The organism is Paraburkholderia xenovorans (genome assembly GCF_046030735.1).
Classification (GTDB): Bacteria; Pseudomonadota; Gammaproteobacteria; order Burkholderiales; family Burkholderiaceae; genus Paraburkholderia; species Paraburkholderia xenovorans_A.
On record NZ_JAQQBV010000020.1, the window covers coordinates 1 to 57,318 of the forward strand.

Here is a 57,318-nt window from a genome sequence, read left to right on the forward strand (position 1 = left end):
CAACACGTTCAGATTCACTTCAACTCATTGAAAGCGAGGTTTGTATGGCAAATGATCCGCAGAAGAAACACACTCGAAGCTACGTCAAACGCGATGCGGCGCAAGCACGGGCCTACTCCCCCGCAGTCATCACGGAAGGTGGCAGGATCGTCTGGTTGGCAGGACAAACGGTGGTCGAGGACGAACACGGCAACTCCCTCGCCGGGAATTTCTCGGGACAGGCGCTGGAAATCTTTTCGCGCATTGCCAAAACGCTCGATCAGGCTGGCGGAACGCTCGCTGATATCGTCACGATGACGGTTTCGATCACCGATGCGCGCTTTGGCGACCAGTTCACCAAAATCCGTAAGGATATTTTCGGCGACAACTTCCCCGCGAGCGCGTTGATCACGGTGGCGGGTTTGGCAAAACCGGAAATGCTGATTGAAATACAAGCGATTGCCGTAGTGGACTAAAAGTCCTGAGCGGGCGGAGAACCCGCGGTGTCTCCGCCCGGCGCCTGCGCTTCGGCGCAGCGGGTCAACCTGCTAACGCGCCCAGCGAGTCGAACTCTGCGCCAGTTCGAGGTAGCGCAGATCCACGCAGTCCCGGCGCGACTCATACGTCGACACCGGTGCGTGCGCATCGCGAATGCGCGAAACCTGGTCGAGACCTGCATCCGGAATACTCATGTCATGGATGAGTCCGTCGTTCGGATCCATCAGATCGTCGAGTACGGCGCGTGCTTCGTCGTCCGTCAGCTCAGCGAACCCTGTTCTGAGTATTTCAACGGCGGCTTCGTGATTGCTCGCGTCGAAGATCCAGTTCAATGCTTCACGGTAGGCCAGAATGAAACCGATCAGTTGATCCTGATTCGTGGAGGCCCACGATTGCATGACCGCGCCGACTGTGCCCAGGTAATCCGGAAACAGCGCACTGCCGCGCACCAGCACGTTGAATCCATGACGCTCGGCGAGCCGCTCGAATGGCGCGCGCACCAGCGTACCGTCGTGCTTTCCCGCAACCAGCGCGCGATAGCGGTTACCCGTGCCTCCCGCCGCGTCAAACGTTACGTCGGTCAGCGCGACGTGGTTCGCCACGAGGATTTCACGCAACACGAAGGCAAAACCAGTGGTCAATGCATCGACCGACAGGCATTTGCCCCGCAACTGCGACACAGACGCGACTTCCGGCTTTGTCATCAACGACAGGAAGCCGTGATCGCCCCCCATGAACGCGACCAGATCAGGCGCGCTGCCGTCCGCGGTTTCCCCCTGCCCGGCGCGGTATGCGAGGACGTTGTCCACACTTGTCAAAGCCACCTGTGCCGAGCCGGACGTCATCCGGTTGATCATGTCGACGGAGCCTTTTACATACTCCAGGCCGACTTCGAGTCCGTACTTTTCGAAAAGGCGCTGCCGTTGACCCACCCATACCGGCAAGTTAAACGCGCCTTCGAAGCCGAGGACGGTAAGAGCGTTCAGATTGTCTTCCACGTGTCTTCCTGTTTTAATCTATGCAAACGATTGCATGCTACTGCTTCGCGCGTCTCGCCGTCAAGGCGACAAACGCGCAAGCGCCGACGCGCTCAGGATAGTTCAGCCCATCACAATCGGCACCTAACACCGCGTCGCACGCGCGTTCGAAACAGCACTCGAACGAGGCCATATTGCAACTTCGCTTTTCGCTCAGGTGCTCGCAGGTAAAATAACGTCTTTGCCTCGCTGGAGTGCGGCCCATCACGCCGCGTTATCGACTATATGCCGCAAAAAAAACGGACCACCCTCAGGGAATTGGCGGAATCCATTGGCGTTCATTCGTCCACGGTTTCCCGCGTGATGAACCCGGAGACTCGCCATCTGATCAGCCACGAGGTGGTCGAGCAGGTCCTCAAGGCCGCACGCCAACAGAATTTCTCTCCGAACCGGATTGCCGCCACGCTTCGCACGAAGCGCTCGCGGATCATTGGCGTGGTGCTGCCGGATATCGCCAACCCGGTCTTCCCCCCTATCCTGCGCGGCATTGAAGACGAGCTCGCCAAAAAAGGATTCATTCCGCTGATCGCCAACGCCGAAGGGGGCAAGGAACGGCAACGGTTCGTGATCGATCAGATGGCCGGGCGTCAGGTCGACGGCCTGATCCTGGCAACGGCCGGCAGGAAAGATCCGATCCTCGAGCATTGTCTCGAAGAGGGCTTGCCGGTGGTGATCGTCAATCGGAGCGAGGGCAGCGGTCGGGCTTCCTGCGTCGTCAGCGACAACCGCCTGGCGATGCTGCTCGCGGTCACGCATCTGGTCGAGCTTGGCCATACCAGCATCGCGCACGTGGCCGGCCCCAGCGACCTGTCGACGGGTTATGAGCGCCGGCTGGGCTTTCTCGATGCGATCAAGGCGCAAGGCCTGAAGAAAGCGCCGAGCCAGGTGGTCGAATCCAAAGCGTACTCCCGCGAGGAAGGCCGCGCCGCGTGCGATGCGCTGCTCGAGCGCCAATCCGGCATCACGGCCATCGTCGCGGCCAACGACCTGCTGGCGCTCGGCTGTTACGACGCCATTCGCGCACGCGGTCTGCGGTGTCCGGAAGACATCTCGGTGGTCGGCCACAACGACATGCCGCTGATGGATTCCGTCGCGCCGCCCATGACAACCGTGCATATCCCCCTTTACGAAATGGGAGTACGTGCGGCGACCTTGATGCTCGATAGTCTCGAAGACAGCACGGCATCGAAAATCAACATCGTGCTGAGGCCCGAACTCGTCGTCCGCGAATCCACGATCGCGCGATAACACCTGTGCGCGCGGCTTCCAGCCGCGCGCTTCCCCCGCCGCACCGCTAAGCCCGTACCTCAATGGAGTCATTCGAGTCAATTCGCAGTTTCCCTTGCAAACGATTGCCTGACGCGATTCGAACACGCTCTACCCAGCCCTTTTAGCTTCGTTAATCCCTCGTAAAAATCGCCTTTGACAACCAGAATGCGGGCCGCTATTCTATGCAAACGATTGCATAAGGAGTGTCAAATGTATGAATCTGAAAAGGCCGGCAGCATAGTGACCGATGCCGCGTCAGTCACCGACATCGTGCTGGCGGCTATGAGCAAGACTGAGAATCCCCGGCTGAAGGAGATCGTGGATGCGCTCGTCAAGCACAGCCACGCGTTCCTGAACGAGGTGAAGCTCAGCGACGAGGAGTTCGAACAGGGATTGGATTTCGTGAGGCAAGTAGGTCTCGCCTGCACGGACAGTCACAACGAAGTGGTGCTGCTGGCCGACGTGCTGGGCATCTCCACGCTGGTCAAGGCACTGAACAACTCGATTCACGACGAGCGCACCGGCGGCGCGCTGCTAGGGCCGTTCTTTCGCGGCGGATCGCCGCGCTATGAACTGGGCGCGTCGATCGTTCAGGACGATGCGCCGGGCGCGCCCGTTTTTGTCAGCGGACAGGTACTGAATACGCGCCAGGAGCCGATCCGCAACGCGAAGGTGGATGTGTGGCAGGCATCGCCGGTAGGGCTGTACGAGAACCAGGATCCGGAGCAACCGGACATGAATCTCAGAGGCCATTTCTTCACCGACGCGAATGGCAAATTCCATTTCCGCAGCGTGCGGCCGGCCGGTTATCCGGTGCCGACTCACGGGCCTGTGGGCGAGCTGCTGCGCGCGCAACATCGGCACCCGTTCCGCCCTGCTCACCTGCATTTCGTTATCTATGCAGAAGGCTATTCGACACTCATCTCGCAGATCTTCGCAGACGACGCCGAGTATCTCGAATCCGATGTTGTCTTCGGCGTCACTCGCGCATTGGTGGGCAAGTTCGAGCGGCATGAAGCGGGTACCACCCCTCAGCCCGAACAGAAAGTGCATTACTGCACGCTCGAATGCAAATTCGTGCTCGCGGAAGGCGTCGCGACCCACCCTATGCCGCCGATCAAATAAAAGGAGCTTCTCATGTCTCACACACTGGACCAGAAGGTCGCTGTCGTCATGGGCGGCACCGGCGGCATCGGCGCCGCCGCGGCGCACCGGCTTGCACTGGCGGGCGCTCACATCGTCGTGGTCGGCCGGGACAATCTCGACCATGCGCAAGCCACGGCCAACGCATTGCCGGGCGAAGGACATAGCGCCGCACTCGCATCGATCACCGAGAGCGCCACGCTCGACGAACTCGCTCGCACCGTGCGCGACCGCTATGGCCGCGCGGATATCCTCGTGAATTCAGCCGGCTTCACACAGCCGGTCAAACACAGCAATCTCGATGCGTTGACCGATGAACTGATCGACGACATTTTCAAGGTGAACTGGCGCGGCCAGTTTGCCGCGATCCGTTCGTTTCAAGCCCTGCTCGCCGAATCCGGCGACGGATTGATCGTCAACGTATCGTCGATCTCGGCCACCACCGGCATCGGCAGCAATATCGCTTATTGCGCGGCGAAAGCGGGACTCGACATCATGGCGGCGTCTCTCGGCCGCGCGCTGGCACCGCACGTCCGCGTCGTGAACGTGTCGCCCGGCGTGGTCGATACGGCATTCGTGCCGGGCCGCGGCGCGGATTTCAACGACAAGGTCGCGGCCACCACGCCGCTCGGTCGCATCGGAACCCCCGACGACATCGCTGCGGCGATCGAGGCGTGCGCCACTCATCTGAAATTCACAACCGGTACGACGCTCGTCATCGACGGCGGCCGCCGACTCGGCTAGTTCCAACCGGTTCCGGAGAAGCACATGCATGCACGCAAGACCATCCTCACCTGCGCGGTAACGGGGAATCTGACGAAACCCGAGCAACATCCCGGTTTGCCTATCACCCCCGAGCAGATTGCCAACGCATCGCTCGATGCGGCGCGCGCCGGCGCGGCAGTCGTCCATATCCACGTGCGCGAGCCCCATACCGGCCGGCCGTCGATGGACATCAAACTGTACCGCGAGGTCATTCAACGGATTCGCGCGGAAAATACCGACGTCATCATCAACCTGACGACGGGCCCCGGCGGCCGCTTCATTCCAGGCGAAGACGACCCCAAGGTCGCAGCACCCGGGACGACGCTGATGCGCCCCGAAGATCGTGTCGAACACATTCTTGCGCTGCGGCCCGACATCTGCAGCCTCGACCTGAACACGATGAACTCCGGCGGAGACGTCGTGATCAATACGCCGAAAAACGTCACGCGCATGGCGGCGGTCATCCGCGAAGCAGGCGTCAAACCTGAACTGGAAATTTTCGATTCGGGCGACATGCATCTCGCGCTGGACCTGATCAAATCGGGCGTGCTCGACGGCCCCGGTTTGTGGACGTTCGTGATGGGCGTGAAGTACGGATTCTCCGCTTCGCCCGAATCCCTGCTGTACGCGCGCAGCCTGTTGCCCGCGGGCGCACAGTGGGCGGCGTTCGGCATCGGCCGCTTCGAGTTTCCGATCGTTGCGCAGGCATGGCTGGCAGGCGGCCATGTTCGCGTGGGCCTCGAAGACAACATCTATATCTCCAAGGGTGTACTCGCGGAAAGCAATGCCGCGCTGGTCAAACGGGCCAGCGACATCGTGCAGTCGCTAGGCGGCGAATTGGCGACTGCGCAGGAAGCGCGCGAGCAGTTGGGGTTGTCACGGTGACCCAGGCGCAACCTCTTGTGCCGCTCGTCCCTTCAGTCGACCCCAGCGCTTTCGTCGCGCGAGGCACACAACTGATCGGCGACGTGACGATCGGCGAGCAGGCGTCCATCTGGTTCAACTGCGTGCTGCGCGGCGATGTCCAGCGGATTTCAATTGGACGCCGGACCAACATCCAGGACGGAACGATTATCCACGGCACGACGAATGGACTTCCGGCGATTATCGGCGACGACGTCACCGTCGGTCACGGCGCGATCCTTCACGCCTGCACGCTCGAAGACTGTTCATTCGTCGGATTCGGCGCTCGGGTGCTGGACGGCGCTGTCGTCCAGTCCGGCGGCATGCTTGCTGCGGGCGCCGTACTGTCGCCGCGTAAAACCGTCGGTACCGGCGAACTGTGGGCCGGCAATCCTGCGCGATTGCTGCGAACGCTCTCCGACGACGAGCGCGTCAATCTGAGTCAGGCCGCCTCACGCTATGTCGCGCTCATTGAGCTTTATAAATCCAATCAATTTGTTACTTTGTCTTTTTAGGAACCCAGAACAATGAAAGCAGTGCGTGTTACGGCGCCGAGCGCCAACGTAGACTCAATTGACCTGCAAATTGCGGCCCAGCTCGCCCCGACTGCCGGCGCACAGGAATGCCTGATTAAAGTGGTGAGTGCAGGCGTCAACCCGAGCGACGTGAAAGCCGTGCTTGGCGCAATGCCGCACGCCGTGTGGCCGCGCACGCCTGGCCGCGACTTTGCCGGCATCGTTCTCGAAGGCCCCGAAGAACTGGTCGGCCAGGAAGTCTGGGGCAGCGGCGGAGAACTCGGAATTCGTCGCAACGGCTCGCACGCGTCCTATCTGACCGTTCCGGCTTCCGGCGTGCGCAAGAAGCCCGCGAATCTGACGATGGAAGAAGCAGGCTCCATTGGCGTGCCGTTTATCACGGCATTCGAAGGACTGCGTCGCGCCGGTGGCGTAAAAGAAGGCGATGTCGTACTGGTGCTCGGTGCGAACGGCAAAGTCGGTCAGGCCACCGTGCAACTCGCGACCAACGCCGGCGCAAAAGTTTTCGGCGTCGAGCGGACTGCGCAAAACTATCTTGGGCATGCAAACAGTGAAGTGACGATGATCGATGCGTCGTCGCAAAACATTGCAGAGGTCGTGCGAGCAGCAACCCATGAGAACGGCGCCAATATTATTTACAACACAGTGGGCAGCCCGTATTTCGAACAGGCTAACGCAGCGTTGGCAAAGCGTGGCACGCAGATCTTCATTTCCACGCTCGATCGCGCCGTTCCGTTCGATATTTTCTCTTTCTACCGCGGGCAGCATACGTACGTCGGGATCGACACGCTTGCTCTGGACAGCGCCGACGGCGCCCAGATCCTGGATCAATTGCTGCCTCTTTTCTTGAGCGGCAAACTCAAACCGTTTCCGATCTACGGGGAAAGCGTGTTCTCGATCGACGACACCGTCCACGCCTATCAGGCAGTGTTGCGTGGCAGCACCCATCGCGTCCTGATCAATCCATGAACGTCACCCGCTTCGATTCGGCACCCGAGTACTTTCCGCAGAATCATTTTTCGATGCGCTGCGTGAGACTGCAAGGACATGAAGCTGGGGAGGCGGACACGCTTTGGCTGGGGGTGTCCATCATCCAGCCGGGCGGCTACACGACGCTGTCCGCATCCGATGTCGAGAAGCACTATGTGGTGTTGTCAGGCGAGTTGACCGTCGAAACCAACGACACTACCGTGGTATTGGGCGTCAACGATTCGTGTCGCCTTGCGCCGGGTGAAGCTCGCGCACTCCGGAATCTGACTTCGGCGCCTGTATCCGTTCTTCTCGCCATGCCGTTTCTGTAATCCCTCACCGGCCCGGTGGTCGACCGGGCGCAGGTGTGGCTGAAACCGGTTCGGCGGTGCGTGGTCATCACAGCGATGATTGCGCACCGCCGTGTGCCGTCAACCGTTGACGGCGATGCAATCAGAGCGGTTTCTATTGCTCGCCGGCAAGTGCAAACACCGCCACTGCTTTCTTCAAATCGACTGCCTGCTCCTCAAGCGATTGGGCTGCTGCTGCCGCCTGCTCCACCAGTGCCGCGTTCTGTTGCGTGACTTCGTCCATTTGCGTAACCGCCTGATTGACCTGTTCAATGCCCTTGCTCTGCTCCTCCGAAGCAGCCGCAATTTCTCCGACGATATCCGAGACCTGCTTGATCGCCTGCTTGACTCGCGCCATCGTCGCGCCGACTTCGCCGGCCTGCTTCGAGCCGCCCTCGATCATCGCGACAGACGATCCGATCAATTCCTTGATCTCCTTCGCCGCCGCCGCCGAGCGCTGCGCGAGGCTGCGCACCTCGCTCGCCACTACCGCGAAACCGCGTCCCTGCTCACCTGCACGGGCAGCCTCCACCGCTGCATTGAGCGCGAGAATATTGGTCTGGAATGCAATGCCCTCGATCACGCCCGTGATCTCCGAAATCTTGCCTGAGCTGCCACTAATCTGTTCGATCGTGCCGACCATCGACTGAACGGCCAGATTACCCGAATCCGCGAGGCTGGTCGCATTCACCGCGAGGCCGTTCGCCTGCCGCGCACTGTCGGCGTTCTGCTTCACCGTTTCGGTCAGTTGCGTCATGCTGGCCGCGGTCTGTTCAAGAGACGAAGCCTGTTCTTCGGTACGGGAGGACAGATCCAGGTTCCCGCTGGCGATCTCTCTCGAAGCGACCGTGACCGATTCCGCCGTGGTCTTTATTCCGCGCACCGTCTGCGTGAGTTGCCGATCCATTTTCTTCAGCGCTTCCAGAAGTTGCCCGAACTCGCCGCGCGAATCGACCAATACCTGATTTTCCAGCTTACCGCCTGCGATTTCGTGCGCGATGCCGATCGCCTTGTTAAGCGGCCGGGAGATCGATCGCAGCAAATAGACGGAGACGGCAACCGCCATCACCACACCCAGACTGACCAGCCCAATGGAAATGCCGAGGATGGTTTCGAAGGTGGCTTCGCTGTCGTCGGCAGACTGCTTCGCCTGGTTCTGGTTGACGACAATATCCTGATTGAACAGCGAGACCAGCGTCTCGTTCAAGTCGACCTGCCTGTCGATCAGTTTGCCGATACCATCGTAATCTCCACCACCTGACGCATTGATGATCTCGTTCATTCTGTCGACGAATTGTGCGAAGGTGACCTTGATCTTTTCCGCAATCACCCGCTCGTCGTCACCGGACACGCTTGCCGGATAGTAGTGATTCCACGCTTTATCCATACGCACCAGGTCGGCTCGCACGGCAGCGACCGCCGCTGCCGTCTTCGCAGGGTCGCGATACAACTGGATCAGCCTCAAGCGGAGCCGGCTGTCCAGTTGAGCTGCGCGGAAGTCGTTCAGATCGATGATGGACAACGTATTGTTGAAGTACGCATCCTTAACCGATGCATTCAGGGTCGCAATGCCGAACACGCCGAATACGCCGATCGCGGCCATGAATACAACGCATGCGCCCATCGCGAGAACAATTCTGAACTTGATCGTGTGAATAAAACTGTTCATTGCGCTTCCAATGAAATTAGGAGGTGGCCGAATCGTCACCGGTCAGGGGGACGTCGTTGGGTTGCAGGCTTTGAACGTGGCGCCGTTACCGGCTATAACGGCAGCGATGAGATTTTCTGATGCGTTCACAGGCAGAATCGATGCGGCCCCCGATTCCACAGGCAACGTGAAGCGCGGGCAATCAGCGGATAGCCCGCGTACTGGCGCTATCCGTGACTTGCCGTCCTCACTTGTCGATAGACAACGTGACCAGATGCTCCTTCTCGGCCGGCGGAATAGCACGGCCGTCATACACCGTGGCAACGCGAGAAATATGACCGCTCGAATCGAGCGTCAGCGACGTAATCCCGACACGTACGGGCGATGACGCAACGGCGCCCCATTCGAAACCACCGCCCTGGTCGCCGCCGACAATATGGCGAAGCGTCGATCCCTGCCCAAACGGTGCGACCGGCAGGATACGGGACAGGTACCGCTGAATCGCGGAGCGGCCGATAATCTGCGTATGAAGTACTGAATCCTCATATACAGCGTCATAGCTGAGCAGATCACCGGCCGCGGCGACGTCGCCCTTCGTCAACGCTGACTGAAAGCCTTTTGCCACTTTCGTCATTAGCGGGCTCGCGTTGTTACCTACCTCGTCTTCCCTGAAAGTCGATGGGAAATGGTCCTTCGGCACGATGATCTTCTGGAGAGCGGCCTCGTCATAGCCGGTACTGTCCCAGTAGTCGGCCCAACGATAGATCTTGCCGTCCTTGAAATCTACTGCACCCACAATGTGCAGTTCCCCGCCAAACAACTCGGGTGTATCGGTGAATTCGACGATAGCGCTCCTCGGGCCGCCGATCACCCGGGTTGGATAGGACTTTCCGTTACCCCACGTCGGCATGAACTTTTCAAATATCTTGCGCTGCGCGTCGTAGCCGGGCGTCACCCAACCCAGCGTGGTGTCGGCGTAAGCAAGCATGTCCTTGCGGAAGTAAGCCATCGTCGGCTCGACTTCCTTCCTGCTCTTCGCATCGAAGTAGGATTTGAAGATGTGAACCGCGGCGGGGTTTGCATGTGAAGTTTCCATGACACTGAAATCAGATTGTCCGGCGTGAGCAATGCTCGTCAGGTTCAGTAAAACCCACGCAGCGGCCAGACCCATTCTTATCGAAAATTTCATACGATCAATCTCCAGTTTTCCATTCCATTGTCATGGAGGTTTTTATTCGATGACGCCGGCAACATCGCCGTGTCGCCATCCTCTTTAGAACCGGACGTGCATGTCGTTCTTCATCCAGTTCGATTCATTGCCCGCAGGTTGCTCCGACCTATGCGCGGATAGCCAGTCTCAGACGTTTGGCATCGTTTTATGCAATCGATTGCATCGTAGCACAAGGTTTGCTGGAGAGTAGTCGACGAAAAATAAAATCCATCCCCACTCTCTTTCCGTTCTTTATTGACACCATTGCGATATCTTTTTTCCTGGCTACCGAACAGTCATAGACGTGGTGGATCAACACGCTTATCACTCGATGCAATCGGTTGCAATACCGCCAAAAATCCCGTTTCATCCTGAACGCTATGGATTTCCCTGGCTAGTCTGCTTGAGCAGCGGCACGCAATCTTCCGCCACTTGCGGCACTGCGTGAGCATGAAGATTCGCCCCCCCAACTTATTTTTGACATGGGATAACATGCGCGCTTTAATGCAATCGATTGCATCGATGTTTTCGCTGATCCCATCCATTCACCAATGGGTGCTTCGTCGCGCTCCGACGAGAAGAACCGTGTAGGCAATGTTTAAGAAAGTCCCGGTCATCATCAAATCCGCATTTATATTTTTATATTAGGATTGCCATGAAAAAGTCCCTGCTGTTTATTGCTTCGTGCCTCTGTGCGACTCCGGCCTTCTCTCAGAGCAGCGTCACGCTCTACGGCATTATCGATACCGGTCTCACCTATTCGTCTAACGAAGGAGGCTCGCACAATATCAAGGAAGACGACGGCATCAACTATGGCAACCGCTGGGGTTTGACCGGGACAGAAGATCTGGGCCGCGGTCTGTCGGCCATTTTTCAGTTGGAGAACGCCTTTTCTCTCGGCACCGGCAAGCAGGAACTCGGCGGATTGTTTGGCCGGCAAGCGTATGTGGGTCTCCGCGACCAGACTTTCGGAACGTTGACGCTCGGCCATCAGTACGATGCGGGTTCCGACTTTTTCATATCGACTTGCCTCGGCCTCGGTGCATGCGCGACGGGATATGGTGGACACATCGGCAATCTGGACGGACAGCTCTACGGGCTCAGACTGGACAACTCGATCAAGTATCAGAGTCCGAATATGAAAGGGGTGGAAGTCGAGGCGCTGTACGCGTTTGGCAATACGGCGGGGAATTTCCATCAGAACAGCGGCTATTCCGGCGGCGTTTCATACACAGGCGGTCCGGTGTATGCCGCAGCTTATTACACGCGCATCAACAATCCGAATTCATTCAACGGCGTGGACCCGTATGGCCAATTGGGCGTGACGTCGCTGCTCGGGAAGTCCGTCGCTACGGTTTCCGCAAATGGAACGGTCAGCGATCCCTATGCGTCGACACCGTTGAATCTCGACAGCAAATCGATTTTTGGCGGCGGAGTCAGCTATACGCTGGGGAACGTGACGGCCAAGGTCAACGTGGTCGATACGCAATTGAAGGGTTTTGGACAAACGGCAACATTGCGCGTTTATGAGGCCGGCGCCCTGTATGCGTTCAGCCCGGCGCTGCATGGAATCGTCGACTATCAGTACAGCAAGCTCGAATCGGTTCACTGGAATCAGTTTTCGGTTTCGCTGAATTACGCACTATCCAAACACACGTCGGTATACGCAGGGACGGATGTTCTGCAGGCCCATGGCGCGAATGCCGTGATCGGCGACTCGTTCGAACCGTCGTCGAATGGTCATCAGATGGATGTGCGCATCGGCATGGTGCACATGTTCTGAAATTCGGCACGGGTGACGGGCTGGAAACCGGCGGCCGTCGCCCTCCCCATCCCCAACAAGCCAATTGAAAGCATGAACGTTAACAATTTTGAGGGTAAACGTTAATTTGTCTGAAGAATGTATTTGTGCTGCCGTTAACTGAAGAGAACGAGCATTTGCCGGACCTTGGACGGTCCGGGGTCTAGGCATGTTGCCAGACGTCAAACGTTTTTTTCCAGTCGACGAAGCGAGCTATGAATATCGGCAACATGAAACTCGGCGCCAAACTGATTGGCGCTTTTATCCTCGTATCGGTCATCAGCGCAATCGTTAGCGTGATCGGCGTGCGCAGCATGGGACAGATCAGTACGAATGCGGATACGACCTATCGGCAGGATCTCATTGGGCTTAACCTGATCCAGCAGGCGAATGCCGACGTGCTGCGCGCCGGCACCTATCTGCGCAACGCCATTCTGGCGACCTCGATCGACAAGCGGAATGCGTCGGTGGCCCAGGCGGATAAAGCGATGGCCTCGGCACGCGATCACCTCAATCAGGCTGAGCCGCTTGTCTACTCCGCGAAAGGCAAGGCGACCTTCGCCGATCTCGATCAGGGCTGGCACGATTTCACGCAGGCCTTCGACGAAATGAAAGGCCGGATCAATGCCGCCGGGTTGCAGGATCAGGTCAATCTGACCAACTATCTGCTGGGCGAATACCACGACAAGGGTTTCAAGACCCTGGTTCTGATGGGCACGCTCGTCGATGTGAAACAGAACGACGCACAGGCGACGGCCGTCCTTAACGACAAGGTGTATGACGACGGCCGCAATCTGATGCTGGTTCTGGTGATCCTGTCCGTATTGATCGGCCTCGGCATCGGCATCTGGATGGCACGCAGGCTGACACGGCAGTTGGGTACCGAACCGGCGACGGCTGTCGACCTGGCCCGCAGCGTAGCGGCCGGCGATCTCAGCGTGAGTATCGACCTCCGCTCGGGCGACACGAACAGCCTGATGGCGTCGCTGAAGGCCATGCGTGATGCACTATCGCGGGTCGTGGCGGAAGTCCGCGAAAACGCCGAAGGCGTGGCGACGGCGAGTGCGCAGATCGCACAAGGGAATCTGGATCTGTCGAGCCGCACAGAGGAGCAGGCGGCATCGCTCGAAGAAACCGCGTCGAGCATCGAACAGCTGACCGCTGCGGTCCGTCACAACACGGACAACGCAAGGCAGGCGGCCACGCTTGCCGGCGCGGCGTCCGGCGTCGCGCAGCAAGGCGGCGAGGTGGTGGGCCGGGTGGTCGAAACGATGCGCGACATCGCCACCAGTTCGACCAAGATGTCCGAGATCATCAGCGTGATCGAAGGTATTGCTTTTCAGACCAATATCCTCGCGCTGAACGCAGCGGTCGAAGCAGCCCGTGCCGGCGAAGAAGGACGCGGCTTCGCGGTGGTGGCCGGCGAAGTCCGTGCACTCGCGCAACGCAGCGCCAGCGCCGCGAAGGAAATCAAGGATCTGATCGCCGATTCGGTCGATCGTGTAGAAGCAGGCTCGACGCTCGTCGAGCAGGCCGGCAGCACGATCAATGAGATCGTCGGGTCGGTGAAACGCGTCACCGACATCGTCGGCGAAATCTCGTCGGCGTCGCAGGAACAGAGTACCGGCATCGAGCAGGTCAACGTCGCGATCAACCAGATGGACCAGGTGACCCAGCAGAATGCCGCGCTGGTGGAAGAAGCATCGGCGGCGGCTCAGTCGATGGCGCAACAGGCCCAGGGCCTGCGTGCGGCAGTGGCGTTCTTCAAGATCGACGACCGGCAGGTATCCGCGCAAAAAGCCAACGCAGTGCCGACATTACCGCGGGTGCAGACGCGAACGCTCGGGTCCGCTGCTGCGACTTCTTCGAAGGCCACACAAAAGCCCGCACCAAAGCCCACGCCGAAGCCGCGCGCCACAACAGCGGAGCGCGTCGTTGTGGCGGCCGGTGCCGATGAGGCCGCCGAATGGGAAACATTCTGAACCGGTCAGCCAGCACGTTCAGATCGGGCAACAACCTGCAGTCGAACAGACGAAGGAACCAGGCTTCGCGATCCACGCGCGCCAGGATCAATAGCACCTCGCAGCGGTCCCAACGCATGCGAGCGACGTCGTAATCAAGCGCAGTCCAGCAAGAGTACTCATGGATGGAGACACGGGCCCGTTCCGCGCGGGCCCGACGAAGCAGCTCGAAGCGCGACTGCAATGAGAGTGCAGCGCGTTCAAGGCCGTCTCGCTGTCTCACATGCCGTTCGCCGACGTGGTCACGTTGCCGCTATAGGCCGCACGCAACGTGCCGGATGAGAGAAAGCGAGATCCGATTAAAGTTCTCTGCCCGGATCGTACTCGAAGAATATGGAAACACACGCTCCATTGAACGTATCGAAAACGGTCGTACAGTCGTTAGAAGCCGCGAAAATCGACCACGTCTTTCTCGTGCCGGGAAAGATGATCTACCCGCTTCTGGATGCCATCGACAAATCGCCATCGATTCGCGGAATTGTTTGCGCGCATGAAACCAGCAGTGCTTTCATGGCCGACGGTTATGCGCGAGCCAGCCGGAAATTCGGCGTATGCCTCGGCATCTCCGGGCCCGGCACGATGAATTTCGTGCCCGGCATGGCGGCCGCCAACGCAGACCGGATTCCCGTTCTCTATATTGCCGGCGGTGTATCGTCGCGCGCAGAAGGAAAAGGCGCATTTCAGGACGCCACGCTGAGCGGCATTTTCGAAAGCGGCGTGGTGAGAAGCCTGATGGGCAGCGTCGTCGAACTGAAGCACAAGGACAATCTTCAGGCCGAAATGCGCCGCGCGACCGATGGCTTGAACTGGATGCGTCGCGCCCAGTCTTTCGTCACGATTCCCGTCGACGTTCAGAACCAGGAAGTTCTGCCCGCTCAGCAGGTAGCGCGGCCACTGTACGATCAGCACGAGTTCAACACATCCGGGGTTCCGGCGAACCACGCCGCGTTGGAAGCACTGTGCGAGCAGTACTTGTTCAAATCGAAGAGCGTCGCTTTTCTGATCGGCAGCCGGGGCAACGACGCGGATACCGCAAAGGTTCTGCTCGAGGTAGCCGAAAAGTTCTGCATTCCCGTCGCGACCACGCTATCGGGGAAAGGCGCGTTTCCCGAAGATCACCCGCTTTCGCTCGGCCTTTACGGATTCTCGAGTCACTCGCGAGCCGTACGCGTGATCAACTCGGACGAACTCGACGTGCTTGTCGTATTCGGCAGCGATCTGAATCAGCGCGACAGTATGAATTGGACCGGCAAGCTGGCTGCCCAGAAAGAGTTGATCGTTTTCGACGACAGCTTCGACGCTCCCGCCATGGGGCATGTCGCGCGCACCACGATTTTTTCCGGAATCGGCGCTGCATTCCATTTCCTGTCGCAGATGGACACGAATCGGAGCGCCGACTTCTGCACCGCGCTGGAGAAAAGAAAAGCATGGGTCGCGGAGGTCAATCAAACGCCGCTGTACGACCCGCAATTCGAACAAACCGGTGGGCTGCGTTCACGCGACGAGCGCTCGCTTTATCCCGGCGATGTCGTCAAACGCCTGTGCGGACTTCTGCCGAAAGACAGTAACGTAGTGGTGGATTCCGGCGCGCACCGGATATTCATGGCTCACTACTGGCTTTCATCGGGCATCGGCAACTATTTTTCGTCCAGCTCGCTTGCGCCGATGGGATGGGCCATCGCTGCCGGAATCGGTGTGAAGCTCGCCGCGCCGGAGCGCCCCTGCGTGATCGTGACCGGCGACGGGTGCATGCTGATGCACGGCACGGAGATTCAGACCGCGGCGCGATACGGCGTCAAAGTACTCTATGTCGTTCTGAACAATTCCGCGCACGGCGCGGTTCATATCGATGCGATCACCAACGGCGCCATTCCGGCGCAATTCAGCCAGTTGCCGCGCCACGACTGGGCGGCTTTTGCCGTGTCGCTCGGTGTCGCTGCGCGTCGGGTCGAACACCTCGACGATCTGGACGATGCGCTCGGCGAAGCGTCCCGCTTGAACGGACCGTTCCTGATCGAAGTGTCGACCGGCGTCTTTCCGGCACCGAACCGGTACTACTCGGAATGCGCGGCTTGACCGTGAAAACGTGAGTGAACCAGGTTGCCGCGCGATGACGTGCGATGATGCGCGCCAACCTGGAACCGCTTCACCCCAGCATCAGCAATGCGCTTTTCAGCACGGCTTTCCTGAATGCTCGCGGCCGTCGCGGCAGCGACGAAAACGGGCTCAGCACGTGGCTGTACGAAACGGTTTTGCTGATGCCATTGGCGATCAGCATGAAGAAGATTTCGGGATCCTGCTGCGGCACCTCGCCCGCGTCGATCGCGTCGACAACGAGCGCCACGAACACGTCGTGAAACGGCCGCACTACCCGCTCGATCAATACGTCGAGACGCTCTCCCGTTTCCGTCGCGGCAGTCGAAAAAAACATGCCGACGTCCGGCGTCGAAAACACCTGATCGATCAGGATCGACACCGCCGCTTCGACGCGCGCTCGCGGCCCTAACGCGGCCGTCGCCCGCAACGCCGCGGTCTTTGCGATCATGGGTTCGGCTTCGTCGGCGATCTGCTCGACCACCGCCACCCACAACGCCTCTTTCGAACCAAAGTGATGCGCAACCAGCGCCGGGTCCACACCCGACACGCGCGCGATTTCACGCACGCTGGTCGCCTCGTAGCCGCTTCGCGCGAATGCGCCGCGCGCGCTGCGCAGCAACGCATCGGCACCGCTCGCGTCGCTGCACGCCGGACGCCCGCGTGAGCGGCGCAACGTGACAGGCTTTGCAACGCCCGCGGTCTTTTCGCTGGATTGTTTCATCACCGAATCTTGTATTTGTGAGTGCCCCGGATTTTACCTTCTGGCACGGCGCGAGCGACGACGGTCGCGGTTTGACATGCGCTCACCGAGTCCGTAGTATCGCATTAATTCATCACTCGTAGAATTTAACAATGCACAACAACAAGCGGATTGTCATTGTCGGCGGCGGCATTGCCGGACTTCTACTCGCAACCCGGCTCGGCAACACACTCGGCCGCAGCGGCCGCGCGCAGATCACGCTGATCGACAAAAGCGCAACCCATGTGTGGAAGCCGATGTTGCACACGATCGCGGCAGGCACGCGCGACATCCAGCAACAGCAGGTTATTTATCTCGCGCATGCCGCGGCCCACGGGTTCAATTACCAGCCGGGCGAAATGGAGGGGCTCGACCGCGAAGCCCGCGTCGTGAAGCTGGCGGAAATGCGTGCGCCGTCGGGCGAGGTCGTGATCGGCCCGCGCGTGGTCGGCTACGACGTGCTGATTCTTTCTCCGGGCAGTCGCGCCAACGACTTCGACACACCTGGCGTACTCGAACATTGCCATTTCATCGACAGTCAGGCGCAGGCCGAAGCCTTCAACGAGGCGTTGCGTATCCGCCTGTTCCAGAGCGTCGTCGCCAATAGTTCGTTGCGCGTGTCGATCGTCGGCGCCGGTGCGACCGGCGTCGAACTGGCGGCGGAGTTGAGCCGCCTGCTCGAAGTGGCCGCGAATTACGGCGACCCCGAGATCCGCTCACGTCTGAAGCTCACCGTCTTCGAAAGCTCGCCGCGCGTGCTGGCGGCGTTTCCGCCGGCGATATCGGAATCCAGCGAGGCCCTGCTGCGGCATATCGGCTTCACGGTGCGCACGGGCACACGTGTGACGCGGGCCGAAGCAGACGGACTTCATCTGGGCGACGGCAGCAAGCAGCCGGCAGATCTGATGGTCTGGGCGGCGGGTGTCAAGGCGCCGGATTTTCTGGGCAGGCTGGATGGGATCAAGACCAATCGTTCGAATCAGATCAGCGTGCGGCCCACGCTGCAGGCGCACGACGACGACACGCTCTTCGCACTCGGCGATTGCTCGACGCTGACTCTCGTCGGCCACGAACGTCCTCTCGCGCCCACCGCGCAAGTCGCCACACAGCAGGCACAGTTTCTCGCGAAGCACTTGCCGGATTGGCTCGATGGCGGCGCACTGCCCGACTTTGAATTTCGCGACTTTGGCGCACTGGTGTCGCTGAGCGATTACAACGCGTTCGGAACACTCGGGCAGTTCGGCTTCTTCCGTGGCGGCTTCATCAAGGGCCGCTTCGCGCAACTCAGTCACGCGATGCTCTACCGGCAGCATCAGCAGGCTTTGCATGGTTTCGGCAAGGCACTGATGCTGTGGACCGCCGAGCGCATCAACGGCCTCGTGCAACCGAAGATCCGGCTGAGTTGAACATCACAACCTGCTTCTGCAAGGACTCTCGCGATGAATCGATCCATCACCGCCGCCAGTGCATGGCAGCGCACCGTCGGCCAACTCGATGCCGGCTGTGCGCTTCAATGGGCGGCTCACGTCAGGGATATCGTCGATTCGCACGAATCGAGCCGTCCGGAAAACAGTCATGGCAACATTGCGATCGCGCTGCTCGAACGAATCAGCCCGAAAACCGCAACGGTCTCGTGGAGCGACCCGCGCGGCTGCAAATACGGCGAGCAGATCTGGCGCGTCGCCACGGCCAGACGATCCGGCATTTGCGCCTTGAGCGGACAGGCCATCGCCGCGGGCGATGCGATCTATCGACCGACCAAGGCCAATCCTCCGCCGACCAATGCCGCAGCGATGATGCTAGCCAGTGTCGTCGAACGAAGGTTTGCCGGCTCAGCTGGTTAGCGCACTGGTTAGCGCGCCGGGCCGATCGCTGAGATGAGCTGCGTCTCCAGTCACGCCATACCGTATCGCCATCACTGAGCCGGATTCATCGTCGCGATGAATGTGTCTCATCCGTTTCGACCCGTTTCAGGTATACGATCCGCGGCACCGCACCGCAGCCGGCCTCGCGCGAGGCCGCGGTCCTGCTCCATCCGCGATTCGATACTGTCATGTCTACCTCTTCCGACGTCATCGACGCCGCCGCCCGCCCTTCCATCGAACTGTCGTCTGCCCAGACGCGCCGCGCGTTGCTCGCGCTCGGCGTCGGCGGTTTCGGCATCGGCACGGGCGAATTCGTGATCATGGGTCTGCTGCCGGATGCGGCGCGCGATCTGTCGATCACGATTCCGCAGGCCGGCCACCTGATCAGCATCTATGCGCTCGGCGTCGTGATCGGCGCGCCGCTGCTCGCGATTCTCGGCGCACGCTGGCCGCGCCGCAGCTTCCTGATCGGGCTGATGCTGGTGTTCGCCTTCGGCAACTTCGTCAGCGCGCTTGCGCCCGGCTTTACGTCGATGGCGCTCGCGCGCTTCCTGACCGGATTCCCGCACGGCACCTACTTCGGCGTCGCCGCACTCGTCGCGGCCGGCCTCGTGCCGCGCGAGAAGCGCACCCAGGCGGTCGCGATGGTGCTGCTCGGCCTGACGGTCGCGACGCTGCTCGGCGTGCCGATCTGCGCCGCGATCGGCCAGTGGTTCGGCTGGCGCACCGCGTTCGCGATCGTCGGCCTGATCGGCGCGCTGACCGCATTCCTCGTGTGGCGCTGGGTGCCGTTCATGCCTGGCGATGCCGGCGCGAGTCCGCTGCGCGAACTCGGCGCACTGCGCCGCAAGCAGGTGATCCTCACGCTCGGCATCGGCGCGATCGGCTCCGGCGGACTGTTCTCCGTATTCAGCTACGTGAAGCCGACGATGACCGAGGTCGCTCATCTGCCCGTCGCGTTCGTGCCGGTCGTGCTGGCGTTGTTCGGCGTCGGAATGGTGAGCGGCAATCTGGTCGGCTCGCGATTCGCGGACCGCGCGCTCGAAAAGACGATTCGCTACGTGCTGATCTGGGCGGCCATCGTGATGGGCGCGTACACGTTCACCTCACACAGCCCGATCTTCGGGCCGCTGAACGTGCTGCTGGTCGGCACGATCGTCGCGCTGTCGGCGACGCTGCAAACGCGGCTGATGGATGTCGCCGGCGATGCGCAGACACTCGCCGCCGCGCTCAATCATGCCGCGTTCAACATCGCGAACGCGCTCGGCGCGTGGCTCGGCGGAATCGCGATCGAAGCCGGACTCGGTTGGCCGTCGACCGGCTGGGTCGGCGCGCTGCTCGCGCTCGCCGGGATCGGCGTGCATGCGTGGGCGCTGGCCGATATGCATCGACAGCGCGGCTGATACCCGCCCGCGTCCACTTCGTCTTTTCTCTCTTTTGGCTCTCACGATGCTTCTTCTCGATCATGCCGTCGCGGTCGTTGCCGCGGCGATCCAGTACACCCGCGAATGCGGTTTGCCGCCGGTCTCGGTGACGATCGTCGACGCCGCCGCGTATCCGTTGTCGTTTGCGCGAATGGACGGCTGCTTCCTCGGCGCGATCGACGTCGCGAATCGCAAGGCGCGCACCGCGGCATTATTCCGTGCGAACAGCGACGAAGTCGGCGCGAACTTCCGCCCTGGCGCACCGGCGTTCTCACTCGAAAACACCAATGGCGGCCTCGTCGGCTTCGGCGGCGGCGTCGTGCTGCGCGACGCGAACGGCCACATTGTCGGCGCGATCGGCGTATCGGGCGCGACGATGGAACAGGATCAGGAGATCGCCGAAGTGGCCGCACGGCGGCTGACGACGCTCGCCTGAGCGGATGCCGTGACGGAGTCAGGCGGGCACGTGTTGTCGCGGCCATTGACTTACGTTGTGCGGCACTCAAGAATCGCACGACCATCTCCGAGGACAACACCGTGCCGACCTACAGCCGCAATGATCTGGCGACGCTGAACGCGTTCTCCGTCATCTGCCGACGCAAAAGCTTCCGGCTCGCCGCTGCGGAACTCGGCGTGACCGCGTCCGCATTGAGCCATGCATTGCGCGGCCTCGAAGAAAAACTCGGCGTGAAGCTGCTGAACCGGACAACGCGCGCGATCTCGCCGACCGACGCCGGCGCGGCGCTGGTGAAAGAGTTGAACCTCGGCTTCGAACACATCGAGATCGCGCTCGCCGAGTTGTCGCAATTCCGCAATACGCCGTCGGGACTGATCCGCATCAACGTGCCGCGCGACGCGTCGCAATTGCTGATCAGTCCGGTGCTGGGCCGCTATCTGCATCGCTTTCCGAAATCGCAGATCGAGGTCATCGTCGACGACAACATCATCGATATCGTCAAAGGCGGATTCGATGCCGGCATTCGTTACGGACGCCGTGTGCCGCAGGACATGATCGGCATTCCGCTGACACCGGATCTCGAATGGGTGCTGGCCGCCTCGCCCGACTATCTGCGCGAACACGGCACGCCGAAAGAGCCGCCGGACCTGCTGAATCATTCGTGCATCCGGATGCGAATCGGCGACGAGTCCGTCTATCAATGGGAACTCGGCCAGGGCAAACACGCTTGCCGGATCGACGTGCCCGGCCGTGTGATCCTGAACGAGACAGACGCAGTGATCGAGGCGGCGGTCGCGAGCGTCGGCATCGCGTATTGCCTGAAGCGGCGCATTCGCCCGCATCTCGAGAGCGGTCGATTGGTTCTCGTGATGCCCGACTGGGCGCCGCCGGAAGAACCGTTCGTGATGTACTACCCGAGCCGGCGGCAATTGTCGGCGAGCCTCGCGCAACTCGTGCAGATGATTCGCGAGGACAACGGCTTGCCGGAATCGCGACGGTAGATCGCAAGGCGCGTGTGAATCGAAACGCGTCATCGGCACACGAGGCTCGTATGCAATGCGTCTCAACAGCTCGTTGAATTCAGCTCACGGGTCCGCGTTTTAGACTGCGGTTTTGAACTCAGACCGCGAGAGAACCATGCGCATTGAAACTACCCGAATCGCCGGCATCGATACGCCCGTATCGCGCGTCGGCCTCGGCACCTGGGCCATCGGCGGACGCATGTGGGGCGGCGCCGACGACAAGCAGTCGATCGCCACCGTGCGCGACGCGATCGAACGAGGCATCAATCTGATCGACACCGCGCCCGTGTACGGCTTCGGCCGTTCGGAATCGGTCGTCGGCGAGGCGCTGGTCGGCATTCGCGACAAGGCGGTGATCGCGACCAAAGTCGCGCTCGACTGGAATGACCAGGAAAAAGTCACGCGCAATTCGAGCGTCGCGCGAATTCGCAAGGAGATCGAGGATTCGCTGCGCCGTCTGCGCACCGATTACATCGATCTGTATCAGGTGCACTGGCCGGACACGCTGGTGCCGTTCGATGAAACCGCAACCGAACTCGAACGCCTGCGCCGCGACGGCAAGATCCTCGCGATCGGCGTGAGCAACTACAGCCCTGCGCAGATGGACGCGTTCGCTTCTGCCGCGCCGCTCGCCGCCGTGCAGCCGCCGTATAACCTGTTCGAACGTGCAATCGAGAAAGACGTGCTGCCGTATGCGAAGCAGCATGAACTGGTGGTGCTCGCGTATGGTGCGCTATGCCGTGGGCTGCTGTCCGGAAGAATGGATTCGTCGACGCGCTTTGACGGCGACGACCTGCGCCGCAACGATCCGAAATTCCAGCCGCCGCGCTTCGATCAGTACATTGCGGCTGTTGCCGCGCTGTCCGAACTCGCGCGCGATCGTCACGGCAAGTCCGTGCTGGCGCTCGCGATTCGCTGGGTGCTCGATCAGGGTCCGACGATTGCTTTGTGGGGCGCCCGCAAGCCCGAACACCTGCACGGTATCGACGACGTGTTCGGCTGGACACTCAGCGAGCAGGATCTGCGGGACATCGACGCGATCCTCGCAAAACACGTGACGGACCCGGTCGGGCCGGAGTTCATGGCGCCGCCGTTGCGCCAGAGCTGAGTTGCTTCTGGAATATTTTTTCGACCGCACCGCTTTCACGGACCTTGCAAACGTGTGAAAGCGGTGCGGGAAGGCGTGCATCGCGAGAACGGACGCCCTGGCGAAAACCTAGGATTGGGAGGGACGGCCCGTCTTCACCTGTTCGACGGCCGAGACCGCCGCCAACAAGCGCTTCGGCGCGGCCGATTCGAGCAGCAGCAATCCAGCCCGCAGAATCTCGCTCTTCTTCACCGACACACCGGCTGCCAGGCACTTTTGCTTCAGCGCGGCGATCTTGTCGTAGTCCGACTTCGGCATCGTGAAGCTGTCGCGCACGACCTTCTCTTTTCTTGCACGTTTGGCTTTCGCTTCCGCGGGGGCCTTGGCCGGCGTAGCCTCGGTAGCGGCCGGCGCACGCGATTTCGCCGCGGTTTTCGCAGTCGCTTTCTGCGCCGTTCGGGCCGCGGTTTTCGCCCCCGTTTTCGCAGTCGCATCCTTCTTCTTTTTGCCCGCGCTTACTGCGCTCACCACGGGCTCGGCCGCCTCGACAACCGGCTCGGCGGCACTATCGGCGCTCTTAGGGAAATGAAACGCCTTCTTGGACGGCTTTTTGACGCTAGGTTCTGTCATGGTGGTCTCCAGACGATAAAAGGTATAAACAGTATATACGGTTTATCGACGCAAAAAACCAGCACGAACCGCAACGCCGCGATTCCAGCTTCCAGCCGGGGTGAGCCTAGTGGCAATACAGATCGTTATCGGCGTTGAACATGTCGAAGGCGAGCTGGGTCGCCTGGTCCTGCCGCACCGTCGACAGCCAGCGCTGACGCCGCCAGTCGTTCACCGTCCGCTCGACGAACGCGGTACTTGCAGTATCGCCGCCACGCGTTGCGATGAAAGCGGGCGCGGGCGCAACCGTCCCCGGCAATGCCCGGTAATAAGCCCAGTCCGGCTGTTTGAGCAACGCGCGGATCACGTACTCGTCGTCGACGAGCGCCGCGCACTCGCCCGCCTGAAACGCGAGCAACGCATCGAGTGGACGATCGAAGCTTTGCAACGCCGCCCCCGCCTGCTGCGCGGCACGCGCGGCGTACGGGCTTTCTCGCGACGCGCAGATCGAGCGGCCGTTCAGATCGCGCCATGCCTGAACCTTGCCGTGCCGCAACACCAGCGCGACACCCCGGCCGGACGAATACGCGGCCGGCGCGAAAGCGATCGAGGCATCCGGGGAAAACGCCAGCCCGGCGATGGCGGCATCCGCGTGACCGGCTTGCACTGCGGCGCGCGCCTCCTGCGGCTGGGCGAGCAGCAACTCGACCGGAACGCCGATACGCCGGCCGAGGTCCGCGGCCAGCGCCGCCGAGAACACCTCGGGCGCCCGTTTGGAGCGATCGACTTTGCCGACGGTCAGCGTCGGCTGCGGCTGCGACGGAACCGCGACGATCAGCGTGCCGCGTGCGACGGCCGCAGCGAAAGGCCGCTCGACGCCGAACAGGTCACGCAGCGTGTCGCTCAACGGCGACCAGAGCGTCGCACCAACCAGCATGCAGGTCGCGACGACCGCAAGCGGCGCCCAGTGCAACCGCCTGCCGTGTGCCAGCGCCGCCGTCTGCGAAGCTCTAGCCATTCTGCGTGAGACCCACACGCCAGCGCAGCAGGCGCCGTTCGAGCAGCGAAAGACTCTTGTTGATCAGCAAACCGAACAACGCGAGCAGCACGATCCCTGCATACATGTCGGGAATCTGGAACGTCTCCTGCGAATTGAGCGTATAGAAGCCGAGCCCCGATCGCGCACCGATCATCTCCGCCGCGACCAGCGCGGTGATGCTGTACGCGCCGGCGATCCGCACGCCCGTCAGTATCTCGGGCAGCGCGGCGGGCAATACGACCTTCGTGAAGATGAACCCTTGCGACGCGCCCATCGAACGCGCACAGTCGATGAAAACGCGCTCGACCTGCTTCACGCCCGCAATCGTATTGAGCAGCACCGGCCAGAAAGCCGCCCACACGATGATCGCGATCTTCGACGACTCGCCGATGCCGAGAAACAGCATGAACACCGGAAACAGCGCGAACGCGGAGACCTGCCGCAGCAGTTGATACAGCGGATCGATAATGCGTTCGGCGCGGCGAAACCAGCCGAGCGCAAAGCCGCAGAACACGCCGCCAATAACAGCCAGCAACAACCCGCTGATCGAGCGCAACGCGCTCGCGCCCACATGCCGCCAGGCTTCGCCGCTGTCGAAGAGCCGCACGATGGCGAGCGCCACCTGCGACGGCGGGCTCAGATAGGCCGGACTGACGATACCGAGCCGCGGCAGCAACTCCCACAGCAGCACGAAAACGATCAGCGCGATGGAGCGCTCGAACGCCGCGGAAAACCGCACGCTGCGTCGGGCAACGCGCGGCTGGCGCGTCCTGGGTGCGATCAGAACCGGCAGATCACGAACACTGTTTTGCTCGGCCACGCTATGCCCCTATGGTTCGTTCGACGACGCGCTCGCTCGCGGGCGTCGGCTGCTCGCCGAGTTCTTCGCTCAAGCTCGCCCATGCGCGCTCCCGCAACGCGACGAACGCAGCGCTATGACGGATCGACGCAGGACGCGGACGCGGCAGATCGACGTCGACGATTTCCTTCACACGACCCGGCCCACGCCCCATGATCGCCACGCGGTCCGCAAGAAAAATCGCTTCGTCGATGCTATGCGTGACGAACACGACCGTCTTCGCACTCTTCTCCCAGATGCCGAGCAATTCCTGTTGCAGCGATTCGCGCGTCTGCGCGTCGAGCGCGCCGAACGGTTCGTCCATCAGCAGAATCTCCGGGCCGTAAGCGAGCACGCGTGCAATCGCCACGCGCTGCCGCATGCCGCCCGACAGTTGATGCGGGTAGTGATCGGCGAAATCGAGCAGACCGACGAGGCGCAAAAAGCGCTCCGCCTCGCTGCGCCGTTGCGCGCTTTTCACGCCGCGAATCTCCAGCCCGGTTTCGACGTTCTTGCGCACCGTGCGCCACGGAAACAGCGCATAGCCTTGAAACACCACACCGAGCTTCTGACGCGCGGCACTGACCGCCTCGCCGTCCACCGTGATGTCGCCCGACGTTTGCGGCACCAGTCCGGCGAGAATGCTCAGGAAGGTCGACTTGCCGCAGCCGCTCGGACCGAGCAACGCGAGGAATTCGCCGTCGCGCACGCTCAGCTCGAAACCGTCGAGCACCGTATGGCTCGAATCCGTTGCCTCGTTCGCATAGGTGAGCGACAGATCGCGGGCGACGATCTTGTCGCGCGAGCGGGTGACTTCGCTCATGTGTGGTTTCCGTCGGCAGGTGTCGCCACGTTCGCTTGCGACTGCTTCGCGGCAAACGGGTTGTACTCGTTCGTATAGACCTCCTTCACGGAGACCTTGCCCTTCGGAATCTTGCCGGCCTGTTCGAGAATGTCGATGTAGTACTGAATCGGCGGCTCCGTCACGACGAGATCCTTCACGTACGCGTAGCGCTCGACCAGCTTCACATCGATGCCGAGCCGCTCCGCCGTGAGCTGACGCGCCTCGTCCGGATGAGCGTTGACCCAGTTGCCGGCCTTCGCGATCGCGGTCACGAAATCCTTCACCGCCTGCGGATGTGCGCGCGCAAATGCGCCGTTCGCGCTATAAGGCGCCATCCCGCCGAGGCCGCCGTCTTCGTCCCAGTCGCTCCACAGCTTGTGCAGTTGCGGATCGGCTTCCGCCGCGCCCGAGAACGGCGGATGAATGATCGCAATGTCGACGTTCTTCGTGACGAGCGCCTGCTGCGACTGATTGTCGGGCACCACGAGCCAGTTCACCTTCGACACGTCCACGCCATGCTGCGACAGATACTTTTTGGTCACGAACTCGGCGCACGCGCCGAAGCTGTTGAACGCGACCGTTTTGCCTTCGAAGTCCTTCGGCGCGAGGATGCCCGAATCCTTGCGGGTGAAATACTTCATATGCGGCGCGTCGCGCAGCGTCTCGCCGCCCGCCGACACCACCTTGATATCCGCACCGCTGGCAATGGCCGAAATCACGAGCGGCACCATGCGTGAGCCGAAGTCGATTTCACCGGTTCCGACGAGCGGAATGATCTGCGGCGCGGCGATCTTGCCCACGTATTTCGGACGCGTACTGGTGTTCTCGAAGTAACCGAGTTTGTCGGCGAGATAGACGAGATCGAAGGACGGATTGTCCGGATACTTGAAGTAGGTGATTTCCTGCTTCGCCGGCTGGTCGCCGGACGCAGACGACGATGTGGCGGATGTCTGCACGTGATCGTCCTGAGGCTTGCAGCCGCTTTGCAGAAGAAGCGCCGCCGCGGCGCACGCCGCAATGAGAAATTTTCCGGCGACGCGTGGCCGGGAATGCGAAAGAAACGCGGTCATTGGATCAACCCGGGAGAACGGCATGGAATGGATGCGGAAACCGGCAGACGCCGATACCTTGCGCGAAAATTATGATCTGGACGCCGCATCAATCAAAACAACAAAACTTGCTTAGGTTAGCTGTCGATCGAATGATGTCGCCCTGGCGCGCAACACCCAGCGTCAGCGCTTTACGCCGGCATGCCCCGTCCACCGTTCCTGGACGACGCGCAGAACCAGGTCTCGCAACCATTGCCCCGATGCGTCCGAATTGTTGTTTGCATGCCAGTACTGGTGCAGCTCGACGGCGGGCAACTCGAACGGCGTCGGCCAGAAACGCAGCGCATAGGGCCGCGCCATCTCGTTGCCCAGTTCGACCGGCATCGTAAGAAGGCAATCGCTCGCACTGACGATCGCGAACGCCGAACTGTAGGTCTGGCAGCGCAATGCAACGCGCCGCTGGATGCCGAGATGGAGCAATGCGTGATCTTCGAGCACGATGCCGCTCGAGCGGCCCGATACCGACACATGGCGCGACTTGAGGTACTGATTGAGCGTCGGCGCGCGTTTGAGCGGATGCGTTTTCGACGCGACGATGCAAAATTTGTCGCGCAGCAGCGGCTGATGCTGAATCGGATCAGAGACAGGTTGCGCCACGTCGATCGCCAGATCGATCAACCCGGCCGACATGAGTCGCGACAGATTGGTGCGGTCGAAACTGACGCTCGCGAGCGAGGCTTCAGGCGCGGCTTCGAAGAACGCGGCTTGCAGGGTCGGGAAAAGCGTCATCTCCACCGCTTCGGGCATACCGATCCGGAAGGTTTGCCGGGTGCTGGCCGGATCGAAGCGTGTCCATTGCTGCAACAGCCTGCGCAGATTCGCCATCTGCTCGAACAACTCCGGCGCCAGCCGGTGACAGGCCGGCGTCGGCACCATCGTGTTGCCCTGACGAACGAACAGCGCATCGCCCAGGTGCTCGCGCAAACGACGTAGCGCGTGGCTTATCGCAGACGGCGTGAGCGCCAGTGCGTCGGCCGCCCGGGTCAGATGCCGCTCGCGGAACACGGCTTCGAACACACGCAGCAGATTCAGATCCAGACTGTCGGGCCGTGAATGAATTCTGTTCATTAAGATCGCTTAAAAAATATCACTTCATTCAATATAAATTCTTCCCTAGCATTCGTCAAAGATCGGCGATGCCCGCAGACCGAACACATTGGAGACGGATATGGATTTCACACCCGGCGACAAAAGCCGCGAATACCTGAGCAGGTTGCAGTCGTTCATCGACACGCACGTGACGCCTGTGGAAGAGGCTTACCGGAAGGAAAACCGCGAGATCAACGCAGGAGCGAACTGGTCCACGTGGACCACCCTGCCCGTGATCGACGAGCTGAAAGCGAAAGCACGCGCTGCGGGTTTATGGAACCTGTTTCTTCCGGACGCGAAACTCGGCGCCGGACTCACGACGCTGGACTATGCGCCGCTCGGCGAACTGATGGGCAGGTGCGAGATCGCCGCCGAGATATTCAACTGCAACGCGCCGGACAGCGGCAATATGGAAGTGCTCTATCACTTCGGCACGGAACAGCAAAAGGAACGGTGGCTCGAGCCTTTGCTTGCGGGCGATATCCGCTCGGTGTTCTGCATGACGGAACCCGGCGTCGCGTCATCCGATCCGACCAATCTTGCGGCAACGATCCGTGAGGACGGCGACGACGTGGTGCTCAACGGCCGGAAGTGGTGGAGCACGGGGCTCGGCCATCCGAACGCGAAGCTCGCGATTTTCATGGGCGTATCCGATCCCGACGCGGACCCGCATCGCCGGCACAGTATGGTGCTCGTGCCGCTCGATACACCGGGCGTGCGCATCGTCCGGATGCTGCCTACCTTCGGCGAATACGATCCGCCCTACGGGCATGGCGAGGTCGAATTCAATGACGTGCGCGTACCGCGGGAGAACGTCGTGCTCGGCCTCGGAATGGGCTTCGCGATTGCGCAGGGCCGATTGGGCCCTGGACGCATTCATCACGCGATGCGCGCGATCGGCGCCGCCGAGCGCGCGCTCGAGCTGACCATCGCCCGAGCGAACGAGCGGGAAGCATTCGGCAATCCGCTCGTCAGGCTCGGCGGCAATCTCGAACGCATCGCGGATGCGCGCATCGCGATCGATCAGGCGCGCCTGCTCACGCTGTACGCGGCATGGAAGATCGACACGCTAGGCGTGAAGGATGCGATGACCGAGATTTCCGCGATCAAGGTTGTCGCCCCTAACCTGCTGCAACGCATCGTGGATCAGGCGATCCAGATCCACGGCGGCGCGGGCCTGTCTCACGACGTGCCGCTGACCAACCTGTATCTGATGGCCCGTGCGCTGCGCCTCGCCGACGGTCCGGATGAAGTGCATCGCGCGATGGTCGGGCGCCGCGAGTTGGCCAGATACAGGCAGAAGCTGGCGGGCGCCGCATGACCACGACTTCGACGCTCGATCGGGCCGGCGCGGTGCGCTCCGGAGAGGAGCTCGACGCCGCTGCCGTCGACGGGTGGCTCAAGCAGCAGCTCAGCGGACTTCAGGGCACGCCGGAGATCACACAGTATTCGGGTGGCGCGTCGAACTGGACGTATCGCCTCAAGTACGAAAACGACGATCTGATTCTGCGCCGGCCGCCGAACGGTACGAAGGCGAAGTCCGCGCACAACATGGCGAGGGAATACCGGATCCAGCGCGCGTTGAAACCGGTGTTTCCATTCGTACCGGAAATGCGCGCGTGCTGCGCCGACGAGTCGATCATCGGCGCGGAATTCTATGTGATGCAGCGGCTGGACGGCATCATCCCGCGCAAGAATCTTCCGCGCGGAATGAGCTTATCGGCAGCGACAGCGCAGCAGCTTTGCCATACGTTTCTCGACACGCTGATTTCGCTCCACAAGGTCGACTACGAAACGGCGGGACTCACATCGATCGGTGCGGGCGCGGGCTACACGCAACGGCAGATCGAAGGCTGGAGCAAACGCTATCGCGACGCGCACACCTGGAACGTGCCCAAAGGCGATGCGATCATCGACTGGCTTCTGTCGAACCTTCCAGCGCGTGAACCTCTCTGCGTCACGCACAACGATTTTCGTTTCGACAACGTGTTGCTCGCGCCGAGCGATCCGACCCGGATCGTCGGCGTACTCGACTGGGAATTGGCGACGCTCGGCGACCCGCTGATGGATCTCGGCAACACGCTCGCTTACTGGGTTCAGGCCGACGACGATTTCATCGCGCGCTCCACGCGCCGGCAGCCGACTCATTTGCCCGGCATGCTCACGCGCCGGCAGGCGGTCGAGTACTACTGCTCACGCGTGGACTGGGCGCCGGACAATTGGGCGTTCTACGAGGTATATGGCCTCTTCCGGCTATCGGCGATCGTGCAGCAGATCTACTACCGCTACTACCACAAGCAGACGCGAAACCCGGCCTTCAGGAACTTCTGGATCATCGTGAATTACCTTCACTGGCGTTGTCGCCGCGCGATGAAAAAAGGCTGACCTCGTGGTTCGATGCCTGAACCGCGCTCAAATAAAACATCATGCGAAAAAACATACTGATCACAGGCGCCAGCTCGGGGCTCGGCGCCGGCATGGCGCGGGAATTCGCGAAGCGCAATTACAACCTTGCACTCTGCGCCAGACGCATGGACCGTCTCGTCGCGCTCAAAGACGAACTCGAGCGGCTCGCGCCCGGCATCGACGTGTGGATTCGCGAACTGGACGTCACGAACGACACGCAGGTCTTCGACGTGTTTCGAGCGTTTCGTGAAGACATGGGGCGCGTCGATCGCGTGATCGTCAACGCCGGCATCGGCTCCGGCGCACCTTTGGGCAAAGGACATTTCCACGACAACAAACGCACCGTCGAAACGAATTTCACCGCTGCGCTCGCGCAGTGCGAAGCCGCGATGGAAATTTTCCGCGCGCAGAACGCCGGTCATCTCGTGGTCGTTTCGTCGATGAGCGCGATGCGGGGATTGCGCGGCAGCATGACCGCGTACTCGGCGAGCAAGGCTGGCGTCGCCGTGCTCGCCGAAGGCCTACGCGCCGACGTGCTGCGCAAGCGCTCGATCAAGGTCAGCACTATTTATCCCGGCTACATTCGCACGGAACTCAATGAAGGCATCGATCAGCGCAAGACGCCGTTCATCATCGACGAAACGCGCGGGTGCAAGCTGCTGGCCGCCGCGATCGAACGCGAGCCGAACCGCGCCTACGTGCCGTGGTGGCCGTGGGCGGCGCTCGGATGGTTGATGAGAAATCTGCCGTTGCGGTGGGTCGTCAGGATCAGTTGATCCGCTAACGTCTACTCCGGTGCCGCCAGCTTGTCCTGCGTGCGGGTGTCGAAGTCGCTCGCGGCATGACGTTCGTGCAATTGATCCGCGAGCTCGCCAAAGAGCCGGTTGACCTTGCGCCCACGCTTCACCGCCGGACGTTCGCCGATCGCATCCGCCCAGCGCTGCACATGCTGATAGTCCTGCACCGACAGGAACTCGCCGCCCTCGTAAAGCCATCCCTTCACGAGACCGCCATACCAGGGCCACACAGCGATATCGGCGATCGTGTATTCGCTGCCCGCCAGATATTCGCTGACCGCAAGCCGCTTATCGAGCACGTCGAGCTGACGCTTCACTTCCATCGCGAAGCGGTCGATCGCATATTCGATCTTCGACGGCGCGTACGCATAGAAATGGCCGAAGCCGCCACCCAGATAAGGCGCGCTGCCCATCTGCCAGAACAGCCACGACAGACACTCGGCGCGCGCGCCGGCGTCGGTCGGCAAAAACGCGCCGAACTTTTCCGCGAGATAAAGCAGAATCGCGCCGGACTCGAACACGCGGACCGGCTGCGCGCCGCTGCGATCCAGCAGAGCCGGAATCTTCGAGTTCGGATTCACGTCGACGAAGCCGCTGCCGAACTGATCGCCTTCGTTGATCCGGATCGGCCACGCGTCGTATTCCGCGCCGCTATGACCGAGCGCCAGCAACTCCTCCAGCAACACGGTGACCTTCACGCCGTTCGGCGTCGCGAGCGAATACAACTGCAGCGGATGATTGCCGACCGGCAACGCCTTATCGTGCGTGGGCCCCGCGATCGGGCGATTGATATTGGCGAAGCGGCCGCCGTTGTCCTTGTTCCAGGTCCAGACTTTCGGCGGCACGTAATCGGCGGAATCGCTCATGATCGAGTCTCCTTGCGTCCATGCATCGTTGAAGTAAAGGTTCGCACGGAGATTAACAAATTGACGGAAAACGCGCTGACTAGCGCCAGTCGGCCGGCTTCGAGAAACCCTGAAAGCGTTCGTCGATCACACGTTTGAATTCCGCCGACCGATACGCATTCGCGATATCGATCACATAAGGCTTCTGCAAATCCGCCGTGCGCACCGCGACGAGATTAAGGTAGTAAGGCGGAATCTTTTCGAGCAGCAGCGCATCGGTCAGCTTCAGCCCCGCGGCGAGCGCGAAGTTGCCGTTGACGAACGCATAGTCGACGTCGTCGAGCGAACGCGGCAATTGAGCCGCTTCGAGCGGCAGCAGCTTGAGCTTGTGCGGATTGCCGGCAATGTCGCGCTCCGACGATTTCACCGGATCGACGCCCGGCTTCAGCGTCACCCAGCCGAGCTGCTGCAACAGGATGATCGCGCGCGCCTGATTGGTCGCGTCGTTCGGCAGCGACACGGTCGCGCCTTCCTTCACTTCGTCGAGGCTCTTGTGCTTGTGGCTGTAGATGCCGATCGGCGCGGTCGGCACCTTGACCAGTTCGGAGAGCTTCAGCTTGTGATCGTCCGCGAATTTGCGCAGATAGATTTCGTGCTGGAACGCGTTCGCGTCGAGCACGCCGTCCGCGAGCGCGAGATTCGGCTGCACGTAATCGGTGAATTCGACGATCGTCACTTTATAGCCCTGCTTTTCCAGCAAAGGCTTGATGCCGTAGCGAATCTGATCGGAATACGGACCCGCAGTCGCGCCGAAACGGATTTCCTGTTTGTCCGGATCGGCGGCCTGCGCGCTCACGCTGAGCGCAAGCACAAACGCAGTACCGAAGGTGACGGCGGTCAGCGTGGACCACGCGCGGCGGAAGCTTTTCATCTCTGGTTCTCCTCATCGCCGTTCGCTCATGCTCATGAGGTGGCGATTAGGAAATTACAAAAACGTCAGTCGAAGCCAAACCAACAAATCGATCTTTGGTTTCTCGTGGGAAGCAAATGCAAAAACGGCTGGACGCCGTCCGCGCTTTGCGCGCGTGAAATGTAAAGCCTAAAAAAAGCGGCGGCCATCGCTGGCCGCCGCTTCTCCATCGTGCTTACCGTCGTGACGACAACCGGCGCACCACCGACACCAACGCATCGACTTCATCGCAGGTGTTGTAGAACGCGAGCGACGGACGCACGGTCGCTTCCACACCGAAGCGCCGCAAAATCGGCTGCGCGCAGTGATGCCCCGAGCGCACCGCAATGCCCTCTTCGTTCAGCGCGTGACCGACTTCCTCGGTCTCGTAGCCCTTCAGCACGAACGACAGCACGCTTGCCTTGTCGCGCGCGGTACCGATCAGCCGGACACCCGGCACCGGCTGCAACACGCTTGTCGCGTATGCGAGCAGATCGTGCTCGTAACGCGCGATATTCTCGATGCCCACACGTTGCACGTAGTCGATCGCAGCGCCGAGACCCACCGCATCGGCGATATTGCCGGTGCCGGCTTCGAAACGATTCGGCGGCGGCTGGAATACCGTGCGCTCGAACGTCACGTCGGCGATCATGTTGCCGCCGCCTTGCCACGGCGGCATGTCTTCGAGAATCGCGCGCTTGCCGTACACCACGCCGATGCCGGTCGGACCGAACACCTTGTGGCCCGAGAACACGAAGAAATCCGCGTCGAGCGCCTGCACGTCCACCCGCATGTGCGACACCGACTGCGCGCCGTCCACCAGCGCCTTCGCGCCGGCACGATGCGCGAGCTCGACGATCTCCTTGACCGGCACCACCGTGCCGAGCGCATTCGACACCTGCGTGACGGAGACGATCTTCGTGCGGTCGTTGAGCAGACGCCGGTATTCGTCGAGCAGGACCTGGCCGGTGTCGTCGACTGGAATCACACGCAGCTTCGCACCCGTTTGCGCGGCAAGCTGCTGCCACGGCACGATGTTCGCGTGATGTTCGAGATGCGACACGATGATCTCGTCGCCTTCGCCGACATGCTTCACGCCCCACGTCTTCGCGATCAGGTTGATCGCCTCGGTGGTGCCGCGCACGAAGATGATTTCCTCCGGCGACGCCGCGCCGATGAAACGCTGCACCTTGCTGCGTGCGGCTTCGTACGCGTCGGTCGCGCGGCCGGCCAGCGCATGCGCGGCCCGGTGGATGTTCGAGTTCTCATGCGCGTAGAAATACGCGAGCCGGTCGATCACCGCCTGCGGCTTGTGCGTGGTCGCGGCATTGTCGAACCACACCAGCTGACGGCCGTTCACCCGCTCCTGCAGAATCGGAAAGTCGCGGCGAATCGCATTGACGTCGAACGGCGGATGAGCCGACGCTCCGGCGTGCGGCACGTGCTGCTGCGCACCGGCGCCTTGCGCGGGAAAGCGCGACGGCTCATTCAGATTCAGAAAGTAATGCGAATTGCCTGCGTGCTGCGCCGGGTTGGGTGCCAGTGATGGCGCTGCCTGCGTTGCTTTCGACGCATCCGGCCGGTCGTACGGAAAACGTTGCTCGGCGAGCGGCTTATCGACGCCAGGGAGGCCGAACGATTGCGCGCTCACTTCGCCCCAACCCGGCACGACGATATCCGGCGACGCCGGCGACGACGATTGCGGTTGTCCCGATTCGCCGAGGAAATAATAAGGCGACGCGGCGGACCCGGCAGAATCCGCCGCAGCAGGCGACGAAACTGGCGAAGCAGCTGACGAAGCAGCCGGAACCCCACCCGCCGACGGCCGCTCCGCGCCATGCGCTTGCGGCACACCGAGCGCGGCGCCGCCGAAGCGTGGATCGAGCGCGGGCGCAACCGTCACCGCGTTGTCCGGCAAGCCATTCGGCGCCGCGGCGTGCGGCGCCAGCGCGGGCGCGCGATTGCCGAGCGACAGCACATGCGTGGGCGCCGACGGCAACAGATTGCCGCCGGGCGCCTGCCCTTGCGGCAATGCCGCGCCGGGCACACCGGTGCCCGTGCCGCCCGGACCGGCGAGCAGCGAACCGGCGGGCGCCGGATTGCCGATCTCGCTCGTCAGCGGCGCGCTGAACGGCAGCGTGCCGGCGACGCCGGGCGTCGCGCCTGCTTGCGGCGCATTGCCCGGCAACGCCGAGAAAAATGCATTGGCCAGCGACGCCAGCACAGCAGGATCAGGCAACCCCGCAGGCAAACCCCCGGGCGGACCGCTCGGCACGTCGTGCGGCAGGACGCTATCCATGGGCTTACTTGTAGGTGTCTGGGTAGTCATGGTACTTGCCGATCTCCACGTCATCGAGAACTGCCAGCGCGTCCGGCGAATGCACCGCGAGCGAGCAATAGAGCGAGATCAGATACGACGCGATCGCGTGATTGTTGATGCCCATGAAGCGAACCGACAGCCCCGGACCCTGCTCGCCGGCCACGCCTGGCTGGAACAGGCCGACCACGCCCTGGCGCTTGTCGCCCACGCGCAGCAGCAGGATCTTCGTCTTGCCGTCGGCCACCGGCACCTTGTCCGACGGGATCAGCGGAATGCCGCGCCACGTCAGGAACTGCGAGCCGAACAGGCTGACGGTCGGCGGCGGCACGCCACGGCGCGTGCATTCACGGCCGAACGCGGCGATCGCGAGCGGATGCGTGAGGAAGAACGCCGGCTCTTTCCACACCTTGGTCAGCAGTTCGTCGAGGTCGTCGGGCGTCGGCGCGCCGGTCAGCGGAAACACGCGCTGTTCTTCGGCCACGTTCGCGAGCAGACCGTAGTCCGGGTTGTTGATCAGTTGGCTTTCCTGCAATTCCTTGATCGTCTCGATCGTCAGGCGCAGTTGTTCCTTGATCTGGTCGTGCGGGCTGCTGTACAGATCCGAGATACGCGTATGCACGTCGAGCACGGTGCTGACCGCATTCAGGAAATATTCGCGCGGCTGTTCTTCGTACGGCACGAAGGTGCGCGGCAGGATGCTTTCGTCTTCGCGCGCGGTGCAGGCGGCCACCACGGCTTCGGGATTCTTCACCTGATTCAGGCGGTAGATGCCTGCTTCGACCGGCAGCCATTGCAGCAGATGCGTGAGCCAGCGCGGCGTGATCGTCGCGAGTTGCGGTACGGTTTTGGTGGCATTGGCTAGTTGCCGTGCTGCGGTATCGCCGAGCGCCGTCAGGCCGCCCACTGTTGCTGTCATCTGAAGCTCCGGGGTTGATAGAAGAAAAACGGGAAAGCTTATGAGCGAAACAGATTATCGGGAGCCGATCCCGACCCTTCAACATGCTATAGACGGCAAAGCCGGGATCTAGGTCGCGGCGGCGGGATCGGCCAGCACGGCGCGCGCGAGCACGTCGATATCCGCACTGCCGTTAGAAGGGTTGAGCAGATGCTCGATCGGCACCTGGAACGCGCGCGCGAGTTTGTCGACGGTGACGATCGACGCGATCGCCGAGCCGCGTTCGATCTCGCCGACATACGAGCGGTTGAGTCCGGCGTGCTCGGCCAGTTGCTCCTGCGACCAGCCGCGTGTTTCGCGCACGCGGCGCACCGCGGCGCCGAACTCCCTGACGAGTCCGGTCATCGCGCGGCTCCGGTCGCGGCGGTTTCAGCGGTCGCTTCAGCAGTAGCTTCAGCAGCGGCCTGAGCAGCAACTTCAGCGGCAGCGTGCACACCCGCCTCGCCACGCGGCGCACGCTCCACGGCCACCGCCGCACCCGAGCCCTCGTTGCGCGACACGGCCTGGGTCACATGCGAGCCCGGCGCGACGTCCTGCGTGAGCCACACATTGCCGCCGATCACCGAACCCTTGCCGAGCGTCACGCGGCCGAGAATGGTCGCGCCCGCATAGATCACGACATCGTCCTCGACGATCGGATGGCGCGCGTGGCCTTTCTCCAGGTTCCCGTGCGCGTCGCGAGGAAAACGCTTCGCCCCCAACGTGACCGCCTGATAAAGACGCACCCGCTCGCCGATCACGGCCGTTTCGCCGATCACCACACCCGTGCCGTGATCGATGAAGAACCCCGCGCCGATCCTGGCGCCAGGATGGATGTCGATCCCGGTTTGCGCATGCGCGAGTTCGGCGACGATGCGCGCGAGCAGCGGCAAGCCCAGGCCATAAAGTTCATGCGCCAGCCGGTGATGAATCATCGCCAGCACGCCGGGATAGCACAGCAGCACTTCGTCCACGCTGCCCGCTGCGGGATCGCCGTGAAACGCGGCCAGCACGTCGCTGTCGAGCAGGCTGCGGATCGCCGGCAGGCGTGCCGCGAACGCGCGCACCGCGATGCCGGCCTGCGCGTCGATCACGACAGCCGGCGGCGGCTGATGACGGCTGCGATAGTGCAACTCCAGCCGCGCCTGGCCGAGCAGCCCGTGCAGCGCCGCGTCCAGCGCGTGCCCCACGTAGAAGTTTTCGCTTTCCTGACGCAGATCGGGCGGCCCGAGCCGCATCGGAAACAGCACGCCCTTCAGCGTATCGACGATCTCCGCCAGCGCTTCGCGGCCGGGCAATTCGCGCCCGCCCGGCTCCAGCGAGCGCTTCTGCACTTCACGCCATTGCTGGCGGACCGTCTGAAGTTCTTCGACGATCTCATCGATATCAAACACAGCCACAGCGATTACTCCTCGTTAATGGCAGCGTGGATCAGCCGACTTGTCAGTCCTGAGTCCACGGCAGCCCGTGAAAGCGCCAACCGTTGCTGGCGCCGCGCCGTTGCGCGCCGTCCAGCTCTCCTTCGAAACCTTCGAGAACATTGAAGACCTGCGTGAAGCCCGCCTTCGCGGCGGCTTCGGCGGCCAGTGCCGAGCGGTTGCCGCTACGGCACAGCAGCAGCACGACCGCGTCCTTGCCGGTCTTCGCTTCCAGTTCGCGGACGAAACGCGGATTGCGCGTCAGACTCGTGCCGGTCGCCCACGCGACATGCACGCTGTCCTGCACGAGGCCGACGAATTTCCGTTCTTCGGCAGTGCGCACGTCCACCAGCACCGCGTCGCCGGCCTGCACGAGCGCCCAGGCGTCCTGCGGCGACACGCCGCCCGCGTAGGGCAGGCCGGCTTCTGCCGCGTGCGAACGGGCCGCTTCGAGCAGCGCGTGAGTGGGTCGTTCTGCGAGTTCAAGCGTCATGACGTCTCCTTCGATATCGCGCGAATCCTTACGCGCAGGTTCAAGGCCATGGCGAAAGCAACCGCCTATAGCCATCAGGAGACACTATGAAAGATGTGCGGGCGAAGCCGAACCAATTAATTGTCATTTCTAAAGAAGCATCGGTTTGGTCGCTGCGGCTCAGGGTTGGCCGCAGTGGCCGGCGCTCGCCCTCCTTCGCCTCGTTCCCCAGCTATTGCGTTGCCGCAGCGCCGGCTGCGGCGTCACTCCGGTGGGAGATCGAGCGGCACGACGAACATGCCCGCGGTGTATTCCATATGAAAGTAGCCGCAGCGCGCGTACGCGGCGATCCGTTCGAGCCGTTCGGGCGAGGCGGCCCCATAGCGCACGACGGGCGGCTCGTCGTCCGGTTCGCTCCATGGGGACTTAACCGGTGCGGCCTGCGTCACCTCGCTCGCCTGAGTGAGCGGCGCGCGCTTCGACCATTGCTTCTGCAAGCTGCGCACAGGATGCCGGAGTCCGGCCCAGAAAACCGTCGTTGCAAGCGTGGCCATCGGGCCTCCGTCGATTCATTGCTGTACCGATGAATCTAGCGGCCGGAAAAACGAAGTGCAAACAAGGTTTTGTGGATTGGTTTTCGCATAACGCATCAAACGCTAATCACGCCGGGTGTCGATTCAACGCTTGCGCGCCGGGCGAATAAGGTTGCGACAATAAATCGGTTCAATCGCGCCGCGGCGAAAGATAAAGTGAGCCGGCATCGATACGGGATCCACACGCCCCCGCCACACTGAGCGTCGAACACGCTTTTCTCAGGAGCCAGCATGACAACATCGAACCTACGTACTGCCGACCACGCAATCGACCGTCAATTCCTCGACCGCTGGTCGCCGCGCGCTTTCACCTCCGACACGATTTCCGAAGCCACGTTGCTGACGCTGTTCGAAGCGGCCCGTTGGGCGCCGTCGTCTTACAACTCGCAGCCGTGGCGATTCGTCTACGCAAGGCGCGATACGCCGCATTGGGAGCGCTTTCTCACCTTCCTCAACGAATTCAATCAGAGCTGGGCAAAGCACGCGGCGGCGATCGTGATCGTGCTGTCGAAGAGCACGTTCACACCGCCCGGCGGCGCGGCTGAAATTCCGGCCCCCACGCATTCGTTCGACACCGGCGCCGCATGGGGCTACCTCGCGTTGCAGGCGAGCCTGTCGGGCTGGCATGCGCACGGTCTCGCGGGCATCGAACGCGAGATCATCCGCCGCGAACTGGCGGTGCCCGATGCTTACTCGATCGAAGCGGCTATCGCGATCGGCCGTGCGGGCGACAAGACCTCGCTGCCGGAAGCATTGCAGGCGCGCGAAGTACAAAGCCAGCGCAATCCGCTGTCCGCGATCGCATCGGAAGGACGGCTCGCGCTTTGATGAACGGTTGATCGGTCTCTTCCATCGGTACACAGGAGAAACGCATTGTGAGCACGGCACTGGAGTACGACACGTCTGTCCGCCCGACCGATCACGCGCCGCCGGGCGAGTTGTCCCGCGCGTTATTGTCCGAAGCGCTGCTCGATCGGATCGGCACGCGTGCGGCGCTATACGATCGGGAGAACCGCTTCTTCTTCGAAGACATCGACGAACTGAAAGAAGCCGGCTTTCTGCGCGCGAGCGTGCCGCTCGAACTGGGTGGCCTCGGGCTGACCTCGCCCGAACTGATCCGCGAACAGGTTCGGCTCGCGGGCCGCGCGCCCGCCACCGCGCTCGCGCTGAACATGCATCAATACTGGATCGGCGCGGCGTTGCATCTGCTGCGGCGCGGCGACACGTCCGCGCAATGGATACTGACCGAGGCCGCCGCGGGCAAGGTGTTTGCCGCGGGGCACGGCGAACCCGGCAACGATCTGGGCCTCGCGCATTCGTTCGTCAAAGCGACGCCGCTCGCGGACGGCGGCTACTGTTTCGAGGGCCGCAAGATCTTCACGTCGCTGGCGCCCGCGTGGGACTGGCTCGGCGTACACGGTCTGGACGATTCGGACCCCGTGCAGCCGAAGATCGTTCACGCGTTCATCGAACGCGGCACGCCCGGTCATCGCACGGTCAAGACGTGGGACACGCTCGGCATGCGCGCGACGCAAAGCGACGACACGCTGCTCGAAGGCGCGGTGGCGACGCCGGATCGCGTCACGCGCGTGCTGCCTGCCGGCGTGCCGAACGATCCGTTCGTCGACGGTATTCTGGGCGCCGTGCTGCCTGGACTCGCGGCTGTCTATTACGGCATCGCGAAGCGCGCGTTCGATCTCGCGCTGGCTTCCGCGAAAAGCCGCACGTCCTCCGCGCTGCAAGGCAAGACCTACGCGTATAAACCGCTGACACAGCACACGGTTGCCGAGGCGGCAATCGCGCTCGACAGCATCGAAGCGCTGCTCGAGCGCGTGGCCGACCAATGGTGGGCCGGCTATCCGGAAGGCGAACTCTGGATCGCGCGCCTGCTGGCCGCCAAACAGCATGCGGTGGACGGCGCGCTGCACGTGGTGAATCTGTCGCTGCAAATCGCGGGCGCGGGTGCGTTGGCGAAACGCGCCGAACTGGAGCGGCTGTATCGCGACGTACGTGCCGGCGCATTTCATCCGCCTAACGCCGATGCGTCGCATGAGGTGATCGGCCAGGCGTGGCTCGGCGTGCTCGGCAAGGTGTAGCACGCCTGCATCTTCACGTTCATCTTCACGTTCATCGTCATGCAGCGGCGAATCCAGGCACCGCCCCACGCTATCGCCCGCAATTCGCCGCTCGAACGAAATCGCCGTATAACGTCGATATGCATATGGCGTTTCGTTGTTTGATCAATCAGTTTGCGATGCTTATTGTATTGGGTCACCACGACCCTTCCCCCGATAAGCATGTCCACTTTGCCGAAGCAGTACGCTGGCGTTCCAGCTTCACATTCCGCCCCCGAAACCCACGCCGCACCCACCGACGACGCCGCATTGCTCGCGCGCTTCGCGCCGGTTTTCGAGCGTATCGCCGCGGGCGCGGTCGAGCGCGAACAGAACCGCGAACTCGCGTACGAAGCCGTGCAGTGGCTGCGCGACGCGGGCTTCACCGCGTTGCGCGTGCCGCGCCGCTACGGCGGCGAAGGCATCACGCTGCCGCAATTTTTCCGTCTGCTGGTCAGGCTCGGCGAAGCGGACTCGAATCTCCCGCAGATTCTGCGGCTGAGTTTCGGCTTCGTCGAAACCCGCCTCGAAAGCGAGGACGAAGCGTCGCGCGAACGCTGGCTCACGCTGGTCGCCCAACGCGTGCTGGTGGGTGCCGCGATTTCCGAGCGCACCGGTTCGACGCACAACTCCGTCACCCTCACCCGCGATCCGCACGACAGCAGCCGCTGGCGGCTGAACGGCGAGAAGTACTACAGCACCGGTTCGCTGTACGCCGACTGGATCAACGTGGCCGCGCACGACGGCGAGGACGACGTCAACCTGCTGGTGCGCGGCGACGCGCCGGGCGTCGAACGGATCGACGACTGGGACGGCTTCGGCCAGCGCCTGACCGCGAGCGGCACGACGCGCTTCACCGACGTCGAGGTCGCGGAAGACCAGATCCTGTTCCGCTATCGCTCGTCGGAAGCGCGCAGCAACACGTTCCAGAGCGCGTTCTATCAGACCGTGCACCTCGCGACGCTCGCCGGCATCGCGCGCGCCGCCTTGCGCGACGCAACCGCATTTGCGCGCAAACATACGCGCACCTTCGGCGTGCCCGGTCAATCGAGTCCGCGCGACAACCCGCTGGTGCAGCGCGTGATCGGCCGGCTCGCGAGTCTCGCGTACGCGGCGCAAAGCGTGGTCGACTCGGTGTCGGTGAGCCTCGAACGAATCCATCAGGCGCGCGCGGCCGGCACGACGACGCCCGCCGATTACATCGCGCTCGACGTCGAGGCTTATCAGGCGCAACAGATCGTGATCGGCCAGGTGCTCGAAGCGACCACGCTGCTGTTCGAAGTGGGCGGCGCGTCGGCGACCAGCGAGCGGCTGCGGCTCGATCGCCACTGGCGCAATGCGCGCGTGATCGCGTCGCACAACCCGGCGATCCAGCGTGAAAAAGCGATCGGTGCATTCCATCTGAACGGCGCGCGGCCCGACGAACGCTTCAGCCTCGCGCATACGCGCAACGAAATCGCTGCCACGCCGTTCGCGATCAAACGACTCGACGCCGCGCTCGGCGCGCAGGTCGTCGGCCTCGATGCCGCGACGCAACTGGACGCGCGGCAAGTGCTCGCGCTCAAGCAGGGGCTGCTCGATCACCGCATTCTGGTGCTGCGCAACCAGCAACTCGACGACACGCAGTTCCGCCGTCTCGCGTCTTATTTCGGCTCGGTGTACACGCCGCCGCGCGATGCGCCGGTGCTCGGTTCGAACGCGTCCGGCGCGGTGCCGGACATCGTGGTGGTGTCGAACGTCGACGAAGGTCTGCTCGGCAATCTGGACTTGCCCGCGCATTCCGATCACCACTGGACGCCTGAACCGTCGTCGGGCTCGCTGCTGTACGCGCTCGAAATTCCGCCCGAAGGCGGCGATACGAGCTGGTACGACCTGGTCGCCGCCTATGAAGCACTCGACGAAGCCACCCGCGCCGAAATCGACGATCTGCAACTGATCACCTACAACCCGTTCCTGCGCCGCCAGTTTCCGCTCGCAAGCGGCTTCCCGCTGTATCGCACGCCGGACATCACGCCGCTCGAACCGTGGACCGCGCATCCGCTGGTGCGCACGCATCCGCAAAGCGGCAAGCGCCTGCTGTATCTGGGCGCGCGTACCGAAGTCGAAATCGTCGGCTACGACCCGGTGGCAGGCGCCGCGCTGATCGCGAAGCTGCGCGCGCATCTGAGTTCGCCGCGCTTCTTCTACACGCACCGCTGGCAGGTCGGCGACATCGTCTACTGGGACAACCAGGCGACGCTGCACGGGCGCACCGAATTCGATCCGGCGCAACGGCGCGTGCTCAAGCGCATCAGCCTCGCGGGCAGCCGGCCGTTCTGACGGCTTCTGTATAGCTCACGACCACGCACGACAACTCACGACAGCGCCGCCTCGCGCGGCACACTGAATCTCATTCTGGAGAAGGTTTTGGATCGACGTCATTTCCTGCAGCTCTCGGCGCAAGCGGGAGCCGCAGCCTGGGTCGGCCTGCGGGCGACTCAAGGGTTCGCGCAAAAACGCAAGGACGTGGTGCGCGTGCTGGCCGAAGGTGCGCCGAACTCGCTGGACCCGCATGGCGAAGGCGTGAGCCGCGAATCACTCGGCGCGTTCACGAACGTGTATGACCGCCTGATCGCCTTCGATAGAAAGCCGATTTCGCCGGGCGTCTATCAATACGACTACTCGAAGTTCAAAGGCGAACTCGCGCAATCGTACGACGTGGTCGACGGCGGCCGCGCGCTGGTGTTTCATCTGCGCCCCGACGCGACGTTCCACGACGGCTCGCCGGTCACCTCCGAAGATGTGCGCTGGTCGCTCGCGCGCGCCGTCACGCTGGCCGCGTCGAAGCGGCAGCTCGCCACCGGTTCGCTGACCGATCCGGGCCAGTTCAAGGCGCTCGATCCGCACACGCTGCGCATCGACTTGCCGCGCGCCGACCGCTACACGCTGCCGAATCTGGCGCTGACCTTCGCGTCCGTGCTCAACAGCAAGCTCGCGCTCAAGCATGCGAGCGAGGCCGACCCGTGGGCGAGCGCATGGGTGCGCGGCAACGCGGCGGGCGGCGGCGCGTTCCAGGTGGGCGACTGGCAGGCCGCGCAGCAGATTACTTACGAGCGCTTCGACAACTGGAAAAGCGGCCCGCTGCCGCAAGTGCGGCGCGCGCTGTTCCAGCAGGTGCCCACCGCCGCGAATCGCGTTGCCGCGTTGAACAAGGGCGACGCGGACATCGTCGTGCAACTGCCGCCGCGCGATATCGATTCGCTGCGCAACGAAAAGCAGCTACACGTGCTGTCGATTCCGGTGACGAACACGTTCCGCTTCATCGCGTTCAACACGCAGACCGCGCCGTTCAACGACGTGCGGGTTCGTCAGGCGATCGCGTACGCACTGCCGTACAGCGCGTTGTTCCAGGGCGCGAACTACGGGCACGGCACGCCGCTCTACGGCGCGGCTTCCGCGCAACCGCGCTCGGCGGCATTCCCGCAACCGTATCCGTACACCACCGAAATCGCGAAGGCGCGCGCGTTGCTCGCGGCGGCCGGTTTGCCGCAAGGCTTCAAGACCACCTTCAGCTACAACGTCGCGGACGCGACGGTGGCCGAGCCGCTCGCGCTGCTGTTGCAGGAATCGCTCGCGAAGATCGGCATCCAGGTCACGATCGAGAAGATCGCCGGCGCGCAATGGGGCACGCGGCAGACCGACAAAACGCTGCCGTTCTACGTGGACAGTTCGTCCGCGTGGTTCAACGAGCCGGACTACTTCTTCCGCATCTTCTTCCAGGGCGACTGGCGCTGGAATTTCGGCAACTTCCGCGACGAGCGCTTCGGCAAACTGGTGGAAGCCGCGCGCTGGGAACCGGACCGCCGCAAGTACGACGACGACATTCGCAGCGCGATCGGCGTCGCGTTCGAGCAGTTGCCGATCCTGCCGCTGTGGCTGCCGTCGTACGACATCGCGTTGCAGTCCGATCTGACCGACTTCACGTACTACATCCACGGTCAGGTCGATTTCCGGCCGCTGCGCCGCGTCTGACATGGTCTGGTTCGCTCTCAGAAGAACGCTCGCGGCGCTGCCCGTGATCTGCGGCGCGGTGATCTTCACGTTCGTCCTGACGCGCCTGTTGCCAGGCGATCCGGCCGCCAATCTGCTGAGCGGTCCAGGCGCGGGCGCGGCGGACATCGCCGCGTTGCGGCATCAACTGGGGGTCGATAGCGGTCTGCCGCAGCAGTTGTTGCGCTACTCGACGGGCCTCGCTCACGGCGACTGGGGCAACTCGTTCGTGACCGGACAACCGGTGCTCGCCGAACTGCTCAAACGCCTGCCGGCGTCGCTCGAATTGACCGGCCTCGCGTTCGTGCTGTCGATCGCACTCGGGCTGCCGCTCGGCGTGGCCGCCGCGACGCGGCCGGGTGGTTTCGTCGATCAGTGCTGCCGGGTCGTCGCCAGTCTCGGCACATGCTTGCCGACCTTCGTGGTGGCGCTCGCGTTCGTCTATCTGTTCTATGTGGTGCTCGGCTGGGCGCCGGAGCCGACCGGCCGGCTCGATCCGCTGCTCGACGTACCGCCGCGCGTGAGCGGCCTGATGCTGGTCGACACGGCGCTCGCGGGCGATTTCGACGCATGGCGTTCCGCGTTCTCGCATCTGCTGTTGCCCGCCTGCGCGATGGCGCTGTTCGGACTCGCGCCGATCGTGCGCACCACCCGCTCGGCGATGCTCGACGCGCTCGCGAGCGACGCGATCCGCACCGCGCGTTCGCTGCGGCTGCCGCGCCGCACGATCCTGCTGCGTTACGCACTGCGCGGCGCGCTGCTGCCGATCCTGACCACGCTCGGCATGGTGTTTTCGTATCTGCTCGGCGCGAACGTGGTGATCGAAAAGATCTTCACGTGGCCGGGCATCGGCAGCTATGCGCTCGATGCGTTGCTGGCCTCCGATTACGCGCCTGTTCAAGGCTTCGTGCTGCTGGTCGCGCTGCTGTTCGCGCTGGTCAATCTGCTGATCGACCTGCTGTACGGTTTCGCCGACCCGCGCGTGCGGCTCGCATCATGAGCACGCTCTCCGCGCGCCGGCGCTTCCCTTCGCTGCTTCACACCTTCAGCCCGTGGACGCCGGCGTTCGCGCTCGTCGTCTTCGCACTCGTCGCGCCGTTCATCGCGCCATACGATCCGCTTGCCACCGACGTCGCGCACGCGTTGCAGCATCCCACGTCCGCGCACTGGTTCGGCACCGACGCATTGGGCCGCGATCTGCTGAGCCGCGTGATCGTCGCGAGCCGGCTCGATCTGGCGATCGCGTTTTCGGCCGTCGTGTTGTCGTGCGTGCCCGGCACGCTGATCGGTGCGGTCGCGGGCTTCGCGGGCGGCTGGTTCGACCGCGCGACCGGCCGCGTCGTGGATGCATTGATGGCGTTTCCGTTGTTCGTGGTCGCGATGGCGCTGGTCGCCGTGCTCGGCAATTCCGTGCTGAACGTCGTGATCGCGACCGCGATCATCAACCTGCCGTTCTATGTGCGGCTGAGCCGCGCGGAAGTCGCGTCGCGCCGCGACGCCGCCTATGTGCGTGCCGCGCGGCTGGCCGGCAACCGCCGCAGCCGCGTGCTGTTCGCAGTGATTCTGCCGAACGTATTCCCGTTGCTCGCGATCCAGGTGTCGCAGAATCTCGGCTGGGCGATCATGAACGGCGCGGGCCTGTCGTTTCTCGGTCTCGGCGTGCGGCCGCCGGCCGCCGAATGGGGCGTGCTGGTGAACGAAGGCGCGCAGTACATCATCACCGGACAATGGTGGGTCGCGCTGTTTCCCGGCATCGCGCTGTTCGTCGCGGTGCTGATTTTTACGCTGACCGGCGACGCGTTGCGCGACAGGCTCGATTACCGGAGGCGCGTGTGAACGACGGCTTGCAGATCGAGGACCTGTCGGTGCGTTTTCCGCTCGGCCAGGGCCAGCGCACGGCGTCGGTGCTGTCCGCACTGGATCGCGTGTCGCTGAGCATTGCGCCGGGCGAGCAGCTTGCGATCGTCGGCGAAAGCGGGTCGGGCAAATCGGTGCTCGCGCTGGCGATTGCAGGTTTGCTGCCGCGTAACGCGCAGCTCGAAGCGAGGAAGCTGCGCTACGGCAACCGTGAACTCGCCACCGAGCCCGCGGCACGCGAACGGATCGCGATGGTGTTCCAGCATCCGCGCCGCGCGCTGAATCCGTTGCGCAAAGTCGGCCAGCAACTGATCGACGTGCTGCGTACGTTGCCGCAATCGCGCAGGCTGTCGCGCGGTGCGTTGCGCGAACGCGCCGTCGCGCTGCTCGACGACGTCGGCATCGACCATCCCGCTGCGCGCTTCGCCGCCTATCCGTTCGAGTTGTCAGGCGGCCTGTGTCAGCGCGTGATGATCGCGCTCGCCCTCGCCCGCCAGTCGTCGCTGCTGATCGCCGACGAACCCACCACCGGACTCGACGTGATCAGCCAGCGAACCGTGCTCGATCTGATCGGCGAACTGGCGCAGCGGCATCGGATGGCGACGCTGTTGATCACGCACGATCTCGCGATCGCGGCCAATCGCAGCGAGCGGATCGCGGTGATGCACGCAGGGCAGCTCGTCGAAACCGCGCCGTCGCGGGTCTTGCTGAACGCGCCGGCGCATCCTTATACGCGCGGCTTGCTGGCGGCGTCGCCGCATCACGCGGCCAGTATCGAGATGCTGCGGGAAGTGCCGGGCGAAGTGCCGAATCTGTCGCTTGCGAACGCGCCGGCGTGCCGCTTCTTCGGCCGTTGCGCGTCGCGTGAGGATCGCTGCGCGCGCGAGACGCCCGCGCTCGTCGAGCGTGCAGGTGCGCAGCGCGTGGCTTGCTGGAGTGCAATCTGATGGCATGGCTGGAAATACGCGATCTACGCAAATCGTATGCGGGCAAGCCGGCATCGTCCGTATTACGGCGTGTGTTCGCTGCGCGCCGTGGCGCCCCGCCTTCGCCGCCCCCAGCGCGCGCCGCGCTCGACGGCGTGAGCCTCGATATCGAACGCGGCGAAGCCGTGGGTCTGGTCGGCGAATCGGGCTGCGGTAAATCGACGTTGTCGGCGGTGCTTGCGCGCCTGATCGATGCGGACAGCGGCCGGATTCTTTTCGACGGTCAGGCGATCCTGGATCTGCCCGCCAGCCACGCCGCGCGCGCACCGTGGCGCAGCCGGATTCAGATGGTATTCCAGGACCCGCTCGATAGCCTCGATCCGCACGCACGCGTGTTCGACGCGATTGCCGATCCGCTTCGGCAACTGTGCGCCGGGCGTTACCGCACACAGGCAGCGCTGCGCGCGCAGGTGGAGCGCGTGGCCGCACAAGTCGGCCTGCCGCTTTCGTTGCTCGAACGGCGGCCGCATCAATTGTCCGGTGGACAAGCCGCGCGCGTGGGCATCGCCCGCGCGCTCGTGCTCGAACCCGATCTGCTGATTCTGGACGAGCCGACTTCGGCGCTCGACGTGTCGATGCAGGCGGTCGTGCTGAGATTGTTCGACAGGCTGCGGCGCGAGACGGGGGTGAGCCTGCTGTTCGTGTCGCATGACCTCGGCGTGGTGCGGCTGCTGTGCCAGCGCGCTTATGTGATGCGCGCGGGGCGCATCGAGGAACACGGCGCGATCGACGCGTTGTTCGATGCACCGCGCAGTGCGTACACACGTGCTTTGCTCGACGCGGTGCCGCGTTTTCCCGATACCGATGCTTCAGCTTCAGCTTCAGCAAAGGAAAACGGGAACCTCAGGATTCCCGCTATCCAAAGCATCGACTGACGTCGGAAATTAAGGCTCGATATACAGGTCCGCGAAATTGCCGCGCACACCCTCGCCCGTCGGCGCGTAGTTCTTCACTTTCTTCGCAACGATCGTGATATTCGGGTTCGCGCCGAACTCGATCGACGGAATATCGTCGTGAACGATCTGCTGGAACTGGATGAACAACTGGCGGCGCTTCGCTTCGTCGGTCTCCACCGATGCGGCTTCGAGCAGACGGTCGACCTCCGGATTCGAATAGTGCGCGGCGTTCGAGAACGGCAGACCGATCTTGAAGTTCTTCGACCAGAACACGCGCTGCACGCCCACAGTCGGATCGAACACGTTGGCGAGTGCTTCGAGCGTGATGTCGAACGCGCGGTCCGTGTAGGCCTTCTTCACGTACGTCGCGAAGTCGTAGCTCTCGACCTCGCCGTCGATGCCGATGCGCGCCAGCGACTGCCGCACGAAATCGGCCGCACGCGGATCCTGGAACGGATTGAACAGCACGCGCAGCTTGAAGCGCTTGCCGTCCGCGCCACGCTTCAAGCCCGCGGCGTCGAGCGCGGCATTGGCCGCGGCGATGTCGTACGGGAAGTAATGGATATCGGCGTCGTGATACTTCGTGTTCGCCGCGCCGATTGCCGCAGCGGACACCGTGCCGTAGCCGTACCAGACCACGCGGTTCAATGCGTTGACATCGATCGCCTGCGAGATCGCCTTGCGCACTGCCTTGTCTTTCAACACCGGTGTGTCGAGGTTGAAGATCAACTGCTGGTGGTTGCTCACGTAAGGCCAGTTGGTCGTATCGACATTGAAGTTCGGCAGCGTGGTGAAGCGCTTCACGTCCGACAACGGAATCGCCTGGTCGCCCAGATTGGCCGCCCCGGATTCGAGCGCCGCCGCGCGTGCCGCGCCGTCGGGCAGGAAGCGGATCACGATCTTGTCGACGTACGGCTTGGGTTTGTCCCAGTAGTCCAGATTGCGTTCGAGAAGAATATAGCTGCCATGCACGAACGATTTGAACACGAACGGCCCGGTGCCGACCGGCGCGCTGTTATACGGATTCGAGACGATGTCGGTCCCTTCGTACAGATGCTTCGGGATGATCGGCGACTCGGAGCCGGACAGCGCGGTCAGCAGAAACGGCGCGGGCTTCGACAACTCGATGACTGCGGTGTACGCGTCCGGCGTCTTCACGTCGGTCACGTTCGCGAACGTGCTGCGGCCGCGCGGATGAACCTGCTTCAACGTCAGAATCGAAAATGCAACGTCGGCGGACGTGAACGGCTTGCCGTCGTGCCATTTCACGCCGCGGCGCAGCGTGAAGCGATATTCGAGACCGTCCTTGCTGACCGACCATGCGGTGGCCAGCAGCGGTTGAGGATTGAGGTTCTTGTCGTAGGTCAGCAAACCTTCGACCACCTTAGGACCGATCTCCGCGTTGCCGCCGGCGGTGGTGGTCAATGGAATGATCGTCGCCGGCTCAGGCGTGACCAGCCAGGTCAGCGTTCCGCCGTGATTGGGCGCGGCCGTGGGGGTGGCCGCCGCGGTGGCCGTGCTAGCGGTGGTCGCCGCGATGGAAACCGGACTGGCGCAGATCAGTACGGACGCTAACAGCGCGGTGAACATAGTGCCGCGCAACCCGTTTTTCGTGCTCATACCTACCCTCGTTATTATAAGAACGACGGATAGTAAGGCGCTTCGAAAGGAACGAAAAACAAGCAAAAGTGATTAGCTTTGCATCAGTCCGCGCTTGAGTCCCCGCTTGAGGCCCAGGTTGAGCCCTGTGTCGACGATGTCGCCGCGATTCATGCGCTGGCGAGACGGGTCTCCGAGATCGCGCGCACGTCGATACGGCGCGGCAGAATCGCGTCGCGCTGCGCGCGGTCGGCCACTTTTTGCAAAGCAGCGATATCCGCGTCGGTCACGAAATGCTGCTTCAACGACGCGCGCCGCGTGATCTCCTTCGCGGCTTCGAGCGGCGAACGCGTGAGCGTCGCGTAGATCTGCGCGTACGCGTCGGGATTAGCGATCGCCCAATCGCCCGCGCGCTGATAGCGCTGCAACACGTCGGCAATCGCCGCGCGTTTGCGCGGGTCCGCGAGGGACTCAGACGGCGCGGTGATGAAGCCCAGGCCGCTGTTGATGCCGGTGCCGTCGCGCAAGATCCGCGCGCCGCGCTGCACCGCGATTCCGTAGTACGGATCGAAAGTCGCCCACACGTCGATCGAACCGGACGCAAACGCGGCGAATGCATCGACCGGCAGAATGAAGCGGACCGTCACGTCGTCTTTCGACAAACCCGCTTCCGCAAGCGCGCCGTATAGCTGGTACTGCGAGATGCTGCCGCGCGCCGACGACACGAACACCGTGCGCCCTTTCAGATCCGCGACGCTGCGCACGGTCGAGTTCGGCGCGACCAGAATGCCGAGCTGCGCGCCCGAACCCACGCGCGTCGCGACGATCTTCAACGTGGGATCGCCGACGGCCGCCGCGAGCACCGGCAGGTCGCCCGCCGGCGCAAGATCGACGGAGCCCGCGCGTTGCGCTTCGAACAGCGGCGCGGCACCCTGAAAATTGGCCCAGCGCCATGCGTACGGCGTGCCGTCGAGCACCTTGGCCGCTTCGACGAGCGCCCGCGTGCCGCCGGCCTGATCGCCGAGCACCAGCGTCACGTTGTCGGCGGCATGTGCGCGCGAAGCGCCGAAAGTGCCGAACGCAGCGAATGTGCTGAACGCGGCGAGCGGCGCGGCCGCGAGGGCGCGCACCACCCGGCGTCGCGCGGAAAGAGACACGGGAACAGAAGCGGTCATAGGTCCTCGCCGATAAGAGATGGCACAGCGTAGCGACGATGGACCCGCGTGAGAATTATTCTATTTCGATATGTTTATCTTCAAACAATATTTATCTTTTGCATGTTCCGGCGCGACGTCGGTCAGCCGCCGCCCGCATCGGCGGCAGTACGTGCGGTCCGCTGCTCCCAGAACACCACGCGCCGTTGCAGCACGCGCACGATCTGCGCGCCGCTCACGCCGATTACCGCAAGCAGCACGACGCCTGCGAACATCGTCGACACACTCATGTTCACCGACGACGAACTGATCAGATAACCGAGCCCGCGCTGCGAGGACAAAAATTCGCCGACCACCGCGCCGATCAACGCCAGCGAGATGCCGATCTGCAAACCGCTGAAAATCTCGGACGCGGCCGAAGGCAGCTTCACGTGCAGAAACAAAAACGCCCGCGACGCGGAAAACGCCCGGCATGCGTCGAGCAGATCCGGATCGGCACGCCGCAGCCCGTTGACCGTATTGATGAACAGCGGGAAAAAGCACACCAGCACGACGAGCACGATCTTCGACGCACTGCCGTACCCGCACCATACGAGGATGATCGGTCCGAGCGCGACTTTCGGCATCGCCTGCAAACCGGCGAGCAGCGGAAACACGAAGCGTTCGAACATCCGCGATTCGGCGAGCAGCGCGCCCAGCAGCACCGCCAGCACGGAGCCGATCGCATAACCGGCCAGCGTCTCGACAAGCGTCGCGCCGATATGCGGCCACAGCGTGCCGTCGGCGAAACCGCTGGCCAGCGCGTCGAAAACCTGTTTCGGCGCGGGCAGGATGTAGTCGGGAATCGCGAACAGCCGCACCGCGCTCTGCCAGACGGCAATCACCACGAGCAGACTGACGAGCGGATAGACGAAGGCCGGCACCGCGGGTAACGCGCGTCGGGTGGTCATTGGAAATGTCCTCGCAGATAACGGCAGGCATCGACAAACGCGGCACTCGCCATCGTGTCGGCGTGACGCGGACGCTCGAGCGGCACCGCGAAATCGTCGACGATACGGCCCGGCCGCGCCGACATCACCACCACGCGGTCGGCCAGAAACACCGCCTCCGGAATGCTGTGCGTGATGAACAGCACCGACTTGCGCTGCGCCATCCAGATGCGTTGCAGTTCGAGCGTCAGCGCCTCGCGGGTCATCGCATCGAGCGCGGCGAACGGCTCGTCCATCAGCAGCAACTCCGGATCGTGCAGCAGCATCCGCGCGAGCCCGACGCGTTGCTGCATGCCGCCGGAGAGTTCGGCCGGATAGTTGTCCGCGAACGCGGCGAGGCCGACCAGTTCAAGCAGATCCCGCGCGCGCTGCGTCGCCGGGCCCAGCGCCAGGCGCAACGTGCGCGCCGGCAACAGCACGTTGTCGAGCACGGTTTTCCACGGCAGCAGGTTCGGCTTCTGAAACGCGACGCCCACGTCGCGGCCAGGCCGATCGAGCCGCTTGCCGCCGATCGTCGCGTGGCCGCCTGTCGGCGTGATCAGGCCGGCGGCGACTTTCAGCAGTGTCGATTTTCCGCAGCCGGACGGTCCGAGCACGGCCACGAACTCGCCGTCCGCGATACGCAGGTCGATGTCGCGCAGCGCGTCGATCGCGCCGCTGCGGGTTTGATAGCGCACCGAGATCCGTTCGGCGGCAAACGCATCGATCGAACTCATGCCGCGCCGCTCGCCGTCTTGATGAAATCCAGCACGCGCGGCCACGACGCCTCGTTCGCGTGCGCATTGGCCGCCGCCGTGCCGCCCGCGGTGATCCGCACGCCGGCCACCGGATGCGGACGCGCAACCAGCGTGGTCGGCACATGTGGGAACAGGATCGAGTGACCGGCGCCTTCGTAACGCAGATGCTCGACCGGATGCGTGAAGCCGCGCCGTTGCAGGTCGTCGACGATCATGTCGGCGTAACGGCTCGACGGCCAGAAGCCGTCGTCGGTGCCCGAGATCAGCAGGATCGGCGCGGCAATGCGCTCGACCGCGATCCGCGAGCGCGCGACCGCGTCCGCGTCGTCGAGCGCCGACACGAATGCCGGCGCCTGACGGATCGGCTCGCCGGGCGCGGGCGGATGCCGGAACGCGCTCCAGTCCGCGTGACGGTTGTCGTTCCACACATGCGGCAGCGCGTGGCCGTCGAGCGTCCATGCGACGGCGTCCGGCGCCTCGCCCACGGCCCCCGCGCGCAGCGTGCCGTGCAGCACCGCGCTCGGCACGTAGCCGATCACGGCCGACACACGCTCCGGATAAGTCGCGCCGAGCAGCAGCGCGAGTTCGCCGCCGCGCGACTGGCCCGCGAGCGCCACGAAGCCGTTGCGCGGCTGCACGGTCTGCCGCAGCCAGTCGAGCGCCTGCGCGAAGTATTCGAGCGGCGTGCGGGAAATGGCCGGCGGCAGTCCGGGCGCCTTGAAATAACCGAGCGCCAGCGCCGCGATCCCGTGCGCCGCATACAACGCGGCGCGCGGCTCGTTGATCCCGCCGCCGGAGCCGTTGAGCACGACAACGGCCGGATGCGGACCGGGCGCTGCTGGCAAGAACAGCGTGCCGACCACGCCATGCTCGCGGACCTCGCGACGCGTCACGCCTTCGGCCACGATCTGCTGCACGAACGAAGCGTGCGCGGTCGCACCGTGTGCATCGCGCGCGTCGATATCGACCTGCAACGGCTCGATGCTGTCAGCGCCCGCCACTTCCTTCACGCACCGCATCGACCACACGATGCCCAACGCCTGCGCGCCGCTTCCCGCATAGTCGCCGGACACCGGCGCGGCAGTGCGCAGATCGACCGTGCCGCTTTCGTCCGCAATGAAACGGTTGACGCTTTCCCATTCGCTGCCGTCGTGCTGCCGCTGCCGCGCGATCACGTCGACTTCGGCGCGCGGCGCAAAACCGGACAACTGAATCGCGCGCGCCACGTCGATCAGCGCGACGCGCGGCGTCACCTCGATGCGCGCGCTCATTGCTGCCTCGCACGTTCGCGCAGCGCCGCCGCATCGAAGCGGCTGAAGTCGGCGACGAACTGGTTCGAGAAAATCTGCTCGACGGGCACGTCGCCCTTCGGGAATTCGCCGACCTTCTGCATTTCCGCCAGATTCGCGCGCACGGCCGGCAGGTTGTACGCGCCGGGCTGGCGCGGTTTCCCGTCCGACGTCAGCAGTACGCGGTCGAGCCGGCGCCTGAGCAGTTCGACAGCATCCCGCAGGTTCTTCGCTGCGTCGCCTTGCGGCTTCGATTCCGGATGTTCGGCCCAGAACGCCTTCACGCAGAACGCCGGATTCGCCTGGCAGACGATCTGCGCCTTCGTGTAAGCACGGCCGAAGCGCGCGATCAGATCCGGGTGGTCGGTGAAGGTATCGCGATGTGCGATAAAGCCGTTGCCCGCGGTTTCGTCGAACACCGCCGGGTAGCGGATGCGGCGGATCGGCGTGCCCGACAATTCGAGCATGTCGTCCCAGCTGCTGTTGAAATTGAGTGCATCGACCGCGCCGGTTTTCAGCGCATGAAAGCCCGCGCCCAACGCGCCGACCGCCACGTAATCGACGTTGTCGCCGGGTTTGAGTCCGGCTTCGCGCAACGCCGCGCGGCCACCCGGAATCGTGCCCCAGCTCAGCGCGCCAACGCCGATCTTCTTGTCCTTCAGATCGCCGATCGTCTTCACCGGCGAGGACGCTAGCACCGCGAACTCCATCGTATTGGCCGGCACGCCGTTATAGAAATAGCGCACGGGCACCGGCGTGCCGCCGGTCAGATAGCTCGACAGCACGGGTTCCGCGGTCGGATAGCCGAACGTGATGCGCTTGCTCGCCACCTGCGGAATCAGCGCGCCCGCGCCCTGAAACACGATCAATTTCACGTCGAGCCCTTCTTCCTTGAAGAGCCCGAGTTTGTCGGCGGCGGCATACGGCGCACCGTCGTGCACGGCGGGTGGAATCGCGAGACCGACCGTGACTTCGTCGAGCGCGTGCGCGCTGACGGCGTCGAGAAGAAGCATCGAACTGCAAACAAGCTTGAATAGCGTAGCGCGGAGTGTTGTCATTTTTTACGGGTTCCTGCTGACGGAGGGATCGGCGGCAACACGTTCTGCCGCGATCCGTTTGAGGGCGGTCCGATCGACCTTGTTGGTCGACGCGAGCGGAATTGCGTCGACGAACCACACGTGACGCGGATGCTGATATGCCGGCGCATGCTGGAGCGCGAAACGCTTGACGTCTTCGGCGGCGAGCGACGTGCCTGGTTTCAGCACGACGAACGCGACGGGTTTGGTCCCTTTGATGTCGTCGGCAACAGGCACCACGCAAGCCTGCTGGATCGACGGATGACGTTCGAGCACGGTCTCGACTTCGCCGGGAAAAATGTTCTCGCCGCCCGACACGAACATATCGTCGCGCCGGCCGACGAACGTGTAGAAGCCGTCGGCATCGCGCTGGAACACGTCGCCGGTTCGGTAGAAGCCGTCCGGCGTGAACGGCTGCGAGAGTTCCGGGCGGTTGTGATAGCCGGTCATCAGGCCGGGGCTGCGCATCTGCAGTTCGCCTTCCTCACCCTCCTCTTCAACTGGCGCGCCGTTTTCGCCCACGAGCCGCAGATCGACGAGGGGATGCGCAAAACCCACCGCACGCGGCGGCGTCGGCAAACCGGCGGGATGCGGGCCGAACACCACCGGACCGCCTTCGGTCGTGCCGTAGGCGTTGATGACTTTCGCGTTCGGCAGCAACGCATGGATCTGTTCCAGCAACGCGTCGCTAACCGGCGCCGAGCCCATCCGCACATAACGCACCGACGAAAGATCGGTCTGCGCGAGCAACGCGCGCTCTTGCAGCATCATCGCGATCATCGGCGGCACGGACGTGAGCCACGTACAGCGCCACGCGTCGATCGCCTGGATGTATCGGCGCGCGTTGAACTGCGGCAGCAATACGGCCGTCGCGCGCGCGGCCAGCGCCAGAAACGCGAGCGCCAGCGCATTCATGTGGAACAGCGGCGCGGCGATCAGCAGACGCTCGTCGTGCAGCGCTTGTGCCGCGAGCCGCGTTTGCACGACCCACAGATGGCTTCGATGCGACAGCACCACGCCCTTCGGACGCCCGGTCGAACCCGACGTGTAGAGAATCAGTGCGGCTTCGTCCGGTGCGGGAACGAGCGCGTCGAACGGCGCCGACGACAGCGTGTCGCCATAGCCGGTGTACGCGGAAAACGTGACGGCGTCGTCGGGCAACGGTGTCTGCTGCGGGTAGTCGAACACCACGCGTTGCAATCCGCCCGGCACGTCCGCCGCGCGCGCCGGATCGCAAAACACGACGCGCGCGCCGCTGTCGGCGATCACGTCCGCGATCAACGCGCGTGGAAACTTGAAATTCACCGGCACCGCGACCCGCCCCGCGCGCATGATGCCGAGCACGGTCGCGATGTATTGCGCGGAATTCGCGGCCAGCACCGCAATGCGCTCGCCGCGGGAAACCGTCGCGCTGAGACGGCGCGCGACGGCGTCGGCCATCGCATCGAGTTCGCCGAAGCTGTAGCGAAGCGGCGGCTGCCCTTCCTCGAGGCCGATCAGCGCGAGCGCG

The 57,318-nt window shown here is 63.1% G+C and carries 53 protein-coding genes (1 of these 53 only partly in view); 28 read left to right on the plus strand and 25 right to left on the minus strand.

The features are described 5' to 3' along the window. Positions 1–455: RidA family protein (locus tag PQQ51_RS20145; protein ID WP_408498577.1), on the plus strand; the 455-nt coding region annotated here is incomplete at its 5' end. A gap of 72 nt (positions 456–527) precedes the next feature. Here PQQ51_RS20145 and PQQ51_RS20150 read toward each other — a convergent pair. Then, on the minus strand, positions 528–1,475 hold the full coding sequence (locus PQQ51_RS20150; RefSeq protein ID WP_408498578.1) for an ABC transporter substrate-binding protein: 948 nt from the start codon (positions 1,473–1,475) through the stop codon (positions 528–530). A gap of 264 nt (positions 1,476–1,739) precedes the next feature. Between PQQ51_RS20150 and PQQ51_RS20155 the strand changes: the two genes are divergently transcribed. From PQQ51_RS20155 to PQQ51_RS20185, 7 genes are all read left to right on the plus strand, one after another. Next, positions 1,740–2,762, plus strand: a complete 1,023-nt coding sequence (locus PQQ51_RS20155) for a LacI family DNA-binding transcriptional regulator (RefSeq protein ID WP_408498579.1) — start codon at positions 1,740–1,742, stop codon at positions 2,760–2,762. A 231-nt stretch (positions 2,763–2,993) separates the two neighbouring features. Beyond that, the gene (locus PQQ51_RS20160; RefSeq protein ID WP_408498580.1) at positions 2,994–3,908 is read left to right on the plus strand and encodes a dioxygenase family protein; all 915 of its coding nucleotides are present in this window, start codon (positions 2,994–2,996) and stop codon (positions 3,906–3,908) included. 12 nt (positions 3,909–3,920) lie between these two features. After that, the gene (locus PQQ51_RS20165) at positions 3,921–4,670 is read left to right on the plus strand and encodes an SDR family NAD(P)-dependent oxidoreductase (protein ID WP_408498581.1); all 750 of its coding nucleotides are present in this window, start codon (positions 3,921–3,923) and stop codon (positions 4,668–4,670) included. 24 nt (positions 4,671–4,694) lie between these two features. Next, complete coding sequence (locus PQQ51_RS20170) at positions 4,695–5,576, plus strand: beta-keto acid cleavage family enzyme (protein WP_408498582.1); 882 nt, start codon at positions 4,695–4,697, stop codon at positions 5,574–5,576. Beyond that, complete coding sequence (locus tag PQQ51_RS20175; protein WP_408498584.1) at positions 5,573–6,109, plus strand: gamma carbonic anhydrase family protein; 537 nt, start codon at positions 5,573–5,575, stop codon at positions 6,107–6,109. Before PQQ51_RS20170 ends, PQQ51_RS20175 begins: the two co-directional genes overlap by 4 nt. Before the next feature lie 12 nt (positions 6,110–6,121). Next, positions 6,122–7,099 carry a quinone oxidoreductase family protein gene (locus PQQ51_RS20180; protein ID WP_408498585.1) on the plus strand — a complete coding sequence of 326 codons (978 nt, stop codon included), beginning with the start codon at positions 6,122–6,124 and terminating at the stop codon, positions 7,097–7,099. Further along, the gene (locus tag PQQ51_RS20185; protein WP_408498586.1) at positions 7,096–7,431 is read left to right on the plus strand and encodes a cupin domain-containing protein; all 336 of its coding nucleotides are present in this window, start codon (positions 7,096–7,098) and stop codon (positions 7,429–7,431) included. Before PQQ51_RS20180 ends, PQQ51_RS20185 begins: the two co-directional genes overlap by 4 nt. A 133-nt stretch (positions 7,432–7,564) precedes the next feature. Here PQQ51_RS20185 and PQQ51_RS20190 read toward each other — a convergent pair whose 3' ends face one another. After that, positions 7,565–9,118, minus strand: a complete 1,554-nt coding sequence (locus tag PQQ51_RS20190) for a methyl-accepting chemotaxis protein (RefSeq protein ID WP_408498588.1) — start codon at positions 9,116–9,118, stop codon at positions 7,565–7,567. A gap of 226 nt (positions 9,119–9,344) precedes the next feature. After that, positions 9,345–10,286: a nuclear transport factor 2-like protein gene (locus tag PQQ51_RS20195; protein WP_408498589.1), complete on the minus strand. Its 942-nt coding sequence runs from the start codon at positions 10,284–10,286 to the stop codon at positions 9,345–9,347. Between the two features lie 676 nt (positions 10,287–10,962). On the opposite strand from PQQ51_RS20195, the gene PQQ51_RS20200 reads away from it, so the two are divergent. From PQQ51_RS20200 to PQQ51_RS20210, 3 genes are all read left to right on the plus strand, one after another. Then, positions 10,963–12,090, plus strand: coding sequence for a porin (locus PQQ51_RS20200; RefSeq protein WP_408498590.1), 1,128 nt, complete (start codon positions 10,963–10,965; stop codon positions 12,088–12,090). Positions 12,091–12,323: 233 nt separating this feature from the next. Then, a complete protein-coding gene (locus PQQ51_RS20205) occupies positions 12,324–14,090 on the plus strand; it encodes a methyl-accepting chemotaxis protein (RefSeq protein WP_408498591.1) in 1,767 nt (588 codons plus the stop codon). Between the two features lie 390 nt (positions 14,091–14,480). Further along, complete coding sequence (locus tag PQQ51_RS20210) at positions 14,481–16,205, plus strand: thiamine pyrophosphate-binding protein (protein ID WP_408498592.1); 1,725 nt, start codon at positions 14,481–14,483, stop codon at positions 16,203–16,205. A gap of 70 nt (positions 16,206–16,275) precedes the next feature. Here the strand turns inward: PQQ51_RS20210 and PQQ51_RS20215 are convergent, their stop codons facing one another. After that, the gene (locus PQQ51_RS20215) at positions 16,276–16,947 is read right to left on the minus strand and encodes a TetR/AcrR family transcriptional regulator (protein WP_408498593.1); all 672 of its coding nucleotides are present in this window, start codon (positions 16,945–16,947) and stop codon (positions 16,276–16,278) included. A gap of 131 nt (positions 16,948–17,078) precedes the next feature. Between PQQ51_RS20215 and PQQ51_RS20220 the strand changes: the two genes are divergently transcribed. The 6 genes from PQQ51_RS20220 (at position 17,079) to PQQ51_RS20245 (ending at position 22,841) form a co-directional block, all read left to right on the plus strand. Beyond that, on the plus strand, positions 17,079–18,371 hold the full coding sequence (locus PQQ51_RS20220; RefSeq protein ID WP_408498594.1) for an NAD(P)/FAD-dependent oxidoreductase: 1,293 nt from the start codon (positions 17,079–17,081) through the stop codon (positions 18,369–18,371). A 33-nt stretch (positions 18,372–18,404) separates the two neighbouring features. Then, complete coding sequence (locus PQQ51_RS20225) at positions 18,405–18,809, plus strand: DUF3331 domain-containing protein (protein WP_408498595.1); 405 nt, start codon at positions 18,405–18,407, stop codon at positions 18,807–18,809. A 209-nt stretch (positions 18,810–19,018) separates the two neighbouring features. Next, complete coding sequence (locus PQQ51_RS20230; RefSeq protein WP_408498596.1) at positions 19,019–20,233, plus strand: MFS transporter; 1,215 nt, start codon at positions 19,019–19,021, stop codon at positions 20,231–20,233. Between the two features lie 46 nt (positions 20,234–20,279). After that, positions 20,280–20,690 carry a GlcG/HbpS family heme-binding protein gene (locus PQQ51_RS20235; RefSeq protein WP_408498597.1) on the plus strand — a complete coding sequence of 137 codons (411 nt, stop codon included), beginning with the start codon at positions 20,280–20,282 and terminating at the stop codon, positions 20,688–20,690. A gap of 101 nt (positions 20,691–20,791) precedes the next feature. Then, on the plus strand, positions 20,792–21,712 hold the full coding sequence (locus PQQ51_RS20240; RefSeq protein WP_408498598.1) for a LysR family transcriptional regulator: 921 nt from the start codon (positions 20,792–20,794) through the stop codon (positions 21,710–21,712). 136 nt (positions 21,713–21,848) lie between these two features. After that, a complete protein-coding gene (locus PQQ51_RS20245) occupies positions 21,849–22,841 on the plus strand; it encodes an aldo/keto reductase (RefSeq protein ID WP_408498599.1) in 993 nt (330 codons plus the stop codon). 108 nt (positions 22,842–22,949) lie between these two features. Here PQQ51_RS20245 and PQQ51_RS20250 read toward each other — a convergent pair whose 3' ends face one another. The 6 genes from PQQ51_RS20250 to PQQ51_RS20275 all read right to left on the minus strand — a co-directional run bounded on the left by PQQ51_RS20250 (position 22,950) and on the right by PQQ51_RS20275 (position 28,327). Next, on the minus strand, positions 22,950–23,450 hold the full coding sequence (locus PQQ51_RS20250) for a hypothetical protein (RefSeq protein WP_408498600.1): 501 nt from the start codon (positions 23,448–23,450) through the stop codon (positions 22,950–22,952). A gap of 106 nt (positions 23,451–23,556) precedes the next feature. Beyond that, the gene (locus tag PQQ51_RS20255; protein WP_408498601.1) at positions 23,557–24,447 is read right to left on the minus strand and encodes a type 2 periplasmic-binding domain-containing protein; all 891 of its coding nucleotides are present in this window, start codon (positions 24,445–24,447) and stop codon (positions 23,557–23,559) included. Further along, positions 24,440–25,207 (minus strand): ABC transporter permease, encoded by a 768-nt coding sequence (locus PQQ51_RS20260; RefSeq protein WP_408498690.1) that lies wholly within the window; start codon positions 25,205–25,207, stop codon positions 24,440–24,442. The genes PQQ51_RS20255 and PQQ51_RS20260 overlap by 8 nt, the downstream gene beginning before the upstream one ends. 82 nt (positions 25,208–25,289) lie before the next feature. Then, on the minus strand, positions 25,290–26,129 hold the full coding sequence (locus PQQ51_RS20265; protein WP_408498602.1) for an ABC transporter ATP-binding protein: 840 nt from the start codon (positions 26,127–26,129) through the stop codon (positions 25,290–25,292). Continuing rightward, positions 26,126–27,220 carry an ABC transporter substrate-binding protein gene (locus PQQ51_RS20270; protein ID WP_408498603.1) on the minus strand — a complete coding sequence of 365 codons (1,095 nt, stop codon included), beginning with the start codon at positions 27,218–27,220 and terminating at the stop codon, positions 26,126–26,128. Before PQQ51_RS20270 ends, PQQ51_RS20265 begins: the two co-directional genes overlap by 4 nt. A gap of 162 nt (positions 27,221–27,382) precedes the next feature. Next, a complete protein-coding gene (locus tag PQQ51_RS20275) occupies positions 27,383–28,327 on the minus strand; it encodes a LysR family transcriptional regulator (RefSeq protein ID WP_408498604.1) in 945 nt (314 codons plus the stop codon). A 100-nt stretch (positions 28,328–28,427) separates the two neighbouring features. Here PQQ51_RS20275 and PQQ51_RS20280 point away from each other — a divergent pair, with 100 nt between their 5' ends. The 3 genes from PQQ51_RS20280 to PQQ51_RS20290 are packed head-to-tail and all read left to right on the plus strand — an operon-like array spanning position 28,428 to position 31,530. Next, a complete protein-coding gene (locus PQQ51_RS20280) occupies positions 28,428–29,669 on the plus strand; it encodes an acyl-CoA dehydrogenase family protein (protein WP_408498605.1) in 1,242 nt (413 codons plus the stop codon). Continuing rightward, positions 29,666–30,733, plus strand: a complete 1,068-nt coding sequence (locus PQQ51_RS20285) for a phosphotransferase family protein (RefSeq protein WP_408498606.1) — start codon at positions 29,666–29,668, stop codon at positions 30,731–30,733. The genes PQQ51_RS20280 and PQQ51_RS20285 overlap by 4 nt, the downstream gene beginning before the upstream one ends. 41 nt (positions 30,734–30,774) lie before the next feature. Continuing rightward, positions 30,775–31,530 (plus strand): SDR family oxidoreductase, encoded by a 756-nt coding sequence (locus PQQ51_RS20290; RefSeq protein ID WP_408498607.1) that lies wholly within the window; start codon positions 30,775–30,777, stop codon positions 31,528–31,530. Between the two features lie 11 nt (positions 31,531–31,541). On the opposite strand, the gene yghU is transcribed toward PQQ51_RS20290, so the two are convergent. From yghU to PQQ51_RS20330, 8 genes are all read right to left on the minus strand, one after another. Next, positions 31,542–32,417 carry a glutathione-dependent disulfide-bond oxidoreductase gene (gene yghU / locus PQQ51_RS20295; protein ID WP_408498608.1) on the minus strand — a complete coding sequence of 292 codons (876 nt, stop codon included), beginning with the start codon at positions 32,415–32,417 and terminating at the stop codon, positions 31,542–31,544. A gap of 79 nt (positions 32,418–32,496) precedes the next feature. Beyond that, the gene (locus PQQ51_RS20300; RefSeq protein ID WP_408498609.1) at positions 32,497–33,327 is read right to left on the minus strand and encodes a MetQ/NlpA family ABC transporter substrate-binding protein; all 831 of its coding nucleotides are present in this window, start codon (positions 33,325–33,327) and stop codon (positions 32,497–32,499) included. Positions 33,328–33,541: 214 nt separating this feature from the next. Then, complete coding sequence (locus tag PQQ51_RS20305) at positions 33,542–35,674, minus strand: family 2A encapsulin nanocompartment cargo protein cysteine desulfurase (protein WP_408498610.1); 2,133 nt, start codon at positions 35,672–35,674, stop codon at positions 33,542–33,544. Next, complete coding sequence (locus PQQ51_RS20310; RefSeq protein ID WP_011493308.1) at positions 35,649–36,581, minus strand: family 2A encapsulin nanocompartment shell protein; 933 nt, start codon at positions 36,579–36,581, stop codon at positions 35,649–35,651. The genes PQQ51_RS20305 and PQQ51_RS20310 overlap by 26 nt, the downstream gene beginning before the upstream one ends. 108 nt (positions 36,582–36,689) lie before the next feature. Continuing rightward, a complete protein-coding gene (locus PQQ51_RS20315) occupies positions 36,690–36,965 on the minus strand; it encodes a helix-turn-helix domain-containing protein (RefSeq protein WP_408498611.1) in 276 nt (91 codons plus the stop codon). Next, the gene (gene epsC, locus PQQ51_RS20320; RefSeq protein WP_408498612.1) at positions 36,962–37,999 is read right to left on the minus strand and encodes a serine O-acetyltransferase EpsC; all 1,038 of its coding nucleotides are present in this window, start codon (positions 37,997–37,999) and stop codon (positions 36,962–36,964) included. The genes PQQ51_RS20315 and epsC overlap by 4 nt, the downstream gene beginning before the upstream one ends. Before the next feature lie 43 nt (positions 38,000–38,042). Further along, positions 38,043–38,510, minus strand: a complete 468-nt coding sequence (locus tag PQQ51_RS20325) for a rhodanese-like domain-containing protein (protein ID WP_408498613.1) — start codon at positions 38,508–38,510, stop codon at positions 38,043–38,045. Between the two features lie 242 nt (positions 38,511–38,752). After that, on the minus strand, positions 38,753–39,043 hold the full coding sequence (locus PQQ51_RS20330; protein WP_408498614.1) for a hypothetical protein: 291 nt from the start codon (positions 39,041–39,043) through the stop codon (positions 38,753–38,755). A gap of 270 nt (positions 39,044–39,313) precedes the next feature. Here PQQ51_RS20330 and PQQ51_RS20335 point away from each other — a divergent pair, with 270 nt between their 5' ends. The 8 genes from PQQ51_RS20335 to PQQ51_RS20370 all read left to right on the plus strand — a co-directional run bounded on the left by PQQ51_RS20335 (position 39,314) and on the right by PQQ51_RS20370 (position 48,943). After that, entirely contained in the window at positions 39,314–39,910 is a 597-nt protein-coding gene (locus tag PQQ51_RS20335; RefSeq protein ID WP_408498615.1) for a nitroreductase family protein, read from the plus strand. A 47-nt stretch (positions 39,911–39,957) separates the two neighbouring features. Continuing rightward, positions 39,958–41,178 carry an acyl-CoA dehydrogenase family protein gene (locus tag PQQ51_RS20340; protein WP_408498616.1) on the plus strand — a complete coding sequence of 407 codons (1,221 nt, stop codon included), beginning with the start codon at positions 39,958–39,960 and terminating at the stop codon, positions 41,176–41,178. 201 nt (positions 41,179–41,379) lie between these two features. Then, positions 41,380–43,515, plus strand: a complete 2,136-nt coding sequence (locus PQQ51_RS20345) for a TauD/TfdA family dioxygenase (protein WP_408498617.1) — start codon at positions 41,380–41,382, stop codon at positions 43,513–43,515. Between the two features lie 87 nt (positions 43,516–43,602). Beyond that, positions 43,603–45,207, plus strand: a complete 1,605-nt coding sequence (locus PQQ51_RS20350) for an ABC transporter substrate-binding protein (protein WP_408498618.1) — start codon at positions 43,603–43,605, stop codon at positions 45,205–45,207. Position 45,208: 1 nt separating this feature from the next. Beyond that, the gene (locus PQQ51_RS20355) at positions 45,209–46,225 is read left to right on the plus strand and encodes an ABC transporter permease (RefSeq protein WP_408498619.1); all 1,017 of its coding nucleotides are present in this window, start codon (positions 45,209–45,211) and stop codon (positions 46,223–46,225) included. Beyond that, positions 46,222–47,061: an ABC transporter permease gene (locus PQQ51_RS20360; RefSeq protein ID WP_408498620.1), complete on the plus strand. Its 840-nt coding sequence runs from the start codon at positions 46,222–46,224 to the stop codon at positions 47,059–47,061. Before PQQ51_RS20355 ends, PQQ51_RS20360 begins: the two co-directional genes overlap by 4 nt. Continuing rightward, positions 47,058–48,029 (plus strand): ABC transporter ATP-binding protein, encoded by a 972-nt coding sequence (locus PQQ51_RS20365; protein WP_408498621.1) that lies wholly within the window; start codon positions 47,058–47,060, stop codon positions 48,027–48,029. Before PQQ51_RS20360 ends, PQQ51_RS20365 begins: the two co-directional genes overlap by 4 nt. Continuing rightward, positions 48,029–48,943: an ABC transporter ATP-binding protein gene (locus PQQ51_RS20370; RefSeq protein WP_408498622.1), complete on the plus strand. Its 915-nt coding sequence runs from the start codon at positions 48,029–48,031 to the stop codon at positions 48,941–48,943. The genes PQQ51_RS20365 and PQQ51_RS20370 overlap by 1 nt, the downstream gene beginning before the upstream one ends. A 9-nt stretch (positions 48,944–48,952) precedes the next feature. Here the strand turns inward: PQQ51_RS20370 and PQQ51_RS20375 are convergent, their stop codons facing one another. The 7 genes from PQQ51_RS20375 to PQQ51_RS20405 form a co-directional block, all read right to left on the minus strand. Continuing rightward, positions 48,953–50,584, minus strand: a complete 1,632-nt coding sequence (locus PQQ51_RS20375; RefSeq protein WP_408498623.1) for an ABC transporter substrate-binding protein — start codon at positions 50,582–50,584, stop codon at positions 48,953–48,955. A 149-nt stretch (positions 50,585–50,733) separates the two neighbouring features. After that, the gene (locus PQQ51_RS20380; RefSeq protein ID WP_408498624.1) at positions 50,734–51,738 is read right to left on the minus strand and encodes an ABC transporter substrate-binding protein; all 1,005 of its coding nucleotides are present in this window, start codon (positions 51,736–51,738) and stop codon (positions 50,734–50,736) included. Between the two features lie 122 nt (positions 51,739–51,860). Continuing rightward, positions 51,861–52,667: an ABC transporter permease gene (locus tag PQQ51_RS20385; protein WP_408498625.1), complete on the minus strand. Its 807-nt coding sequence runs from the start codon at positions 52,665–52,667 to the stop codon at positions 51,861–51,863. Then, on the minus strand, positions 52,664–53,422 hold the full coding sequence (locus PQQ51_RS20390; protein WP_408498626.1) for an ABC transporter ATP-binding protein: 759 nt from the start codon (positions 53,420–53,422) through the stop codon (positions 52,664–52,666). The genes PQQ51_RS20385 and PQQ51_RS20390 overlap by 4 nt, the downstream gene beginning before the upstream one ends. Further along, complete coding sequence (locus PQQ51_RS20395; RefSeq protein ID WP_408498627.1) at positions 53,419–54,714, minus strand: acyl-CoA thioester hydrolase/BAAT C-terminal domain-containing protein; 1,296 nt, start codon at positions 54,712–54,714, stop codon at positions 53,419–53,421. Before PQQ51_RS20395 ends, PQQ51_RS20390 begins: the two co-directional genes overlap by 4 nt. Beyond that, the gene (locus PQQ51_RS20400; RefSeq protein ID WP_408498628.1) at positions 54,711–55,790 is read right to left on the minus strand and encodes an ABC transporter substrate-binding protein; all 1,080 of its coding nucleotides are present in this window, start codon (positions 55,788–55,790) and stop codon (positions 54,711–54,713) included. Before PQQ51_RS20400 ends, PQQ51_RS20395 begins: the two co-directional genes overlap by 4 nt. 3 nt (positions 55,791–55,793) lie before the next feature. Beyond that, positions 55,794–57,318, minus strand: partial view of a class I adenylate-forming enzyme family protein gene (locus PQQ51_RS20405; RefSeq protein WP_408498629.1) — the 3' portion only. Its footprint extends 53 nt past the window's final position; only the last 1,525 of its 1,578 coding nucleotides appear in the window; its start codon lies beyond the right edge, outside the window; it ends in the stop codon at positions 55,794–55,796.

What these genes read in the sequence shown, in the direction of transcription:
- PQQ51_RS20155 (WP_408498579.1), top strand. Translation starts at nt 1,740, where the DNA reads ATGCCGCAAAAAAAACGGACCACCCTCAGGGAATTGGCGGAATCCATT.
- PQQ51_RS20160 (WP_408498580.1), top strand. Translation starts at nt 2,994, where the DNA reads ATGTATGAATCTGAAAAGGCCGGCAGCATAGTGACCGATGCCGCGTCA.
- PQQ51_RS20165 (WP_408498581.1), top strand. Translation starts at nt 3,921, where the DNA reads ATGTCTCACACACTGGACCAGAAGGTCGCTGTCGTCATGGGCGGCACC.
- PQQ51_RS20170 (WP_408498582.1), top strand. Translation starts at nt 4,695, where the DNA reads ATGCATGCACGCAAGACCATCCTCACCTGCGCGGTAACGGGGAATCTG.
- PQQ51_RS20180 (WP_408498585.1), top strand. Translation starts at nt 6,122, where the DNA reads ATGAAAGCAGTGCGTGTTACGGCGCCGAGCGCCAACGTAGACTCAATT.
- PQQ51_RS20185 (WP_408498586.1), top strand. Translation starts at nt 7,096, where the DNA reads ATGAACGTCACCCGCTTCGATTCGGCACCCGAGTACTTTCCGCAGAAT.
- PQQ51_RS20190 (WP_408498588.1), bottom strand. Translation starts at nt 9,118, where the DNA reads ATGAACAGTTTTATTCACACGATCAAGTTCAGAATTGTTCTCGCGATG.
- PQQ51_RS20195 (WP_408498589.1), bottom strand. Translation starts at nt 10,286, where the DNA reads ATGAAATTTTCGATAAGAATGGGTCTGGCCGCTGCGTGGGTTTTACTG.
- PQQ51_RS20200 (WP_408498590.1), top strand. Translation starts at nt 10,963, where the DNA reads ATGAAAAAGTCCCTGCTGTTTATTGCTTCGTGCCTCTGTGCGACTCCG.
- PQQ51_RS20205 (WP_408498591.1), top strand. Translation starts at nt 12,324, where the DNA reads ATGAATATCGGCAACATGAAACTCGGCGCCAAACTGATTGGCGCTTTT.
- PQQ51_RS20215 (WP_408498593.1), bottom strand. Translation starts at nt 16,947, where the DNA reads ATGAAACAATCCAGCGAAAAGACCGCGGGCGTTGCAAAGCCTGTCACG.
- PQQ51_RS20220 (WP_408498594.1), top strand. Translation starts at nt 17,079, where the DNA reads ATGCACAACAACAAGCGGATTGTCATTGTCGGCGGCGGCATTGCCGGA.
- PQQ51_RS20225 (WP_408498595.1), top strand. Translation starts at nt 18,405, where the DNA reads ATGAATCGATCCATCACCGCCGCCAGTGCATGGCAGCGCACCGTCGGC.
- PQQ51_RS20230 (WP_408498596.1), top strand. Translation starts at nt 19,019, where the DNA reads ATGTCTACCTCTTCCGACGTCATCGACGCCGCCGCCCGCCCTTCCATC.
- PQQ51_RS20235 (WP_408498597.1), top strand. Translation starts at nt 20,280, where the DNA reads ATGCTTCTTCTCGATCATGCCGTCGCGGTCGTTGCCGCGGCGATCCAG.
- PQQ51_RS20245 (WP_408498599.1), top strand. Translation starts at nt 21,849, where the DNA reads ATGCGCATTGAAACTACCCGAATCGCCGGCATCGATACGCCCGTATCG.
- PQQ51_RS20250 (WP_408498600.1), bottom strand. Translation starts at nt 23,450, where the DNA reads ATGACAGAACCTAGCGTCAAAAAGCCGTCCAAGAAGGCGTTTCATTTC.
- PQQ51_RS20255 (WP_408498601.1), bottom strand. Translation starts at nt 24,447, where the DNA reads ATGGCTAGAGCTTCGCAGACGGCGGCGCTGGCACACGGCAGGCGGTTG.
- PQQ51_RS20265 (WP_408498602.1), bottom strand. Translation starts at nt 26,129, where the DNA reads ATGAGCGAAGTCACCCGCTCGCGCGACAAGATCGTCGCCCGCGATCTG.
- PQQ51_RS20270 (WP_408498603.1), bottom strand. Translation starts at nt 27,220, where the DNA reads ATGACCGCGTTTCTTTCGCATTCCCGGCCACGCGTCGCCGGAAAATTT.
- PQQ51_RS20275 (WP_408498604.1), bottom strand. Translation starts at nt 28,327, where the DNA reads ATGAACAGAATTCATTCACGGCCCGACAGTCTGGATCTGAATCTGCTG.
- PQQ51_RS20280 (WP_408498605.1), top strand. Translation starts at nt 28,428, where the DNA reads ATGGATTTCACACCCGGCGACAAAAGCCGCGAATACCTGAGCAGGTTG.
- PQQ51_RS20285 (WP_408498606.1), top strand. Translation starts at nt 29,666, where the DNA reads ATGACCACGACTTCGACGCTCGATCGGGCCGGCGCGGTGCGCTCCGGA.
- PQQ51_RS20290 (WP_408498607.1), top strand. Translation starts at nt 30,775, where the DNA reads ATGCGAAAAAACATACTGATCACAGGCGCCAGCTCGGGGCTCGGCGCC.
- yghU (WP_408498608.1), bottom strand. Translation starts at nt 32,417, where the DNA reads ATGAGCGATTCCGCCGATTACGTGCCGCCGAAAGTCTGGACCTGGAAC.
- PQQ51_RS20300 (WP_408498609.1), bottom strand. Translation starts at nt 33,327, where the DNA reads ATGAAAAGCTTCCGCCGCGCGTGGTCCACGCTGACCGCCGTCACCTTC.
- PQQ51_RS20305 (WP_408498610.1), bottom strand. Translation starts at nt 35,674, where the DNA reads ATGACTACCCAGACACCTACAAGTAAGCCCATGGATAGCGTCCTGCCG.
- PQQ51_RS20310 (WP_011493308.1), bottom strand. Translation starts at nt 36,581, where the DNA reads ATGACAGCAACAGTGGGCGGCCTGACGGCGCTCGGCGATACCGCAGCA.
- PQQ51_RS20315 (WP_408498611.1), bottom strand. Translation starts at nt 36,965, where the DNA reads ATGACCGGACTCGTCAGGGAGTTCGGCGCCGCGGTGCGCCGCGTGCGC.
- PQQ51_RS20325 (WP_408498613.1), bottom strand. Translation starts at nt 38,510, where the DNA reads ATGACGCTTGAACTCGCAGAACGACCCACTCACGCGCTGCTCGAAGCG.
- PQQ51_RS20330 (WP_408498614.1), bottom strand. Translation starts at nt 39,043, where the DNA reads ATGGCCACGCTTGCAACGACGGTTTTCTGGGCCGGACTCCGGCATCCT.
- PQQ51_RS20335 (WP_408498615.1), top strand. Translation starts at nt 39,314, where the DNA reads ATGACAACATCGAACCTACGTACTGCCGACCACGCAATCGACCGTCAA.
- PQQ51_RS20345 (WP_408498617.1), top strand. Translation starts at nt 41,380, where the DNA reads ATGTCCACTTTGCCGAAGCAGTACGCTGGCGTTCCAGCTTCACATTCC.
- PQQ51_RS20355 (WP_408498619.1), top strand. Translation starts at nt 45,209, where the DNA reads ATGGTCTGGTTCGCTCTCAGAAGAACGCTCGCGGCGCTGCCCGTGATC.
- PQQ51_RS20360 (WP_408498620.1), top strand. Translation starts at nt 46,222, where the DNA reads ATGAGCACGCTCTCCGCGCGCCGGCGCTTCCCTTCGCTGCTTCACACC.
- PQQ51_RS20370 (WP_408498622.1), top strand. Translation starts at nt 48,029, where the DNA reads ATGGCATGGCTGGAAATACGCGATCTACGCAAATCGTATGCGGGCAAG.
- PQQ51_RS20375 (WP_408498623.1), bottom strand. Translation starts at nt 50,584, where the DNA reads ATGAGCACGAAAAACGGGTTGCGCGGCACTATGTTCACCGCGCTGTTA.
- PQQ51_RS20380 (WP_408498624.1), bottom strand. Translation starts at nt 51,738, where the DNA reads ATGACCGCTTCTGTTCCCGTGTCTCTTTCCGCGCGACGCCGGGTGGTG.
- PQQ51_RS20385 (WP_408498625.1), bottom strand. Translation starts at nt 52,667, where the DNA reads ATGACCACCCGACGCGCGTTACCCGCGGTGCCGGCCTTCGTCTATCCG.
- PQQ51_RS20390 (WP_408498626.1), bottom strand. Translation starts at nt 53,422, where the DNA reads ATGAGTTCGATCGATGCGTTTGCCGCCGAACGGATCTCGGTGCGCTAT.
- PQQ51_RS20395 (WP_408498627.1), bottom strand. Translation starts at nt 54,714, where the DNA reads ATGAGCGCGCGCATCGAGGTGACGCCGCGCGTCGCGCTGATCGACGTG.
- PQQ51_RS20400 (WP_408498628.1), bottom strand. Translation starts at nt 55,790, where the DNA reads ATGACAACACTCCGCGCTACGCTATTCAAGCTTGTTTGCAGTTCGATG.